The organism is Pseudomonas sp. SZ40 (assembly GCF_052958135.1).
Window position 1 is genome coordinate 1 of record NZ_JBQWIF010000018.1, and the last position, 56981, is coordinate 56981.

At 63.9% G+C, this 56981-nt stretch carries 50 protein-coding genes and 1 pseudogene (1 of these 51 running past the window's edge); 34 read left to right on the plus strand and 17 right to left on the minus strand.

The genetic code is table 11. The features are described 5' to 3' along the window. Positions 1–406: 406 nt before the first annotated feature. Complete coding sequence (locus ACT9T4_RS15185) at positions 407–1171, minus strand: methyl-accepting chemotaxis protein (protein ID WP_373565132.1); 765 nt, start codon at positions 1169–1171, stop codon at positions 407–409. 90 nt (positions 1172–1261) lie between these two features. Further along, positions 1262–2299: pseudogene (locus ACT9T4_RS15190) on the minus strand (HAMP domain-containing protein); the annotation flags it as partial. Between the two features lie 203 nt (positions 2300–2502). On the opposite strand from ACT9T4_RS15190, the gene dapC reads away from it, so the two are divergent. Further along, positions 2503–3699, plus strand: a complete 1197-nt coding sequence (dapC, locus tag ACT9T4_RS15195; protein ID WP_499117746.1) for a succinyldiaminopimelate transaminase — start codon at positions 2503–2505, stop codon at positions 3697–3699. A 36-nt stretch (positions 3700–3735) separates the two neighbouring features. Here the strand turns inward: dapC and ACT9T4_RS15200 are convergent, their stop codons facing one another. From ACT9T4_RS15200 to ACT9T4_RS15235, 8 genes are all read right to left on the minus strand, one after another. After that, on the minus strand, positions 3736–4680 hold the full coding sequence (locus ACT9T4_RS15200) for a methyltransferase (protein ID WP_499117748.1): 945 nt from the start codon (positions 4678–4680) through the stop codon (positions 3736–3738). A 17-nt stretch (positions 4681–4697) separates the two neighbouring features. Continuing rightward, a complete protein-coding gene (locus tag ACT9T4_RS15205; RefSeq protein ID WP_499117750.1) occupies positions 4698–6074 on the minus strand; it encodes an iron-containing redox enzyme family protein in 1377 nt (458 codons plus the stop codon). Positions 6075–6485: 411 nt separating this feature from the next. Continuing rightward, positions 6486–8894 (minus strand): hybrid sensor histidine kinase/response regulator, encoded by a 2409-nt coding sequence (locus tag ACT9T4_RS15210; RefSeq protein WP_042555163.1) that lies wholly within the window; start codon positions 8892–8894, stop codon positions 6486–6488. A 220-nt stretch (positions 8895–9114) separates the two neighbouring features. Beyond that, entirely contained in the window at positions 9115–9978 is an 864-nt protein-coding gene (locus ACT9T4_RS15215) for an ABC transporter substrate-binding protein (RefSeq protein ID WP_042555162.1), read from the minus strand. After that, a complete protein-coding gene (gene fhuB / locus ACT9T4_RS15220) occupies positions 9975–11990 on the minus strand; it encodes a Fe(3+)-hydroxamate ABC transporter permease FhuB (protein ID WP_499117751.1) in 2016 nt (671 codons plus the stop codon). Before fhuB ends, ACT9T4_RS15215 begins: the two co-directional genes overlap by 4 nt. A gap of 2 nt (positions 11991–11992) precedes the next feature. Then, the gene (locus ACT9T4_RS15225) at positions 11993–12760 is read right to left on the minus strand and encodes an ABC transporter ATP-binding protein (protein WP_499117753.1); all 768 of its coding nucleotides are present in this window, start codon (positions 12758–12760) and stop codon (positions 11993–11995) included. Then, the gene (locus ACT9T4_RS15230) at positions 12748–13512 is read right to left on the minus strand and encodes a siderophore ferric iron reductase (RefSeq protein WP_042555159.1); all 765 of its coding nucleotides are present in this window, start codon (positions 13510–13512) and stop codon (positions 12748–12750) included. The genes ACT9T4_RS15225 and ACT9T4_RS15230 overlap by 13 nt, the downstream gene beginning before the upstream one ends. 106 nt (positions 13513–13618) lie before the next feature. Further along, positions 13619–14806: an MFS transporter gene (locus ACT9T4_RS15235; protein WP_499117755.1), complete on the minus strand. Its 1188-nt coding sequence runs from the start codon at positions 14804–14806 to the stop codon at positions 13619–13621. 395 nt (positions 14807–15201) lie between these two features. Here ACT9T4_RS15235 and ACT9T4_RS15240 point away from each other — a divergent pair, with 395 nt between their 5' ends. From ACT9T4_RS15240 to ACT9T4_RS15255, 4 genes are all read left to right on the plus strand, one after another. Next, on the plus strand, positions 15202–16038 hold the full coding sequence (locus ACT9T4_RS15240; protein ID WP_042555157.1) for a bifunctional hydroxymethylpyrimidine kinase/phosphomethylpyrimidine kinase: 837 nt from the start codon (positions 15202–15204) through the stop codon (positions 16036–16038). An 11-nt stretch (positions 16039–16049) separates the two neighbouring features. Further along, on the plus strand, positions 16050–16679 hold the full coding sequence (thiE, locus tag ACT9T4_RS15245; protein WP_179540000.1) for a thiamine phosphate synthase: 630 nt from the start codon (positions 16050–16052) through the stop codon (positions 16677–16679). A 22-nt stretch (positions 16680–16701) separates the two neighbouring features. Further along, the gene (gene hemL / locus ACT9T4_RS15250; protein ID WP_499117758.1) at positions 16702–17991 is read left to right on the plus strand and encodes a glutamate-1-semialdehyde 2,1-aminomutase; all 1290 of its coding nucleotides are present in this window, start codon (positions 16702–16704) and stop codon (positions 17989–17991) included. Between the two features lie 274 nt (positions 17992–18265). Then, positions 18266–18814 carry a tetratricopeptide repeat protein gene (locus ACT9T4_RS15255; protein ID WP_042555154.1) on the plus strand — a complete coding sequence of 183 codons (549 nt, stop codon included), beginning with the start codon at positions 18266–18268 and terminating at the stop codon, positions 18812–18814. A 56-nt stretch (positions 18815–18870) separates the two neighbouring features. Here the strand turns inward: ACT9T4_RS15255 and ACT9T4_RS15260 are convergent, their stop codons facing one another. Then, positions 18871–19194 carry a DUF1820 family protein gene (locus ACT9T4_RS15260; RefSeq protein WP_042555153.1) on the minus strand — a complete coding sequence of 108 codons (324 nt, stop codon included), beginning with the start codon at positions 19192–19194 and terminating at the stop codon, positions 18871–18873. A gap of 208 nt (positions 19195–19402) precedes the next feature. Here ACT9T4_RS15260 and miaB point away from each other — a divergent pair, with 208 nt between their 5' ends. The 5 genes from miaB to lnt all read left to right on the plus strand — a co-directional run bounded on the left by miaB (position 19403) and on the right by lnt (position 24774). Beyond that, positions 19403–20737, plus strand: coding sequence for a tRNA (N6-isopentenyl adenosine(37)-C2)-methylthiotransferase MiaB (gene miaB, locus ACT9T4_RS15265; protein WP_179537506.1), 1335 nt, complete (start codon positions 19403–19405; stop codon positions 20735–20737). A 124-nt stretch (positions 20738–20861) separates the two neighbouring features. Continuing rightward, entirely contained in the window at positions 20862–21881 is a 1020-nt protein-coding gene (locus ACT9T4_RS15270) for a PhoH family protein (protein WP_042555151.1), read from the plus strand. Then, entirely contained in the window at positions 21878–22336 is a 459-nt protein-coding gene (gene ybeY / locus ACT9T4_RS15275) for an rRNA maturation RNase YbeY (protein WP_042555150.1), read from the plus strand. Before ACT9T4_RS15270 ends, ybeY begins: the two co-directional genes overlap by 4 nt. Before the next feature lie 25 nt (positions 22337–22361). Next, on the plus strand, positions 22362–23198 hold the full coding sequence (locus tag ACT9T4_RS15280; RefSeq protein ID WP_042555149.1) for a CorC family transporter: 837 nt from the start codon (positions 22362–22364) through the stop codon (positions 23196–23198). Between the two features lie 58 nt (positions 23199–23256). Further along, on the plus strand, positions 23257–24774 hold the full coding sequence (gene lnt / locus ACT9T4_RS15285) for an apolipoprotein N-acyltransferase (protein WP_499117762.1): 1518 nt from the start codon (positions 23257–23259) through the stop codon (positions 24772–24774). A 962-nt stretch (positions 24775–25736) separates the two neighbouring features. Here lnt and ACT9T4_RS15290 read toward each other — a convergent pair. Together ACT9T4_RS15290 and ACT9T4_RS15295 are read right to left on the minus strand one after the other, a co-directional pair. After that, positions 25737–26501 (minus strand): YdcF family protein, encoded by a 765-nt coding sequence (locus ACT9T4_RS15290; protein WP_499117764.1) that lies wholly within the window; start codon positions 26499–26501, stop codon positions 25737–25739. Between the two features lie 94 nt (positions 26502–26595). Beyond that, positions 26596–26937 (minus strand): hypothetical protein, encoded by a 342-nt coding sequence (locus tag ACT9T4_RS15295; protein ID WP_179537503.1) that lies wholly within the window; start codon positions 26935–26937, stop codon positions 26596–26598. Between the two features lie 179 nt (positions 26938–27116). Here ACT9T4_RS15295 and leuS point away from each other — a divergent pair, with 179 nt between their 5' ends. The 6 genes from leuS (at position 27117) to ACT9T4_RS15325 (ending at position 34729) form a co-directional block, all read left to right on the plus strand. Then, positions 27117–29723, plus strand: a complete 2607-nt coding sequence (gene leuS / locus ACT9T4_RS15300) for a leucine--tRNA ligase (protein ID WP_499117766.1) — start codon at positions 27117–27119, stop codon at positions 29721–29723. A gap of 114 nt (positions 29724–29837) precedes the next feature. Next, positions 29838–30443 carry an LPS-assembly lipoprotein LptE gene (locus ACT9T4_RS15305; protein WP_042555347.1) on the plus strand — a complete coding sequence of 202 codons (606 nt, stop codon included), beginning with the start codon at positions 29838–29840 and terminating at the stop codon, positions 30441–30443. Positions 30444–30712: 269 nt separating this feature from the next. Further along, complete coding sequence (gene holA / locus ACT9T4_RS15310) at positions 30713–31747, plus strand: DNA polymerase III subunit delta (protein ID WP_179537501.1); 1035 nt, start codon at positions 30713–30715, stop codon at positions 31745–31747. Between the two features lie 87 nt (positions 31748–31834). Continuing rightward, on the plus strand, positions 31835–32002 hold the full coding sequence (gene arfA, locus ACT9T4_RS15315) for an alternative ribosome rescue factor ArfA (RefSeq protein ID WP_499117769.1): 168 nt from the start codon (positions 31835–31837) through the stop codon (positions 32000–32002). 70 nt (positions 32003–32072) lie between these two features. Beyond that, a complete protein-coding gene (locus tag ACT9T4_RS15320; RefSeq protein ID WP_042555143.1) occupies positions 32073–33365 on the plus strand; it encodes a lytic murein transglycosylase in 1293 nt (430 codons plus the stop codon). Positions 33366–33577: 212 nt separating this feature from the next. Beyond that, a complete protein-coding gene (locus ACT9T4_RS15325; RefSeq protein ID WP_042555142.1) occupies positions 33578–34729 on the plus strand; it encodes an acyl-CoA dehydrogenase family protein in 1152 nt (383 codons plus the stop codon). Here the strand turns inward: ACT9T4_RS15325 and ACT9T4_RS15330 are convergent. Continuing rightward, positions 34726–36366 carry a Na+/H+ antiporter gene (locus ACT9T4_RS15330; protein WP_499117772.1) on the minus strand — a complete coding sequence of 547 codons (1641 nt, stop codon included), beginning with the start codon at positions 36364–36366 and terminating at the stop codon, positions 34726–34728. The genes ACT9T4_RS15325 and ACT9T4_RS15330 overlap by 4 nt on opposite strands. Before the next feature lie 194 nt (positions 36367–36560). Here ACT9T4_RS15330 and ACT9T4_RS15335 point away from each other — a divergent pair, with 194 nt between their 5' ends. From ACT9T4_RS15335 to ACT9T4_RS15350, 4 genes are all read left to right on the plus strand, one after another. Further along, the gene (locus ACT9T4_RS15335; protein WP_042555140.1) at positions 36561–36908 is read left to right on the plus strand and encodes an ArsC family reductase; all 348 of its coding nucleotides are present in this window, start codon (positions 36561–36563) and stop codon (positions 36906–36908) included. Between the two features lie 37 nt (positions 36909–36945). Continuing rightward, complete coding sequence (gene dapD, locus ACT9T4_RS15340) at positions 36946–37980, plus strand: 2,3,4,5-tetrahydropyridine-2,6-dicarboxylate N-succinyltransferase (RefSeq protein WP_499117774.1); 1035 nt, start codon at positions 36946–36948, stop codon at positions 37978–37980. Between the two features lie 92 nt (positions 37981–38072). After that, positions 38073–39278 (plus strand): aminotransferase class V-fold PLP-dependent enzyme, encoded by a 1206-nt coding sequence (locus ACT9T4_RS15345; protein WP_499117776.1) that lies wholly within the window; start codon positions 38073–38075, stop codon positions 39276–39278. Further along, on the plus strand, positions 39275–39679 hold the full coding sequence (locus ACT9T4_RS15350) for a SufE family protein (protein WP_499117777.1): 405 nt from the start codon (positions 39275–39277) through the stop codon (positions 39677–39679). Before ACT9T4_RS15345 ends, ACT9T4_RS15350 begins: the two co-directional genes overlap by 4 nt. Here ACT9T4_RS15350 and tcdA read toward each other — a convergent pair. After that, a complete protein-coding gene (gene tcdA / locus ACT9T4_RS15355) occupies positions 39676–40488 on the minus strand; it encodes a tRNA cyclic N6-threonylcarbamoyladenosine(37) synthase TcdA (RefSeq protein ID WP_042555136.1) in 813 nt (270 codons plus the stop codon). The two genes, ACT9T4_RS15350 and tcdA, sit on opposite strands and share 4 nt — an antisense overlap. A 228-nt stretch (positions 40489–40716) precedes the next feature. On the opposite strand from tcdA, the gene ACT9T4_RS15360 reads away from it, so the two are divergent. The 11 genes from ACT9T4_RS15360 (at position 40717) to ACT9T4_RS15410 (ending at position 53030) form a co-directional block, all read left to right on the plus strand. Continuing rightward, on the plus strand, positions 40717–43314 hold the full coding sequence (locus ACT9T4_RS15360) for a glycosyltransferase (RefSeq protein WP_042555135.1): 2598 nt from the start codon (positions 40717–40719) through the stop codon (positions 43312–43314). A 203-nt stretch (positions 43315–43517) separates the two neighbouring features. Next, positions 43518–44660 (plus strand): succinyl-diaminopimelate desuccinylase, encoded by a 1143-nt coding sequence (dapE, locus tag ACT9T4_RS15365; protein ID WP_042555134.1) that lies wholly within the window; start codon positions 43518–43520, stop codon positions 44658–44660. Further along, complete coding sequence (locus tag ACT9T4_RS15370; RefSeq protein WP_179537495.1) at positions 44660–45469, plus strand: putative RNA methyltransferase; 810 nt, start codon at positions 44660–44662, stop codon at positions 45467–45469. Before dapE ends, ACT9T4_RS15370 begins: the two co-directional genes overlap by 1 nt. Before the next feature lie 213 nt (positions 45470–45682). Continuing rightward, positions 45683–46054 carry a hypothetical protein gene (locus ACT9T4_RS15375; RefSeq protein WP_499117833.1) on the plus strand — a complete coding sequence of 124 codons (372 nt, stop codon included), beginning with the start codon at positions 45683–45685 and terminating at the stop codon, positions 46052–46054. Between the two features lie 594 nt (positions 46055–46648). Then, positions 46649–47770 carry a Re/Si-specific NAD(P)(+) transhydrogenase subunit alpha gene (locus tag ACT9T4_RS15380; RefSeq protein ID WP_499117781.1) on the plus strand — a complete coding sequence of 374 codons (1122 nt, stop codon included), beginning with the start codon at positions 46649–46651 and terminating at the stop codon, positions 47768–47770. Between the two features lie 53 nt (positions 47771–47823). After that, on the plus strand, positions 47824–48135 hold the full coding sequence (locus tag ACT9T4_RS15385) for an NAD(P) transhydrogenase subunit alpha part 2 (protein WP_042555131.1): 312 nt from the start codon (positions 47824–47826) through the stop codon (positions 48133–48135). Positions 48136–48138: 3 nt separating this feature from the next. Next, positions 48139–49575 (plus strand): NAD(P)(+) transhydrogenase (Re/Si-specific) subunit beta, encoded by a 1437-nt coding sequence (locus tag ACT9T4_RS15390; protein ID WP_042555130.1) that lies wholly within the window; start codon positions 48139–48141, stop codon positions 49573–49575. Positions 49576–49976: 401 nt separating this feature from the next. Continuing rightward, positions 49977–50189, plus strand: coding sequence for a DUF1127 domain-containing protein (locus ACT9T4_RS15395; RefSeq protein ID WP_042555129.1), 213 nt, complete (start codon positions 49977–49979; stop codon positions 50187–50189). 169 nt (positions 50190–50358) lie between these two features. Beyond that, positions 50359–50676, plus strand: a complete 318-nt coding sequence (locus ACT9T4_RS15400; RefSeq protein WP_042555128.1) for a DUF2388 domain-containing protein — start codon at positions 50359–50361, stop codon at positions 50674–50676. Between the two features lie 87 nt (positions 50677–50763). Beyond that, on the plus strand, positions 50764–51084 hold the full coding sequence (locus ACT9T4_RS15405) for a DUF2388 domain-containing protein (RefSeq protein WP_042555127.1): 321 nt from the start codon (positions 50764–50766) through the stop codon (positions 51082–51084). Positions 51085–51107: 23 nt separating this feature from the next. Next, positions 51108–53030, plus strand: a complete 1923-nt coding sequence (locus ACT9T4_RS15410; RefSeq protein WP_499117784.1) for a DUF7844 domain-containing protein — start codon at positions 51108–51110, stop codon at positions 53028–53030. 316 nt (positions 53031–53346) lie between these two features. Here ACT9T4_RS15410 and ACT9T4_RS15415 read toward each other — a convergent pair whose 3' ends face one another. Further along, on the minus strand, positions 53347–54708 hold the full coding sequence (locus tag ACT9T4_RS15415) for an ATP-binding protein (RefSeq protein ID WP_499117786.1): 1362 nt from the start codon (positions 54706–54708) through the stop codon (positions 53347–53349). Further along, positions 54705–55370, minus strand: coding sequence for a response regulator (locus tag ACT9T4_RS15420; protein ID WP_042555343.1), 666 nt, complete (start codon positions 55368–55370; stop codon positions 54705–54707). Before ACT9T4_RS15420 ends, ACT9T4_RS15415 begins: the two co-directional genes overlap by 4 nt. 148 nt (positions 55371–55518) lie before the next feature. Here ACT9T4_RS15420 and ACT9T4_RS15425 point away from each other — a divergent pair, with 148 nt between their 5' ends. The 3 genes in view from ACT9T4_RS15425 to ACT9T4_RS15435 are tightly spaced (at most 17 nt apart) and all read left to right on the plus strand, a layout consistent with a single transcriptional unit that may run on beyond the window. Further along, complete coding sequence (locus ACT9T4_RS15425; protein ID WP_042555121.1) at positions 55519–55785, plus strand: PepSY domain-containing protein; 267 nt, start codon at positions 55519–55521, stop codon at positions 55783–55785. Then, a complete protein-coding gene (locus tag ACT9T4_RS15430; RefSeq protein WP_499117789.1) occupies positions 55785–56324 on the plus strand; it encodes a cytochrome b/b6 domain-containing protein in 540 nt (179 codons plus the stop codon). The genes ACT9T4_RS15425 and ACT9T4_RS15430 overlap by 1 nt, the downstream gene beginning before the upstream one ends. Positions 56325–56341: 17 nt before the next feature. Then, positions 56342–56981, plus strand: partial view of a phosphoethanolamine transferase gene (locus ACT9T4_RS15435; protein ID WP_499117790.1) — the 5' portion only. Its footprint extends 1031 nt past the window's final position; the window shows 640 of its 1671 coding nt (coding positions 1–640); it begins with the start codon at positions 56342–56344; its stop codon lies off the right edge, out of view.

Here is a 56981-nt window from a genome sequence, read left to right on the forward strand (position 1 = left end):
CTACGAAAGCATGAAAATCCCAGCCCGTAGGAGCCCGCTTGCGGGCGATGCGATGGCGGCCTTGCCGCGGAATCGGCGTTGACCCGGTGATTCGCCCGCAAGCGGGCTCCTACAGAAAGGGGTGTCCGACACACTCGAGGCAGACGCGTCGACCGCGGGGCGCCTACGGAAGCATGAAGATTCCAGCCCGTAGGAGCCCGCTTGCGGGCGATGCGATGGCGGCCTTGCCGCGGAATCGGCGTTGCCCCAATGATTCGCCCGCAAGCGGGCTCCCACAGAAATGGGTGTTCGACACCCGCGAGGCAAGCGCGTCGACCTCGGCGCGCGGCTCACACAAAAACGCGACTGCAGGCCAAGCGCTGCTGCAGAAGCGGCGCCTGCAAGAAGCGCGGCCGCTGCCCGCTGATCAGATCCTGAAGCTGTCCACCAGTTGCTTGAGGCGCCCGACCTGCTGATCCAGCTCGGTACAGGCATTGAGACTGGACTGCAGGTTGCGTACGCCATCCTGGTTGAGGGTGTTGATCTCGGTAATGTCCATGTTCAGGCTTTCGATCACCGAGGTCTGCTCTTCGGTGGCGGTGGCCACGGACTGGTTCATGCCATCGATCTCGCCGATACGACGGGTCACGCCGCGCAGATTCTCACCCGCCTGCCCACCGATGCGTACGCTGTCATCGCTGAAGCGACGGCTCTCGCCCATGGTCATCACGGCGTCACGAGCACCAGCCTGCAACTGCTCGATCATCTGTTGAATTTCCTGCGCCGAGCTCTGGGTGCGTTGCGCCAGGTTGCGCACTTCATCCGCGACCACGGCGAAACCACGCCCGGCCTCACCGGCACGAGCCGCTTCGATGGCGGCGTTGAGCGCCAGCAGGTTGGTCTGCTCGGAAATCCCCTTGATCACATCGAGAATCTGACCAATATCGTTGCTCTTCTGGCTCAGCACTTCGATATGGCTGCCGGATGCCTGAATCTTGTCAGACAGATCACCCATGGAGCCCAGCGTGCGCTCAACCATGTTCTGCCCTTCTTCGGCGTCACGACGGGCATCGCTGGCCTGCAGAGATGCATCGGCCGCATTGCGGGCGATCTCCTGGGCGGCGGCGCCGAGCTCGTTGATGGCTGCGGCAACGCTGTCGGTACGTGCCGCCTGCTCGCTGGAGTTGCCCATGGAGGCATTGGACGCTTCGACCACGGTGCTCACGCGGGCATGAACTTCGCGGGTCGCCGAGGCCACCTCGCGGATCGACTCGTGGATACGCTCGACGAAGCGGTTGAAGGCACCCGCCAGCTCGCCGAACTCGTCACCGGAGTCGATCTTCAGGCGCTGGGTCAGATCGCCCTCGCCTTCGGCGATGCCGCCCATGGCGTGGCTCATCACGTGCAGCGGGCGCAACAGGATACGAATCAGCGCGCCCAGCAGCAGCAGGATGGCGATCACGCCGATGACCGTGGACATCAGCGCCGAGATGCGGAACTCCTGCAGAGCGGCGAACGCCTTGCCCTGATCGACGGAAAGGCCGACGTACCAGCGCACCCCTGACAGGCCCTGCACCGGCAGGAAGGTGACGATGCGCGCGCTGCCATCGACGGCCGCTACATCCTGCAGACCGGACTCGAGGCGCGGTGCACCACTGGGGAACAGATCAGGCAGCTTCTTGAGCACCAGGCTCTTGTCAGGGTGCACCAGCACCGTGCCTTTTTCGTCGACCAGGAAGGCATAGCCCATGCCACCCAGATCGAAGGAATTCAGAATGTCGTCAACCGTCTGCAACTTCAGGTCGCCACCCACCACACCTTGAAGGCTACCACCCGTGCTCACAGGGCGAGTGATGGTGATCAGCAGGCCGTCGCGGGGATCCGCCGCCAGGTAGGGCTCGGTCAAGCCCGGGCCGCTGCTGCCCGCAGCGCTCTTGTACCAGGGACGCTGGCGCGGGTCATAGCCGGCGGGCAACTCGCTGGGGGGAAACTGGGTGTAGGTGCCATCATTCTGGCCGTAATAGGCATACAGGAAGGCCGAAGCGATGCTGCGGTGCTGCAGATTCCTGGCCAGTGGCTCAGCCGCGCTGTCGTCCTGAACCGACTCGGCCAGGTTGTCCAGCAACTGCATGCGGCCATTGAGCCAGTGCTGAATGTTGCCGGTGGATACCTGACCGACGTCGTGCAGGTAGTTCGCCAGGTTGTCGCGAATCGAGGTGCGCTGCAGGTAGTCGTTGTACAGCGCGAACGATGCGAAGGCGGCAATGACCACCAATGACGCAGCCAGCATGATCTTGTGACTGAACTTGAGGGTGCGCATAGAAGGTCTCGCTGAAAGTAGGACTGAATACGGCTTGCGATCAGGCTATCGGCTCGAAGCGGCCAGCCTTTAGGAAGGCGAACATCAACAGGGCGACCAAAACGGCTGTCCATCGGACAGGCGAAAGGGAATTTTCCTGGGGCGCCCCACGTGCTAGTGTCGGCAACTTTGTCGCCGCCTTACAAAGGACACGTCGGATCATCATGAACCACGCCCTCGCCCAGCTGCAGCCCTACCCGTTCGAGAAACTGCGCGCCCTGCTCGCCGGCGTACAACCCGCCGCCGATCGTTCGCCCATCGCCCTGTCGATTGGCGAGCCGAAACACCGCTCCCCCGCGTTCGTTGCCCAAGCGCTGACCGACAACCTCGAACAACTGGCGGTCTACCCGACTACGCTGGGCATTGCTGCGCTGCGCGAAGCCATCGCCACCTGGTGCGAACGCCGCTTCAAGGTGCCGACCGGCTGGCTCGACCCCGCGCGCCACGTGCTACCGGTGAACGGCACCCGTGAAGCGCTGTTCGCCTTCACCCAAACCGTCGCCCAGCGTGACGTCGATGGCCTGGTGGTCAGCCCCAATCCGTTCTATCAGATCTACGAAGGCGCAGCCCTGCTCGCTGGCACCCAGCCGCATTACCTGCCGTGCCTGGCCGAACTCGGCTTCAATCCGGATTTCGATGCGGTGGCGCCCGAGGTCTGGCAACGCTGCCAGATTCTCTTCCTCTGCTCGCCCGGCAACCCGACGGGTGCGCTGATTCCCGTGGCAACGCTGAAGAAGCTGATCGCCCTCGCCGACCAGTACGATTTCGTCATCGCCGCCGACGAGTGCTACAGCGAGCTGTACTTCGACGAGACCAACCCGCCTGCCGGCCTGCTGACCGCCTGCGCCGAGCTGGGCCGTAGCGACTTCAAACGCTGCGTGGTGTTTCATAGCCTGTCCAAGCGTTCCAATCTGCCAGGCCTGCGTTCGGGGTTCGTGGCGGGCGACGCGGAGATTCTCAAGGCCTTCCTGCTGTACCGCACCTACCATGGCTGCGCCATGCCGGTACAAACCCAGCTGGCCAGCATAGCCGCCTGGCAGGACGAGGATCACGTACGCGCCAACCGCGATCTGTACCGCGAGAAGTTCGCCGCCGTGCTGGAAATCCTCGATGGCGTGCTCGACGTGCAACGCCCGGATGGCGGCTTTTACCTGTGGGCCAGAACACCGGGCGACGATGCCGAATTCACCCGTGCACTGTTCGCCCGGGAGCACGTCACCGTGGTGCCCGGCTCCTATCTGTCGCGGGAAGTCGATGGCCTCAATCCCGGCAGCGGCCGTGTGCGCCTGGCACTGGTCGCACCGCTCGAGGAATGTGTGGAAGCCGCACGGCGTATCCGACGCTTCATCGAACAGGCCTAGGCCGCATGGCGGCGCCACCTCGACGAGGCGCCGCCGTCAACTCGCTGTGCGAGTGACGGTGAGGACCACTGCCGCGATACGTTCTACGTCCTCGTAGCCCGGTTTTTCCAGCTCCTCACCGAACACGTCGGGGTCCACCTCCTCGTAGCGCCAGGCCAACGAGGAGTCGCCCAGCGTGCGCTGTATATAGGCGAGGAAGGGATCGCCGGCAGCGGTCATCGCCACACCGGTATAGAGCAGCAGACTGCCCCCCGCTGCCAGTCGGGTCACCGCGGCCTCGACGATGGCCTGCGACAATCCCGCTCCTAGCTCACCGCCACCGTCACGGTAAGCGCGGCTCTCGCTGTCGAGCATGTAAGGCGGGTTGGCCACGATCAGATCGAACTCACCCTGCACACCGTCGAGCAGATCACTGTGCAGGGCCCTGAGGTTTTCGGCGCCAGCCAGCGCAGCGTTGACCTGAGTGAAGGCCAGCGCCTGGGGATTGATATCCACGGCCAGCACCTCGGCCTCCGGACGCGCCAGCGCGATGCACTGCGCGCCAGGCCCGGCGCCGCAGCCGATATCCACCGCACGACGGATGGAAGTGGACGAAGGCGTGCCGAGAAATGCATCGATGGCTCGAACGAAACGATAGGTATCGGGACCGAAGAACACCGCATCGGCCTGCGTTGTCGGATAGCGCGAATGGACGAACAAGCGATCGCCCAGGCTGGAGTAACGCACGGCGCTGCGCAGTTGCTCGGCGTCTTCGACCAGAACGCCTGAAGCGCGCATCAACTCGAGCAAATCAGCGCCGACCATGCCCGGCACGAAAGGGCGGCTCCAACCGAAGACCCCCTGCAGATCCTGAGCGAGCGCATTGCCCGGTCGGCCGTTGACGCGCTCATGGGTCAGCGGTGTGCCGGTGGTGAATCGATAGCCTCGCTCGGTGAGCGCCTGACCAAGTTGCACTAGAGCCTGCTGGGGTTCGTTAAGCATCGGTGCTCCGACAGCGATTACTGGAGATAGGTATTGAACAGGCGCGTTGCCAGCAACCCTGCGGGGGTGAAGTGACAGGCAGGTGACATCAGCTCGATCAGCTTTTCCGCCTGCTGGCGGGCTGGCAGTGCACGCAGGGTCGCATGCAGGGCCTGAGCCTCGTCATCCAGGCCGCTCGTCTGCATGGCGTTGGGCTGCGCGGTACTTCGACGGTTGCGACCGCGACTGCGCGCGGCGGTCCAGTCGCCGGCAATCCAGTCATGCAGAATCTGCTGCTCGTAAGCGCTGAACACACCGAACATGGCCGCCCGATCACCCTGCACGAGCTGCCAGAAGCGGCTGTTCTGCGGGTCCTCGTTGCGACGAATCCAGCCGCGTTTCTCCAGCGCCTCGAGCAAACCGCGCACCTGACCCGGCTGGCTTAGCCATTGATTGATGGTGCGTCCCTCGATGCGGCAATAGTCGGAGTGCACCTGAGTGGCGACTTCGCGCTTGCGCTCCAGCATGCCGCACAGTTGTTCGTCGAGATCGAATGCGCCGATCACCGCCGTGGAACCGACACCCAGCTCATTGAGCTGATAGCCGCGCATCACCCGCTGATAGAAGGCATCACGGTCGCCCACCACCGGCAGATTCTCCAGCACGGCCTGCACGGCTTTTTGCGCATGGCCGGTGCTGGCATTGTCGATGGTCACGTGCAGTTGGAAATAATAGGGGTCGATATCCAACTCGGTGAGCTCATAGCTGGTGATCAGCAGGTGCAAGGGGAGTTGTTCATAGCCGAGGTTGTAGCCGATCACCTCCGGCAGATACTCATTAGCCAGGTGCCCGAGCGCCAGTTGCTGGGCACCCTGAAGAAAATGCTCGTCTTCCAGCTCCGCCAGCTCATCGCAACCGTTCTGGCTGAGCAGTTGCTTGTACAGCACCACATGGTTCATGGCGGCAACGCCATCGCCCAGTTCCTCGAGGTAGGTACGCAGCAGTGGCCGCAGACTCGGCTCCTGCCAGTGCTTGAACAAGCCATAGAGCCAGGCACCGTCCACCAGTTTGGTGGGCGCCACATGGCGCAGGAAATACACGGCGTGCGCCCGATTGCTGAAATAGCGCCGTGGCTCGCCCTGACGCCGCGCCTCCAGATACTGCGCATAAGCCTGCGTGGTGCGCTGCGCAGCATCGCGCATCCAGTTCAACAGCGCCTCCGGCTGGGCTGGCATGTCACAGGGCTGCCGCTCTGCCTGCTCCAACTGCGCATCGAGGAAGCTGCGCGCCTGATCCACGACACCGTCGGCCAACCGTGGCTGCAGCAATCGCTCATAGAGGGTGCGCGCAGGACCAGCCTGCAGAAAGCTGTAGCTTTCCCGAGGCGTTGTGAAGATCGGCATCAATGTGGTCATGGTCGGAGCCTTGCGTGGGCAGTTCGAAGGCGCTGTGGGAACGGTGAGGTCGAGAACAGCGCTCGGGTGATTCCATGGGTGGCCGTCTTGCCGATTTGCAGGATTGCTCCGGCGAATCGGCCTGGGCCTTATGGAATAAGGAGGACGCTGCGCGAAGAAAGATTCAACTCAGGGGATAGGCGGTAGCGGCCGTATCGAGGCCGCTCGTCAAGACCGCAGGTGTGAGACAGTCAGCCAGAAGGACGGCCAACGGACTGGCAGCGCAGGCGCGGGAACGCCGAGCGACGGGCTGCCAGGCTGGCTGCGAGGCGAGCAGGCTCCTTGGCGGCGGAAACATCGAGTTCGCATGGCTCACAGGCATTCGAATCGGCGCAGCGACATTGGAGAGCTAGCGGCCTGCCGTCGCCGGTCTCAGGCTGGACGGCACAGCACCCAGTCATGCAGCAACACCCGCAGTTCGTCGAACTTCACCGGCTTGGCCAGGTAGTCGCTCATCCCGGCGGCCAGGCAGCGCTCGCGGTCACCAGACTGGCTGTGGGCGGTGATCGCCAATACCGGCAGCTCGGCGCAGCCAGGCAACAGGCGCAGCGCCCTGCAGGTGGCGAAACCGTCCATCACCGGCATCTGGCAATCGAGCAGCAATGCATCGACCGACTCGCGCTGCAGACACTCCAGCGCCTCGGCGCCGTTGTCCGCGGTGCGAACCCGGTAACCGAGCTTGAGCAACATACCGCGAATGACCAACTGGTTGATGGCGTTGTCCTCGACCACCAGCACGGTGCATTGCTCCGGCACCCGCACCGGGCTGCCCGTGGCGCGACGCACCACGGGCTCGCTGCCGCCCTTCTGCATCGGCAATGTCAGGGTCAGGCTGAGCCGGAAGATGCTACCGCCACCGCCCGCGCGATTGGGCTCGTAGGCCAGGCTGCCGCCGAGCAGATCGACCAGTTGTCGACAGATGCTCAGGCCGATGCCGAGGCCGCCATACTGGCGGGTCATCGACGTATCGAGCTGATGGAAGCGGCGGTACAGGTCGGACTCGCGGACATCCTCCAGGCCGATGCCGGCATCGATCACTTCGAAGCTCAACGGCAGGCTGTCCAGCGTCGCTTCACCTTCCCCCCTTACGCGCAGACGCACCTTGCCGGCGGCGGTGAACTTGATGGCGTTATCCAGCAGGTAACCCAGCCCTTGGGCCAACTTCAGGGCATCGCCTTCCACGGTGTCGGGCAGGCGCTCGTCCAGGTCGAGGGAAAACGCCAACCCCTTGTCGCGGGCACGGCCTTCGTAATTGGCGCATACGCCGTCGAGCAACCCGCGCAGGCTGAAGGTTTCACGCCGCGGGTAAAGTCTGCCGGACTGCAGTTCGGTGAGGGCCAGGATGTCGTTGACCATCTGCATCATGTCCCGCGCCGAACGCGTCGCGGTTTTCTGGTACTGCTCGACTTCCGGCTCCAGCCGCAAGGTCTGCATCAGCTCCAGAGAGCCGATCACGCCATTCATCGGCGTGCGCAACTCATGGGTCACGGTGGCCAGGAAGTCGTCCTTGAGGCGGTTGCTGTCGGCCAGTTCGTGGTTCAGCGCCTCCAGCTTGGCACTGGCACTCTGCAGAATGCGCGCGCGCTCCTCCTTCATGCCGTTGATACGATCCGCCAGGGCCAGCGACAGCAAAGCCACCTCGATCGCGCTACCGATCTGGCTGGCGTACATGGTCAGGAACACGTTGGGCAGGTAGCCGAGGACCATCAGGGTGTTGACCACACCGCCGATCAGAAAGGCCGCCCAGGCGATGATGAAGTAGCGCGCCACCCGCATGCCGCGCAACCAGGCCAGCCCCCCGGCAATCGACACCACCAGGGTGAACACCAGCGCCAGCACGGTAGCCAGACGTAACGAGACGGCGTAGCTGACGGTCAGCGCCAACACCATCACCGCCGTGCCCCAGAGCATCAGCAGCAACAGGCTGCGGTCCACCCAGGGGCTGTGCTCGCCGGTCTGCAGGAAACTGCGCGCGAACTGACAGCCGAACAGCGCCGTGGCGCCGATCAGGAACGGCGTGGCGACGTTCGCCCACCAGGGGCTGTCAGGCCAGAAGAACTCGATGCCGGCACCGTTGACCGATACCTGGTAGAGCCCGAACGAGGCGATGTAGAGGATGTAATAGAGGTAACTGGTATCACGTACGCTTATGAAGATGAACAGGTTGTAGATCAGCATCACCAGCAACACGCCGTAGATGACGCCCAGCACGTAGATGCGCGCTGGCTGCTCCTCGAGATAGGCGGTGGGCGACCAGAGGGTCAGCGGCGCCTGGATGGAGCCCTGGCTCTCGAGCCGCAGGTAGATTCGCCGTACCTGTTCCGGCTTGAAGTCGAGGGGGAACAGGTAGTTGTTCTGGCGGATCTCGCGGCTGGAAAACGGCAGCGCATCACCGGTTCGCTGGGTCAGGCGAAAGCGGCCATCTGCGCCCTCCTCGTAGAGCTCCAGCCGATCCAGCGGTGGATAGGCCAGTTCTAGCAGCCAGTGCTGATTTTGGCGGCTGTGCTCGGAGTCGTGGGGCCGGTACTGCAGGTCGATACGTACCCAGAAGGCCGAGCGCGAATAGCCTGCATTGAGTACCGGTTTGTCGTGATCGCGAAAGCTGCCCTGCAGGGCGCTGGAGGTGACGTCGTCGATGCTCTTGTCGCCGCGCACATCCTCGAACACCGACATCGCCTGGCCGAGCGGCAGGGCTCGGGTGTTCTCGTCGAACACGGCCGGCCCCGCAGCGCTCGCCAGTACCGGGCAGATCGCCAGAAGAATGATCAGAAAAAAACGCATGAAGCCCCGCTGATGACCCTGTTGCACAGTACCGAAGAGCCCCACGCCCCCATGATGATACTGGCTTGCACGGTTCGAATTGCAAATTCGCGCAACTCTAGGGTTTGTTTGCGCCTAAGCGCAAGCCGCGTCGCTGCGCAACATCTCACCAGGCCGGACAGCGATCCGCTAGACGGGAGACGCCGGGAATGGGCTGGCCGTCCGCGTCAGGCTCTGCAACTCAGCGGGCGGGCAGACGCAGCAGCGCCTCGCTGATCGCTTCGGCCAGGTATTCGATGGAAAACACCCCGCCGTAGGTCCAGGTCGAACGCATGGCGCCGAAGCGGCCTTCGCGCACGAACGGCATGGCGTTCCAGAGCGGTGTATCGAACAGCTGATCCTGCGCGGCGAAGGGTTCGATATGCAGAATCACACCGTCTTCGATGCGCCCCAGGGTGGTCACTGGCGATTGCACGATGCCCCAGGGACTGCGCGGCAGCGGGTAGGCAGGCTGCAGATGCAGCAACTGCATGGCGTGATCGGCCATGGAGTTGGCGCCATTGATGAACACCGCCGTGGGCGATGAAAAGCGGATCACCGTGACCTTCGGCAAACGCCCGCGGAAATGCTCGACCAGACGGCGATGCAGTTCATCGACCCGTGCCTGCATCGCCGCCAACTCACGCAGCGCCTGTTCCTCGCGCCCGAAACGCTGCGCCAGCGCCAGGTAGTTGTCACGGGCGGTGAGATAATTGTCGTGCTGCTGGCTGAAACTGCTGTAAGCGGCCACCGGCGCGATGCGCTCCAGCTTGCCGCGGATGTCCTCGAGCAGCGGTGGAATGACGATCAGTTCCGGCTTCAGTTGCGCCAGCAATTCCAGATTCGGCTCGGTACGCGAGCCGGCGCTTGGCACCTCGTCCGGCAGGCGTGGGCGCACCACCCAGGTGCGGTAGTCCTCGGCGTCGGCCACGGCAATGGGGGTGATATCCAGTTTCAGCAGGTGCTCGGCCGCTTCCCAGCTCAACGCCACCACCCGCGGTTGTGCACCGGCGAAGCCGGCCACCAGGCACAACAGCAGCGACACAGCGCGCAACAGATCCTTCATGCCAGGCGCCTCTTGACCAGCAGGTAAACGAAATAGCTGCCGCACACCACCGACGCGACGATGCCGACCGGCAGTTGCAAGGGAAAGATCAGCACGCGACCGAACCAGTCTGCCAGCAACATCAGCACGCCGCCCAACGCCGCAGCGAGCAACAGCTGCGACACCACCCGCCGCGCACCAAGAATCGCCGCCATGTGCGGTGCCAGCAAGCCGAGAAAGGCCACCGGTCCCATCAGGCTGGTGACCAGCGCGCAGAGTAGCGACACCAGCACCAGCAGCGCCAGACGTGCAGCAGGTACGTTCAGGCCACGGCTCAGCGCCACTCCATCGCCGATGGAGATCAGCGTCAGTGCGCGGTGGCAGAGCAGGCTGAGCACGCCCAGTAGCAGCACCCCGGCAGCCAGCCACAGCGATTGCGCCGCCGAGACCCGGTAAGTCGAACCCGCCAGCCAGCCAAGCAGTGCGAAGGAATCGGCCGTGCCCTTGGCCAGACCAAACTGCAACGCCGCATTGAGCAGTGCCGTGAGGGAAATGCCCACCAGTGCCATCAGCGCCGGCGAATACTGATGGCGACGGCCTAGCAGCAGGAGCACGGCGAGCACCGCGAGGCTGCCGATGAAGGCCGCGATCGGCGCGGTGAAGCCCAGCAGCGAACCGCCAAAGATCATCAGCGCCAGCATCACCGCCAGGGTCGCGCCCGCCGAAAGACCGAGGATATCCGGGCTTGCCAGCGGGTTGCGCAGCAGTCGCTGCAGCAGTACCCCGGCGATGGCCAGGCCACAGCCCGCTGCGGCGGCGGTGAGCACGCGCGGCCAGCGCAACGCCCAGATCAGCGAAGACGGCCACTCGAACTGCCAGCCCGCGCTGCTGCGCCCCAGGCAGATGCTCAGCAGCACGGCCACCAGCGTCAGCCCCACCACCAGCAGCGCATGGCGTCGCCGCACTCGCTCCGGCCCCTCCGGCAACGCCAGACCACGGGCGTCATCGGCGGACAACTGGCGCCGCGACAACCACAGCAGAGCGGGGGCGCCGATCAGGGCCGCTGCCGCGCCACTGGGTACCAGGTCCGCCGTCCAGCGATTGGCCAGCAGTGCCAGGGCGTCGGTGGCGAGTAGCAACACGGCGCCTAGCAGTACGCTGTAGAGCAGTTCATCACGGGAGCGGCGGGCACCGAACAGACGTGCCAGATTGGGCGTGAGCAGACCGATGAAACCGATCAGCCCCACAGCGGTGATCGCCACGGAGGTCATCCAGATCGACACCATGAACAGTGCCAGCATCACCGGCCACAGGCTCAGGCCGCGGGACTGGGCGCCGTCACTGCCCAGTTGCAGCAGAGTCAGCGGGCGTGGTGCGAGCACAATGACCAGCAGCCCGATCAACAGCTTGGGCCATAACCAGCCTACCCAGTGCCAGTCGATCTGCGCGAGATCCCCGGCGCCCCAGACGAACAGCCCGCTGGTGTACTGGTTGTTGAGCAGCACCAGACCTGCAGCCAGCGCGCCGAGCAGCAGATTCAGGGCCATACCCGCCAGCACCACCGGCAACCCGGCGATGCCGTTGCGCCCGGCGATCACCAGCACCAGCCCCACCGACAGCAGCGCTCCACACAGCGCCGCCCAATGGCCATGAGTGGCCGCGACCGTCGGCACCAGCAAGGTGGCACAGACCAGCCCCAGCCAGGCACCGGACGAAGCGCCGATGGTCATTGGAGACACCAGGCGATTTTGCGTCAGTTGCTGCAGCACGCTGCCGGACAGCCCCAGCGCTGCACCGACCAGCAGGGCCATGACCAGCCGCGGCAGCGCCGAGAGGTTGAATTGCAGGGCATCGAAATCATTCTGCACCGCACCGCCGAGTACCGCCCATTGCTGTGCCAGCGGCAATGCAGTGCTCAATTGCAGGTGCACCACCATCAGCGCCAGCAGCAGGCCGAGGGTCAGGCCATAGCGCAGCGCTTGCCTGCCGGACGCTCTGGATAACGCGTTCTGCCGCGCTTCGCTGACGCCCATGCTCAGGCCACCACGGCAATCTTGCGGGCGTTACCAGGCTGCTCGATCAGTTCGATGTCGATGTCGTAAAGCTGGCTGAGCAGCGGGTTGTTCAGCAGTTCCTCCGGGGAACCATCGAAGAACACCCGCCCCTGCTTGAGCGCGACGATACGGTCGGCATAGCGGGCAGTCAGATTGATGTCATGGAGGATGGCGACGATACCGCGGCCAGTCGCCAGATTGAGCTCGCGCAGCAGCGTCATCAGTTCGTACTGATGGGCCAGATCCAGCGCCGAGGTGGGCTCATCGAGCAGGATCAGCGGTGACTGCTGGGCCAGCAGCATGGCGATCCAGGCCCGCTGCCGTTCGCCGCCGGACAGGGTATCGGCGAGGTGATCGGCGTACTGTTCGACATCGGTCTGCGCCATGGCCCGTTCGATCATCCGTTGATCCTCGGCTTGCCAGCGGCCAAGCAGACCACGCCATGGAAAGCGCCCGAGGCGCACCAGTTCGCGTACGGTGAGCCCGGCCACGTCCGGCAGGCGTTGCGGCAGGAAGGCCACCCGACGGGCGAACTCACGTTGACTGAAACTGGCCAATGGCTTGCCGTCGAGCTGCAGTGTACCGGTGTCGGGCTGCAACTGCCGGGCGATCAGGTTCATCAGCGTCGATTTGCCCGAGCCGTTGTGCCCGAGGATCACGGTGAACTGGTCGCCGGCCAGTTGCAGCTCGTCCAGCGCCAGGGTCAGGCGACCGTCGCGGCGGACCTCGATATCGTTCATTCGCAGCATTCGAGACTCAGCTCCTGACGCAGACGCGCCAGGCGCTCCTCCTGTTTGAGTTTCGGACAGGTACTGCATAGCTGGCCATCGGCGCGGCGGAAGTGCTGGCAGCACACCTTGCGGCCCAGGGCCAGACGTTCGCGGCCGTCGTCCAGGCGGACGTCGATCAGCGTGCTGTCGCCCTGCAGATCGAGGGCCTCCAGCCAGCGCCGTTCCAGTTGGTGCAACTGGGCATTGCTCAGCGCCTGCTGACGCTGGATCAGCAGCAGCGCCGCCAGCACGTAGTCGGCTTCGAGGCGGCGCGCCATCTTCTGATGCATGGCGGCCACCGCGTTGTACTCCTGCAACTGGCGCGCCACCAGTTGCTGCAGCTGCCCGGCGGCGAAATCGATCAGGGCATCCTGGCTGGCCTGCCGCGGGCAGTGCTCGGGCAGGCAGAAGCCCGACACCACACCGTCGCACACGGACTGCCCCATGTCGTTCAGACAAGGCACGCGACCGGCCAGATGCACGCCAAGCAGGCTCAGGTAGATCGGCTGCCAGATCAGCAGCGTCCAGGTGCGGGTGTTCCAGTAATGCGGCCCGGCTTCGGGACAGGCGAGCTGCCAGTGTTGGTAGAGCGCAGCAATGCGTGCGGGGTTATCGGAGGCTCCGCAGGCAAGCTCGTCGCGACCACTCGAACCCACCCGCCCGGAAAGCCCCGGCAGGGTACGTGCGGTCACCTCGATAAGGTGCAGAAGATCGGCGTTGGCCTGGTACATCGCAGGTCGGCCCCGGAATGATTCGTGACGGCTGGCACCGGCGCGGCAGCGTGGCGCTGGTGCAAGACACGAATTTAACCACGCCCAACGCTAATGCACCAGATTATCATTCGCGCAAAGAGCCCGCCGTTGGCCCCGCCTTGATCAGCAGCGGAAACACTGCAGCGGTGATCAGCAAGCCAAGCGCCCCCACCCAGAATGGCATGTGCTGACCGTAATGGCTGACCAGCAGGCCGGCGCCGTAGGATGCCCCCATGGTGCCCAGGCACTGGAAGATATTGATCTTGCTGAAGTCAACGCCATAGTTCTCCGGCGTGCTCAATTCGAACAGCAAGGCATCCAGACGGACCGTGACCTGATACAACGCCCAGCCGAACAGCACGCGCCCCAGCAGAATCAGCCACTGGTTGTCGAAACCCTGAATGAAGGTCGCAGCCGCCCCCAGTAGCAGACCGGCGAAGATGCCATCACGGGTCGCCCCCTTGACCGTCGAACGCCTGCTCCACCACAGCGCGAACACCGCCACGGCGCCCGGCAGCGAATACACGAAACCGGCCATCAGCTCGCTGTTCCAGCTCGCCACTTGCTGCCAGTACACGGCGAAGAATGGCCGGGTGACGTAGGCGACGAAGTAGAACAGCAACATCACCACGCACAGCCGGTAGATCGCCAGCAGGCTACGCTGCCCACTGCCGGCTGGCGTCTCACCCGCACTGCTGTCCGCTTCTCCGGTCTCGCCGCTGCGCGGCAGGTGGCCGCGAATCAGGTGCATGCAGATGGTCATCTGAATGAAGTCGCCGGCAGCCATGATCAGAAATACATCGCCGATAGCCAGCACTTGCAGCACCAGCCCGCCAGCGGCTGCGCCGAGAATCGCGCCGAAGTGCACCACCACCGACAACGTACCGATGGTCTGGGTGTGGCTGTCGTGCTGCTGCAGACTCATCACGTAGGGGTACATCAGCAGGTAGCTGCCCTTGAACACGATCATCAGCAACGACACCACCCAGAACAGCGGCAGCGAATCGATGAAGGTCAGGGCCGCGGTCAGCGTGCCGGCCATGAACTGCGCGCCGATCAGAATGCGCACCGGATGCACGCGCCTGGCCAGACGCGCCCACAGCGGAAACACGGCCATCACCGTCAGGCTGATCGCCGCCAGATAAAGACCAACATGCTCCGGCGGGGGATTGTCGAAACGCTCGGCGAAATACTGCGGATAGAAGGGAATGATCAGGTTGTCGGTGACCACCGCCAGGGCGGTCATGGCAATCAGATAGAAGCGCAGGTTCATGGGTCGGCGACAGCGAGGGCTGGGCGTTGCATGATGCACGGGGCTACGCACAAATGCGAACCGTTACGCTTGATGGTGGGGATGCGCCAGTCCCTTCGCGAGACTATCCAGCCTCACCGCGGCGCATAAAATGTTAAGCTCGCGCCCCACGAAAATGCCGCCGGCCACCCGCTGGTGCGAGCCCGATAAACCAGGTAGGGCGCCTGCCGCCCTACCCAAACAGGCTGTTGAAAACACCACCCAGGTAGCAGTTGCTTCGTGAAAACAGGCTGAAAATGCTCGTATACAGCGGTGAACTCCGCTTTTCTCACCTGTTTTGGGGCTGCCATCAGCCCCGCATCGGCTGCCTCGCCCACGTTTTTCAATGACCTGGTAAACCGGAACCCGCGACACAGATGATCGACTTCGGCCTCCCAGATTATGAACGCAGCAGTGCTCGCCTTGCCCCCTCGCGCCCGGTAGTGCTGTGCCTGTCCGGCCACGACCCGAGCGGAGGCGCCGGCCTGCAGGCGGACATCGAAGCGCTGCTGGCACAGAGCTGCCATGCCGCCCCAGCGGTTACCGCCCTGACCGTGCAGGACACGGTCGACGTCAGCGACTTCCGCGTGCTCGACCGCGACTGGGTGCTGGCCCAGGCCAATGCGGTGATCGCCGACATGCCGGTAGCCGCAGTCAAGCTGGGTATGCTCGGCTCGGTGGAAATGGTCGAAACCGTGCTGATGATCATGGACAAACTGCCAGGCGTGCCGCTGGTCTGCGACCCGGTACTGCGTGCCGGCGGTGGCGGTGCCCTGGGCAAGGACGAAGTTGGTTTCGCCATGCGCGAGCGTCTGTTCGCGGTATCCACCATCGCCACGCCCAACCTGCCGGAAGCACGCATCCTCGCCGACCTGCCAGACGGCACGGCCGATGAATGCGCCAACCGGCTGCTGCCGCACATCCGCCACCTGCTGATCACCGGTGGCCATGGCGACGAAAGCGATGTGGTGCATAACCGGCTGTACCTGCGCGATGGCAGCCAGCACACCTTCACCTGCCCGCGCTTGCCCGGCAGCTACCACGGCTCCGGCTGCACCCTGGCCAGCACCCTCGCCGGACGCATAGCCCTTGGACAGGATTTGATCAGTGCGGTCGAAACTGCCCTGGATTACACCTGGCGCACCCTGCGCGACGCCGAGCGACCGGGCCGCGGTCAGTACGTACCACGCCGCCTGCCACTGGACTTCTGCTGATGGCCGCGCCCATCAGGTTGCGCGGCCTGTACGCCATCACCGATAGCCAGTTGCTCGCCGGTGGCAAACTGCTGCCCTATGTCGAGGCCGCCCTGGCTGGCGGCGCGCGCGTGCTGCAGTACCGTGACAAGTCCGGTGATGAAGCACGCCGCCTGCGCGAGGCCGAGGCCCTGCGCAGCCTCTGCGAACGCTACGGCGCTGCGTTGATCATCAACGACGATGCCGAGCTGGCCGCCCGCCTGGGCGTCGGCCTGCACCTGGGCCAGGAGGATGGCTCGCTGGCCGTGGCCCGCGCCCTGCTGGGACGCCAAGCGATCATCGGCGGCACCTGCCACGCCCGCCTGGAGCTGGCCGAGCAGGCGGCCCGCGAAGGCGCCAGCTATGTGGCCTTCGGGCGATTCTTCAACTCCCACACCAAACCTGGCGCACCGGCGGCCACTGCCGAGCTGCTGGCCAGTGCCAAGGCGCGCGTACAACTGCCGATCGTCGCCATCGGTGGCATCGACCTGCACAACGCCGCCCCCTTGATAGAAAGGGGTGCCAGCATGCTCGCGGTGATCCACGCCCTGTTCGCCGCCGATTCGGCTGCAGAGGTCGAACGCCGCGCGCGCGCCTTCAGCGCCCTGTTCCAACCGGCCTAATTCATTTTCAAGAGGCTCCATCATGTCCCGCTCCGAAATCCTCTTCGCCAACGCCCAGAAACACATCCCCGGCGGCGTCAACTCGCCGGTTCGCGCCTTCAGGAGCGTTGGCGGCACGCCACTGTTCTTCAAGCACGCGGAAGGCGCCTACGTGACGGACGAGGACGACAAGCGCTATGTCGATTATGTCGGCTCCTGGGGGCCGATGATCCTTGGCCACAGCCACCCTGAAGTGATCGACGCAGTACGCCGCCAGCTCGACCATGGCCTGTCCTATGGCGCGCCGACCGCCATGGAAACCGAAATGGCCGACCTGGTCTGCGCACTGGTGCCGTCCATGGAAATGGTGCGCATGGTCAGCTCCGGCACCGAGGCGACCATGAGCGCCATCCGTCTGGCGCGTGGCTACACCGGCCGCGACAGCATCATCAAGTTCGAAGGCTGCTACCACGGCCACTCCGACAGCTTGCTGGTCAAAGCCGGCTCCGGTGCACTGACCCAGGGCGTGCCGAACTCCGCGGGCGTGCCAGCGGCCTTCGCCAAGCACACCCTGACCCTGCCGTTCAACGACATCGATGCGGTCGCCGACATGCTCGGCAAGGTCGGTAGCGAGGTCGCCTGCATCATCGTCGAGCCGGTCGCCGGCAACATGAACTGCGTACCGCCAGCACCCGGCTTCCTCGAGGGCCTGCGCAGCCTGTGCGACAAGCACGGCGTGGTACTGATCTTCGACGAAGTGATGACCGGCTTCCGGGTTTCCCTTGGCGGTGCCCAGGCGCATTACGGCGTGACGCCGGACCTGTCGACCTTCGGCAAGATCATCGGCGGCGGCATGCCGGTGGGCTGCTTCGGCGGCAAGCGCGCGATCATGGAACGCATCGCTCCCCTCGGCCCGGTCTACCAGGCCGGCACGCTGTCCGGCAACCCGCTGGCCATGGCCGCCGGCCTGACCACCCTGAAGCTGATCAGCCGGCCTGGCTTCCACGCCGAACTGAGCGACTACACCAGCACACTGCTGCAGGGCCTGCAGGATCGTGCCGATTCGGCCGCCATCCCGTTCGTCACCACCCAGGCGGGCGGCATGTTCGGGCTGTATTTCAGCGGCGCTGACGACATCGTCACCTTCGACGACGTGATGGCCAGCGATGCAGAGCGCTTCAAGCGTTTCTTCCACCTGATGCTGGAAGGCGGCGTCTACCTGGCACCGAGTGCTTTCGAGGCAGGTTTCACCTCCATCGCCCACGGCGAGGCCGAGCTGAAACTGACTCTGGACGCCGCCGAACGCGCGTTCGCCAACCTCAAACAGGCATGATGAGCGGTCAGCAGCGTGCGGCGGACCTTCATTGCCGCGCATAATGGTGGAACCTGTCGTTGTGCGGCTGATCGTCTATAAGAGGCGTCAGCCGCCGATTCGAGCCAAATCGGGGTACGATTCGCACGCGACAGCGATGCGCGCGCGCCACGATGGGGCAGAAAAGCAGGCAAACACTTTGTAAGAACGCTGCGGCTTATTTCATAATGTGATGGCGGACGCATTCTTTCCGCCGTCATTCACCCTGTCAGCACCTCGAGGTATCTGGATCTTCATGAAGCGCACCGGCCGCACCCTGTCTCTGGGCTGCCTGTTGCTCCTGCTGCCATTGCTTGCACTGGCGGACGGAAACTCATTGCTGATCCCGGCGACCGGCAGCTGTTCGCTGAACGTCGCCCCCGAAGACCTGCCAGACGCCCTGCAGGCCTGCCAGCAGAGTGCCGACGGCGGCGACGCCCAGGCGCAATACGAGCTTGGCGAATTCTATTACGACGGCAGGGCCACCGAGCGCGACCTCGCCCAGGCACTCAACTGGTTCGAGCGCGCATCGCTACAGGGGCATGCGCAGGCGCAATACCATCTGGGCATGATGTTCTTTCGTGGCGAAGGCGTGGCCGCCAACAACGTGCAGGCCTATATCGTGCTGAAGATGGCTGCGGTCAATGGCTCGGACGAAGCCATGGACAGCGCTGACGAAGTGTCCCTGCAGATGCCCAGAGCGGAACTGGAAGTGGCCACCCAGGTACTGGGGCAGATCTTCCGCAACTACCTGCAGGAACTGCAGGCCGCCGATGGCCTCTCCCCTTTCGCACCGCTGAAATAGCAACGGCGGTGCAACGAAAAGCCGTAGCGCGAGCTGCGGATCGCTTGCGCTGAAACCTATTTTTCCGGCATGGGCATGGGGAACGGCATGATGTTGCCTCCACCCTTGGCCTCGCTGATCTTCGGCGTACCCAGACGCTCGACTTCGTCGATGCGCACGATCGAATGCATGGGCACGAAACTGCGCACCACGCCATCGAACTGAGCCTTGAGCTTTTCTTCGCTTGGGTCGACGACGACCTGGGTACGTTCGCCGAAGACGAATTCCTCGATTTCCAGGAAGCCCCACAGATCGCTCTGGAAGATCTGCTTGGCATACATCTCGTACACCTGGCCCTGATTGAGGAAAATCACCTTGTAGATCGGTTCACGCTTGGTCATGGGTAACGATTGGCTGGCAGTCGAAAAGGGCGCGAATCTTAGCACGGCTCTCGACTGCTTCGTCGCCCCTCTTGTCCATCGATTGTGGCCTCTGTCGACCAAGCCCCCTATAATGCGCGGTCATTTTCCGGGCTGGCCTGCATGGCCGTCGCCGAGGCGACGTCGGAGATGTTTCCTGAACACCTTTTCAATCATTCCAGGCAGTGCCATGACCAAGAAGCTCTATATCGAAACCCACGGTTGCCAGATGAACGAGTACGACAGCTCGCGCATGGTCGACCTGCTGGGCGAGCATCAGGCTCTGGAAGTGACCGATCGCCCGGAAGACGCCGACGTCATCCTGCTCAATACCTGCTCGATCCGCGAAAAAGCCCAGGACAAAGTGTTCTCCCAGCTCGGCCGCTGGCGTGAGCTGAAGCTGGAAAACCCGGATCTGGTGATCGGCGTCGGTGGCTGCGTGGCCAGCCAGGAAGGCGCGGCGATTCGCGACCGCGCGCCCTATGTCGATGTGGTGTTCGGCCCGCAGACCCTGCATCGCCTGCCGGAGATGATCGACGCCGCGCGCAGCACCAAGATCGCTCAGGTGGATATTTCCTTCCCGGAGATCGAGAAATTCGACCGCCTGCCCGAGCCACGAGTCGACGGCCCCAGCGCCTTCGTATCGGTGATGGAAGGCTGCAGCAAGTACTGCACATTCTGCGTGGTGCCCTATACCCGCGGCGAAGAAGTCAGCCGACCGCTGGACGATGTGCTGGCCGAAATCATCCATCTGGCCGAGAACGGCGTGCGTGAGCTCACCCTGCTCGGCCAGAACGTCAACGGTTACCGCGGCACCACGCGCGACGGCGGTATCGCCGACTTCGCCGAGCTGCTTTACCTGGTAGCCGCCGTCGATGGCATCGATCGCATTCGCTACATCACCAGCCACCCGCTGGAATTTTCCGACGCGCTGATCAAGGCTCACGCCGAGATCCCGGAGCTGGTGAAATTCCTTCATTTGCCCGTGCAGTCGGGCTCGGACCGCATTCTGGCGGCGATGAAGCGCAACCACACGGCGCTGGAATACAAGTCGCGCATCCGCAAACTGCGGGCGGCAGTGCCGGACATCGTCATCAGCTCGGACTTCATCATCGGTTTCCCGGGCGAGACCGAGAAGGATTTCCAGCAGACCATGAAGCTGGTGGAGGACGTCGGCTTCGACTTCTCCTACTCGTTCATGTACAGCTCGCGTCCCGGTACGCCGGCCGCCGACCTTGTCGACGAAACCCCGGAAGAAGTGAAGAAAGAGCGCCTGCAGATGCTGCAGCACCGCCTCAACCAGCAAGGCTTCGAAAACAGCCGTCGCATGGTCGGCAGCGTGCAGCGCATTCTGGTCAGCGACTTTTCGAAAAAGGACCCGGGCAAGCTGCAGGGCAAGACCGAGAACAACCGTTTCGTCAACTTCCAGTGCGACAATCCGCGGCTGATCGGCCAGTTCGTCGATGTGCATATCGACGAAGCGATGCCGCATTCGCTGCGTGGCACACTGATCGAGCGCCACTGAGCCCTTCGCCCAGCGAAGGCAGCCAGCCACAAGCGCAGCGCGGTCGTCGGCCGCGCTTTCCCCCGGCGACAGCTAGCGCTATTCTCTGCCTTCAACCCAGCCGACTGGCGGCCAAAATACGACTTTGAATACTTCCATAGAACCTCATCGCTTCACCCTCGAACCTTTCGAAGCCAAGCGCTTCGCCAATCTCAGCGGGCAATTCGACGAGCACCTGCGCCTGATCGAATCTCGTCTGGGTATCGAAATCCGTAATCGCGGCAATCAGTTCGAACTGCTTGGCGAGGCACAACAGACCCAATCTGCTGAAAATCTGTTGCGCCGTCTCTATCGCGAAACTGACAGCACCGAGCTGTCGCCGGATATGGTGCACCTGTTCCTGCAGGAGTCGGGCATCGAGGAGCTGAACAACCCCAGCGCCCATCTCAACATCGCCCTGCGCACCCGCAAGGGCATGATCCGGCCACGCGGCGCCAACCAGCAGCTCTACGTCAAGGCGATCCTCGACCACGACATCAATTTCGGTATCGGCCCGGCTGGTACCGGCAAGACCTACCTTGCCGTCGCTGCTGCAGTGGACGCGCTGGAACGTGAGCAGATCCGCCGTATCCTGCTGGTGCGTCCGGCGGTCGAGGCCGGCGAGAAGCTCGGCTTCCTGCCAGGTGACCTGTCGCAGAAGATCGACCCCTACCTGCGCCCGCTGTATGACGCGCTCTACGAGATGCTCGGTTTCGAGCAGGTCGCCAAACTGATCGAGAAACAGGTGATCGAGGTTGCGCCGCTGGCCTACATGCGCGGCCGCACGCTGAACAACAGTTTCATCATTCTCGATGAGAGCCAGAACACCACGATGGAACAGATGAAAATGTTCCTGACCCGGATCGGCTTCGGCTCCACCGCAGTGATCACCGGCGACATCACCCAGGTCGACCTGCCGCGCGGAACCAAGAGCGGCCTGACTCACGTGATCGACGTGCTCAAAGGCGTGCCTGGCATCAGCTTCACCCACTTCAAGCCCAAGGACGTGGTGCGCCACCCCCTCGTGCAACGCATCGTCGAGGCCTACGAGCGCTTCGATGCCGAACATCAGCCGTTTGACCGCCGGCCGGCGGACAACGACCCGGGTGCCAGGTCCGACAGATGATCGAGCTGGATCTGCAGGTCGCCAGTGACGGCGACCACCTACCCACCATTGGTGCCTTTCAAGCCTGGTGTGAGCTGGCCCTACGCCAGCGCACGGCAGACTCGGAGCTGACTATCCGCCTGGTCGACGAGACCGAAGGCCGCGAACTCAATCACACCTGGCGACACAAGGATTACGCCACCAACGTATTGTCCTTTCCCGCCGACGTGCCTGATGATTTGCTGGATATCCCGTTGCTTGGCGACCTGGTGATCTGCGTGCCGGTGGTCGAGCGCGAGGCTATCGAGCAAGGCAAGACGCTGGAGGCGCACTGGGCGCATCTGGTGATACACGGCTGCCTGCACCTGCTCGGCTATGACCACATCGATGATGAGGAAGCCGAGGAGATGGAAGCGCTGGAACGATTATTGCTCGCCGAGCTGGGTCATCCCGACCCGTACGCCGGCGACGAATGAAAGCAAGGATCCCGAGTAAACCCCCATGAGCGAAGACCGATCGAGCAACGAGCAAAAGTCCTGGCTGAACAAGCTGACCCAGGCTTTTGCTCATGAGCCGAAGAACCGCCAGGAACTGCTGGAAGTCCTGCGCGATGCGCATCAGAACAAACTGCTCGACAGCGAGGCCCTGGCCATCGTCGAGGGCGCCATTCAGGTCGCGGACCTGCAGGTCCGCGACATCATGGTGCCGCGCTCCCAGGTGGTCACCATCAAGGCCACCCAGTCCCCGAAAGAATTCCTCCCGGTGATCATCGAGGCGGCGCACTCGCGCTACCCGGTGATCGGCGAGAGCCTCGATGACGTACTCGGCATCCTCCTCGCCAAGGATCTGCTGCCGCTGCTGCTCGGCGACCAGCCCGACTTCAACATCCGCGACATGCTGCGCCCGGCCACCTTCGTGCCTGAGTCCAAGCGCCTCAACGTGCTGCTGCGCGAGTTCCGCGCCAATCACAACCACATGGCGGTGGTGATCGACGAATACGGCGGCGTCGCCGGCCTGGTGACCATCGAAGACGTGCTCGAGCAGATCGTCGGTGATATCGAGGACGAACATGACGTCGAGGAAGACAGCTACGTCAAGCCGCTGCCCAGCGGCGACTTCCTGGTCAAGGCGCTGACGCCCATCGATCACTTCAACGAAGCCTTCACCACCGACTTCTCGGATGACGAATTCGACACCGTCGGCGGCCTGGTGATGAGCGCCTTCGGTCATTTGCCCAAGCGCAACGAAGTGACGGTGATCGGCGAGTTCCGCTTTCGCGTGCTGAACGCCGACAGCCGCCGCGTGCACCTGCTGCGTCTGACGCCGCTGGCGCGCTGACACGCTGTAGCGCCCTGCCAGGCGGGGCGCCTGCCACTCTCCTCTTCCGAGCATTCCGATGAATCGACTGTTCCGCCCCGGCTGGCCCGGCAATCTGATCGCTCTGCTGGCAGGTGCGCTGACCACCCTGGCGCTGGCACCCTACGACATCTGGCCGCTGGTGCTGCTGTCGATCGCCCTGCTCTACCGCGGCCTGCGTGAACTGACACCACGCCAGGCAGCATGGCGCGGCTGGTGGTACGGTTTCGGCCTGTTCGCCTCCGGCACCAGCTGGGTATACGTGAGCATTCACGACTACGGCGCCGCTTCGCCGCCCCTGGCTGCCTTTCTGACTCTGGGCTTCGTCGCCGGGCTCGGTCTGTTCTTCGCACTGGCCACCTGGTTGTGGGCACGCTGGCTACGCCGCGATGCAGCGCTGGCAACCGATGCCTTGGCGTTCGCCGCCCTGTGGGTTGCCCAGGAAGCATTTCGAGGCTGGTTTCTCACCGGGTTCCCCTGGCTCTACGCAGGTTACAGCCAACTGGACGGGCCACTGGCCGGTCTGGCTCCGGTAGGCGGTGTGTGGCTGCTGTCTTTTGCCCTGGCGCTGAGCGCTGCACTGCTCGTCAACCTGCCACGCCTGTACCGGCACAAGTCGCAATTGGCCGTGGCTCTGGCGCTGCTGATCGCGCCCTGGCTGGTCGGCGCTCTGCTCAAGGGTCATGCCTGGACTTCACCTGCCAGCGAGCCGCTGAGCGTCGCGGCGATTCAAGGCAATGTGGAGCAGAATCTCAAGTGGGACCCGGCGCAGCTCAACGCACAATTGGCGCTGTACCGGGACATGAGTTTCAGCAGCAAACCGACCGACTTGCTGATCTGGCCGGAAACCGCCGTGCCGGTCCTCAAGGAACAGGCCATCGGCTACCTCAGCGTGATGGACCGCTTCGCCAGTGACCGTCAGAGCGCGCTGATCACCGGTGTGCCGATCCGCCAGCCCAACGAGCGTGGTGAGCTGCGTTACTACAATGGCGTCAGCGTGGTGGGCCAGGGCAGCGGCGATTACCTCAAGCAGCGCCTGGTACCGTTCGGTGAGTACGTGCCGCTGCAGGAAGTCTTGCGCGGCCTGATCGCTTTCTTCGACCTGCCGATGTCCGACTTCGCCCGCGGCGAGCACGACCAGCCCCTGCTGGAAGCCAAAGGACAGCGCATCGCGACCTTCATCTGCTACGAAGTGGTTTACCCGGAGTTCGCTGCCGAAATGGCCGCGCAGAGCGACCTGCTGCTGACGGTGAGCAACGACACCTGGTTCGGGAAATCCATCGGCCCACTGCAACATCTGCAAATGGCGCAGATGCGTGCTCTGGAAGCGGGTCGCTGGATGATCCGCGCCACCAACAATGGTGTGACCGCATTGATCGACCCGTTCGGCCAGATCACCGAGCGCCTGCCGCAGTTCGAACAGGGCACGCTGTACGGTGAAGTGCAGCCCATGCAGCACCTGACGCCCTACCTGCAGTGGCGCTCCTGGCCGCTGATCGTCCTCTGCAGCCTGCTGGCGGCCTGGGCCCTGATTCAGCGCCGCCGGGATGCGGTATAACGCCAAGGGCAGACCGGGCTGAGCCGGACGGCCGGCTCGGCGGTGGGCTGAAGCCCACCCTACCCCAGGGCATGAAACGTAGGGTGGCGCTTTAGCCCACCAAAACCATTCAACGCCGATAGTGGCCGGAGGTTCAAAGCATGCGCTTCGGCACCTCGGGCTGCGGCCGCTTTGGGTGGTGGGCTGAAGCCCACCCTACTCCCAGGGGCATGAACCGTAGGGTGGCGCTTTAGCCCACCAAAACCATTCAACGCCGATAGTGGGCGGAGGTTCAAAGCATGCGCTTCGGCACCTCGGGCTGTAGGCGCTGTGGTGGTGGGCTGAAGCCCACCCTACCCCAAGGCATGAACCGTAGGGTGGCGCTTTAGCCCACCAAAGCCATTCAATGCCGATAGTGGTCGGAGGTTCAAAGCATGCGCTTTGGCACCTCGGGCGTGGGCGCGGTGGTGGTGGGCTGAAGCCCACCCTACTCCCAGGGGCATGAACCGTAGGGTGGCGCGTTAGCCCACCAAAGCCATTCAACGCCGATAGTGGCCGGAGGTTCAAAGCATGCGCTTCGGCACCTCGGGCTGTGGGCGCTGTGGTGGTGGGCTGAAGCCCACCCTACCCCCAGGGCATGAAACGTAGGGTGGCGCTTTAGCCCACCAAAACCATTCATGCCTATGGTGGCCGGACGTTCAGAGCATGCGGTTCGGCATCTCGGGCTTTAGGCGCTGTGGTGGTGGGCTGAAGCCCACCCTACCCCCAGAGCATGAACGTAGGGTGGCGCTTTAGCCCACCAAAACCATTCATGCCTATGGTGGCCGGACGTTCAGAGGATGCGCTTCGGCACCTCGGGCTGTGGGCGTTTTGGGTGGTGGGCCGAAGCCCACCGGGGCGCGTGTGTCGCGGGCTTGACGCACCCCGGGAGCTTACGCCCGCAAGGCAACGGATAGGCTTGCGCCCCATCGAATCGTTCACCACTAACGCCGGTAAGCCAGCGGATAGGCCAGCGAGCCGATCACTTCATTGAGCAACAAGGTGCTTTGCCAGAAAGCCTTGCCCTCTGGCAGCCAGCCACCCAGGGGGCGGTCATTGGGTACGCCGATGAACCCCACGGGTGCGGCTACCACCTCGAAGCCCGCCTGCTCGAAACTCCAGCGCGAACGTGGCATGTGCCAGGCCTGGGTAACCAGCACCACGCGGCGCACGCCTTCGGGCTGCAGCATGGCAGCGCTTTCCTGCGCATTTTCCCAGGTGGTGCGGCTGCGCTCTTCGCGCCAACGCACTTCGACCCCCAGATCCTCGCGCATCACCTCGGCCATCAGCGCCGCCTCGCTCGGCGGTCGACCGAAATGCAGCCCGCCAGTGGTCAGAACCGGCAACCCGGAGGCCTTGGCCAGGCGTGCTGCATAGCGGGTGCGCTCCAGCGCCATCGCACTGGGCTGATCGCCGCCCCAGGCCGGGTCAGCAGAATCGCGCCCGCCGCCCAGAACGATGATGGCGTCCGCATGCTGCGCCAGGCCAGCCCACTGTTCATGGGCAACCGCCGGCTCACGCTCTATCGCTCGCGCCATCCACTCCACGGTGATCGGCAGGCTCATCAGCCACAGGCCACCCAGGCCGACCGTGAAACAGCAGGCCGCCAGACGCGGAAAGCGCCGACGCAGAAACCAGGCGAGTAACAGCAGAAGCAGAAGAATGCCGGGCGGCATGAAGAATTGCTTGAGCATGTAGCGAAGCGGCATCGAGCACCTCCGGGAAAGGGTCGAAGCCTAGAGGCTGGCGCCGTTTCAGCGCAAGCCGGCAATCGTCGAGACGCAGAAGCGATGTCGACAGCAGCTACGCCTCGGGCAGAACCACCGCGGATGGCCGCCATGGCTGGCCCGGATGAGAAACCTGGTGGCGCTTGAACGGAGGCGCCAGTGGCTCCAGGCTCACCATGCCTGAGCGATACTGCTGCGCAGCAGTGGCGTGCCAGCCCTTCAACCAGTCCTGATCACTGGCCAGATAGGCCCTGATCAGTTCCAGCTCGGCAACGGACAGACCGCGCACCTCCATATCCCCGGACGGCTTGTCGGACAGACGCGCCAGACTGTCGGCATCATCGAGCGCCAGCGTCAGCCGCTGCAGCAATCGTCCGTAAGGATCGTCCTGGTTTTCAATACCTGTCGAATGCCCCATCGCACACCTCGTGGCTGGACGCCATCAGGCAAGCTTAGCGTTCGCTCCGCAGAGAGCCGGGTACCGCGACAAACGGTGATGCCCCCGCCCGACAGAGCAATCAGCGTTTCCCTCCGTCAAGGGGGGTCATGTATGCTACGGCGTTTCCCGAAAGCCCCTTTCCCTAGCGCAAAGTAGCCATGCACGAACAGTATCAGCCACGCGAAATCGAAGCCGCCGCGCAATCCCACTGGGATTCGCAGAACTCCTTTGTAGTCAGCGAACAGCCCGGCAAGGAGACGTTCTACTGTCTGTCGATGTTCCCCTACCCGAGCGGCAAGCTACACATGGGGCACGTGCGCAACTACACCATCGGCGACGTGATAGCGCGTTACCAGCGCATGCAGGGCAAGAACGTCCTGCAGCCCATGGGCTGGGACGCTTTCGGCATGCCGGCGGAAAACGCCGCGATGAAGAACAACGTGGCGCCGGCCAAGTGGACCTACGAAAACATCGATTACATGAAGACCCAGCTCAAGAGCCTGGGCCTGGCCATCGACTGGACCCGTGAAGTCACCACCTGCAAGCCGGACTACTACCGCTGGGAACAATGGCTGTTCACCCGCCTGTTCGAAAAAGGCGTGATCTATCGCAAGAACGGCACCGTCAACTGGGACCCGGTCGACCAGACCGTGCTCGCCAACGAGCAGGTCATCGACGGCCGCGGCTGGCGTTCCGGCGCGGTGATCGAGAAGCGCGAAATCCCCATGTACTACTTCAAGATCACCGCCTACGCGGATGAACTTCTGAGTAGTCTGGATGAACTGGATGGCTGGCCTGAACAGGTCAAGACCATGCAGCGCAACTGGATCGGCAAATCGCGCGGCATGGAAGTCCAGTTCCCCTACGATCAGGCGTCCATCGGCGAAACCGGCACCCTGAAGGTGTTCACTACCCGCCCCGATACCCTGATGGGCGCGACTTACGTCGCCGTGGCCGCCGAACATCCGCTGGCCACCCTGGCGGCGCAGAACGACCCCGAATTGCAAGCGTTCATCGCCGAATGCAAAGGCGGCAGCGTGGCTGAAGCCGACGTTGCCACCCAGGAGAAGAAGGGCCGGCCGACCTCGCTGTTCGTCGCACACCCGCTGACTGGCGAAAAGCTGCCGGTCTGGGTCGCCAACTACGTGCTGATGCACTACGGCGACGGCGCAGTCATGGCCGTACCCGCTCACGACGAGCGCGATTTCGAATTCGCCATCAAGTACCAGTTGCCGATCAAGGCCGTGGTACGGACCAGTGCCGGTGACCAAACACCTGCACCCTGGCAGGCCGCGTACAACGAACATGGTCAACTGATCAATTCCGGCGAATTCGACGGCCTGGACTTCGAAGGCGCATTCGACGCCATCGAGGCGGCGCTGATCCGCAAGGAGCTGGGTAAATCGCGCACCCAGTTCCGCTTGCGCGACTGGGGCATCAGCCGCCAGCGCTACTGGGGCTGCCCGATCCCGATCATCCACTGCGATACCTGCGGTGACGTGCCGGTGCCGGAAGATCAACTGCCGGTCGTGCTGCCCGAAGACGTGGTGCCGGACGGCGCCGGCTCGCCCCTGGCACGCATGCCCGAGTTCTACGCATGCAACTGCCCGAAATGCGGCGCACCGGCCAAGCGTGAAACCGACACCATGGACACCTTCGTGGAATCGTCCTGGTACTTCGCACGCTACGCCTCGCCACACTACACCGGCGGCATGGTCGACCCGGCCGCAGCCAACCACTGGCTGCCGGTGGACCAGTACATCGGTGGCATCGAACACGCGATTCTGCACCTGCTCTATGCGCGCTTCTTCCACAAGCTGATGCGTGACGAAGGCCTGCTGTCGTCCAACGAGCCGTTCAAGAACCTGCTGACCCAGGGCATGGTGGTTGCCGAAACCTACTACCGCACCCTGGATAACGGCGGCAAGGACTGGTTCAACCCGGCCGATGTCACCGTCGAGCGTGATGCCAAGGGCAAGGTGATCGCTGCCAAGCTGGCAAGCGACGGCCTGCCGGTAGAGATCGGCGGCACCGAGAAGATGTCCAAGTCGAAGAACAACGGCGTCGACCCCCAGGCGATGATCGATGCCTACGGTGCCGATACCTGCCGTCTGTTCATGATGTTCGCATCGCCGCCGGACATGAGCTGCGAATGGTCCGACGCCGGCATCGAAGGCGCCAACCGCTTCCTGCGCCGTGTCTGGCGCCTGGCCCAGAGCCACGTCAGCCAGGGCCTGCCGGGGGTGCTGGATACCACCAGGCTGGACGACGCGGGCAAGGAAGTGCGCCGCGCCATCCATCTGGCGATCAAGCAGGCTTCCCAGGATGTTGGCCAGCACCACAAGTTCAACACGGCCATCGCTCAGGTGATGACCCTGATGAACGTGCTGGAAAAGGCGCCTCAGGACACCGACCAGCAGCGCGCACTGCTTCAGGAAGGCCTGGAAACCGTCGCCCTGCTGCTCGCCCCGATCACCCCGCACATCAGCCACGAACTGTGGCAGGAGCTGGGTCACGAGGAAGCGATCATCGACGCCTCCTGGCCAGCCGTGGACGAATCGGCTCTGGTGCAGGACAGCCTGCAACTGGTGATTCAGGTCAACGGCAAGCTGCGCGGCCAGATCGACGTGCCGGCCGACGCCAGCCGCGAAGCGGTCGAAGCCGCTGCGCGCAGCAACGAAAACGTACAACGCTTCACCGAAGGGCTGACGATCCGCAAGGTCATCGTGGTGCCCGGCAAGCTGGTCAACATCGTCGCCAACTGAGGCGACAACTGAGGTGTCGGCATGCTGCCGGCACCGGGTCAACGTATCGGCAACGCAGGCACCCGTGCCTGCCCATGCTGGCCAGCGGAGCCGGCGGGACAAGGGGATAACGAGATGATCAAGCGCAATCTGTTGGTAATCGGTCTGGCTGGCCTGCTCGGCGCATGCGGCTTCCAGCTGCGCGGCACCGGTGACGTGCAGTTCGCCCTGAAGGAGCTGGAGGTCAGCGCCCGGGACAGCTACGGCGATACCGTACGTGACGTACGCGAAGTGCTGGAGAACAACGGCGTGCGCGTGTTCCCGGGGGCCGCCTACAAGCTGTACCTGGCCAACGAACAGGAAAGACAGCGCTCCGCCAGCTACACCAGCTCCGCGCGCAGCGCCGAGTACGAGCGCACCATGACCCTGAACTACGAGATTCGCGGTGCCAAGGATCTGTTGCTGCTGAGCAACCAGCTCGAAGTGCAAACCTATTACGTGCAGGACTCCAACAACCTGATCAGCAACGATCAGGAATCGGCGCAACTGCGCACCGAGATGCGTCGTGACCTGGTACAGCAACTGGCCCAGCGCCTGCAGCAGATCACTCCGGAGCAGCTCGACGCACTGCAGCAAACCGCTGAAGCCAAGGCCAAGGCTGAAGCCGAAGCCCTGGAAGCTGCACGCCAACGCGAAGCCGCACAGCCGCAGCAGTCGCCCATCGAACTGCCGGTGCAGTAAGAACCTTGTTCGCGATCTTGGTGTACTTGGCAAAGAGAACCCGTATCCCTATGGATCGACGGCAATAAGGCGCAAGCGCTTATCGGCGCAGTATCTGTGGGAGCGGGCCATGCCCGCGATTTTTCGCGCGCATGGCGCGCTCCCACAGTGGATCGGCGAACGGCTGCTTTAGCCATTGCGCTGCCAGTGCGCGTGAAGGCTCGTCGAAAATCGGGCCCCGGCTCCAAGACGGATGGGGTCGCTCCTTCGGCCCTTAGGTTTAGAAACTCATGAAACTCCCCCCCGCCCAACTCGGCAAACACCTTCAGGGTTCCCTGGCTCCGGTCTACGTGGTCTGCGGCGACGAAGCGCTGCTCTGCCAGGAAGCCACCGATGCCATCCGCAGTGCCAGTCGTGCTCAAGGCTTCACCGAGCGCGAGGTGTTTCACGCCGAGGCCAACTTCGACTGGGGCATGCTCTATGAAGCCGGCGCCAGCATGTCGCTGTTCGCCGACAAGCGCGTCATCGAACTGCGCATTCCCAATGGCAAGCCAGGCGACAAGGGTGCTGCAGCGATCATCGAGTATCTTGGCCGGCCGCCGGAAGACACCCTGCTGCTGATCAGCCTGCCCAAACTCGATGGCAGCGCGCAGAAGACCAAGTGGGCCAAGGCTCTGATCGATGGCCCGCACTGCCAGTTCGTGCAGATCTGGCCGGTGGACGCCAACCAGTTGCCGCAATGGATTCGTCAGCGCCTGGCCCAGTCGGGCATGAATGCCACTGCCGACGCGGTGGACCTGATCGCCGCCCGGGTAGAAGGCAACCTGCTGGCCGCCGCCCAGGAAATCGAGAAACTCAAGCTGCTCGCCGATGGCCAGCAGATCGATGCTGGCACCGTTCAGGCGGCCGTAGCCGACAGTGCCCGCTATGACGTTTTCGGCCTGATCGATGCCATCCTCAATGGCGAAGCCGCCCATGCCCTGCGCATGCTCGATGGCTTGCGTGGCGAAGGCCAGGAATCGCTGTTCATCGTGGTGATGCTGGCCCGCGAGCTGCGCCAGCTGGCCAACCTGTCCTACCAGTTCAGCCAGGGCATCCCGCTGGACAAGGCCTTCGCCTCGGCCCGCCCGCCGGTCTGGGACAAGCGTCGACCGCTGGTGAGCAAAGCCCTGCAACGTCACTCGCCGGCACGCTGGAATGCGCTGCTGATGGATGCCCAGCAGATCGATGCCCAGGTCAAGGGCCAGGCGGCGGGCGATCCCTGGGCGAGCCTGTCGCGCCTGGTGCTGATGATGGCCGGCCAGCGTCTCAAGCTCGGCACCTGAAGCCTCCAGCGCGTATGGACATGGCTCCCGCAGCGGCGCATCATTGCTGCCGCTCGCACCGGCGCGAGCACTGATCGAGGACCTGCCATGAGCAAGAAAGCACGCCCGAACAAGGCCAAATCCATCATCGCCCAGCCGCTGTTCCGCTCACGCCAGGAACGCCCCGGCAAAGGAAAAGGCAGCTACCGCCGCCAAGCCTCCCAGCAGAACTGGGAGGCTTTTTCGTTTCTGGGGCTGTCGAAAAAGGCGGCCTGACCACTCGCACAGCCCGCATTACCGCTCATCCGTGCTAAGGTGGTCGCCTGCAAAACGTGTTGAGATGACCATGCCCAACCTGTTCATTCGCGGCCTGCCTGCCACCGCTGCGGCCAGCTTCCTGCTTTTGCTCACGGCCTGTGCCGATGCCCCTGCCCAGCCCCTGGCCACCCCGAGCGCTACGCAGGGCAATACCCCGACCAACGCCGCATTCACCCAGCCCGTTCAGGAGCAGTTGAGCTTCGAACAATGGCGTGACCTGTTGCGCAGCGACGCGATCGCCGCCGGCATCAGCCCGACCCTGTTCGACCGTGCCTTCGCTGGCGTCGTGCCGAACCCGGACGTGGTCAAGGCCGACAGCAGCCAACCCGAATTCAGCCGCCCGGTGTGGGAGTACCTCAACGGTGCCGTCTCCCCCAGCCGTGTCGCTCGCGGTCGTATCCTGCTGACGCAAAACCGTGCCCTGCTCAATCAGATCGAGCAGCGCTATGGCGTCGACGCAGAGACCCTGGTCGCCATCTGGGGCATGGAAAGCAACTTCGGCAGCAACATCGGCAGCCACAACGTGGTGCGCTCCCTGGCCACGCTGGCCTATGAGGGGCGACGTCAGGCGTTCTGGCGCAGCCAGTTGCTGGCCGTGCTGCAGATTCTCCAACACGGCGACATCGCCCCGGAAAGCCTGGTCGGCTCCTGGGCCGGAGCCATGGGGCAGACCCAGTTCATGCCCACCACCTACAACGAACACGCGGTGGATTTCGACGGTGACGGCAAGCGCGACGTGTGGACGTCCTCGGCCGATGCGCTGGCCTCGGCGGCTCACTACCTGCAAGGCTCCAACTGGCAACTGCGTCAGCCTTGGGGCTTCGAGGTCGAGCTGCCGCAGGGCTTCGACTACGCCCTGGCCGACCCGGAAGTACGCCGCAGCCTCAGCGAATGGCGTGCCCTGGGCATTCACCCGGTGAGCCAACCGTTGAACACGCCTCGTGACGACGCCAGCGCCACCTTGCTGCTGCCCGCAGGCCACCGTGGCCCGGCATTCCTGCTGATGGGTAACTTCCGCAGCATCCTGCGCTACAACAACTCCACCTCCTACGCGCTGGCGATCGGGCTGCTGTCCGACAGCCTGCGTGGCGGCGGTGGCGTGCAAGGCACCTGGCCGGAAGGCGATCGGCAGCTGGGTCGCAGCGAGCGTGTCGAGCTACAGGAGCGCCTGAGCGCCCGTGGTTTCGATTCCGGTCATGCCGATGGCATCATCGGCGCCAACACCCGCAAGGCGATCCGTGCCTTCCAGCTGCACCTGGGCTGGCCAGCCGATGGCTACCCGGACAGCAACCTGCTCGACCAACTGCGCCAGCAGAACTGAGCGCCAGGGCCTGTTGACGTTTCACGCGAGGCCGCGTCGAAACGTCAGCAGCCCCTACAGCGCCGTGACGACCGTCACCGCGCGCACTCCGGCGTTTGCGATTAGCCCGTTCCTGGGCGACCCTGTAGTCAGGCCAGCCACGTGATCCGTGAGGGCCGCACCTGCCCGCTCGCCGTGATCCGGCGCGGGTCAATGACAATAGAGAGGTCGCTATGCACGACATCGAACTGGACGACGAACAACGCATGATCCGCGACTGCACCCGGCAGTTCGCCCGGCGCGCCATCGCCCCCCACGCCGAAGCATGGGAAAAGGCCGGCTGGATCGATGACGCGGTAGTGGCCCAGATGGGCGAAATGGGTCTGCTGGGAATGGTCGTCCCGGATACCTGGGGCGGCAGCTACCTCGACTATGTGGCCTACGCCCTGGCCATCGAGGAAGTCTCAGCCGCCGATGCCGCCACCGGCACCCTGATGAGCGTGCACAACTCGGTGGGCTGCGGCCCGCTGCTCAACCATGGCAACGACGCCCAGAAGAACGAATGGCTGCCGCGCCTGGCCAACGGCGCAGTGATCGGCTGCTTCTGCCTGACCGAACCCCAGGCGGGTTCCGAAGCCCACAACCTGCGTACCCGTGCCGAACTGCGCGACGGCCACTGGGTCCTCGATGGCGCCAAGCAGTTCGTCACCAATGGCCGCCGCGCCGGTCTGGCCATCGTCTTCGCGGTTACCGATGCCGCGCTTGGCAAGCAGGGCATTTCCGCCTTTCTGGTGCCGACCAACACCCCCGGCTTTCGCATCGAACGCAGTGAACACAAGATGGGCATTCGCGCTTCGGATACCTGCGCCATCGCCCTGGAGAACTGCCGCATCCCCGCCAGCAATCTGCTCGGCGAGCGCGGCAAGGGGCTGGGTATCGCCTTGTCCAATCTCGAGGGCGGGCGCATCGGCATTGCCGCCCAGGCGGTGGGTATCGCCCGCGCAGCCTTCGAGGCGGCGCTGCTCTACTCCCGTGAAAGGGTGCAGTTCGACAAGCCCATTGGCGAGCATCAGAGCATCGCCAACCTGCTCGCCGACATGCACACCCAGATCAACGCCGCACGCCTGCTGACCCTGCATGCCGCCCGCCTGCGCAGTGCCGGTCAGGCGTGCCTGTCGGAAGCCTCCCAGGCCAAGCTGTTCGCCTCGGAAATGGCCGAGCGCGTGTGTTCGAAGGCGCTGCAGGTGCATGGCGGCTACGGCTACCTGGAGGACTTCCCGGTGCAGCGTTACTACCGGGATGCGCGCATCACGCAGATCTACGAGGGCGCCAGCGAGATCCAGCGTCTGCTGATAGCCCGGGAGCTGAAGCATTACCAACCCTAACCCTTGAGCAGACGCGCCTCGGCGTTATCCAGGTCGCGAAGAATTTCCGCCAGCATGTCATCGTCCAACTGGTTCTCCTTGCGCATCCGGTACAGCTCCAGACGCTGGGTGCGCAGTGCATGCAGACGCATGCGGTACTCCAACTGGTCGGCCTGACGCTGATAGTCACGCGACTCCTCGGCACGGCGCGTACGGGTGCGCTCGAGCAGGTCGCGGTACTCGCTCATCAGCTTGGCGCGGATTTCGGCCGCAGCGATCGCACCGTCGGTATCCGTGGCCTTTTCATCGTCGGCCTCCAGGCAGCGAATGGCCGCCTGCAGCACCTGAGCGCGGTGCCGATTGAGCTCGCCCTCCTGGCGCGCCACGTTGTCCTGGGGCAGCAGCGGCAGCAGACTCGGCAATGCCACGCTGGCGACCAGCAGCGACACCAGGATCACACCCGCGGCGATCAGGATCAGCAGGTCGCGCTCGGGAAACGCCTGGCCATTGTTGAGCAACAGTGGCAACGACATCACGCCGGCCAGCGTCACCGCGCCCCGTACGCCCCCCAGGGTCAGTACGGCCGTCAGGGCGAGGCGCGACTGCCCGGCGAAACGGGTCGACTTGCCGCGCCAGCGCCGCAGCATGCCCGAGGTACGCCAGTAGCTGTAGACCCAGACGAAACGCAGCGCCATCAACACCCCGTACACCGCCAGCACATAGCCCAACGCCGGCAACAGCAGTTGCCAGGCGTCGGCGTGATCACCGATGACCGCCTTGATGATGTCCGGCAACTGCAGACCAAGCAGCAGGAAGATCAGGCCGTTGAAGGTGAATTCGAGCATCGCCCACACACCGCGATTGAGCAGGCGTGTGGTGGTCTGCCGTGGCAGCAGATCGAGACGGCTCTGCATCATGCCGGCGGCAACCGCCGAAAGAATGCCCGACAGTCCCAGATGCTCGGCGGCTACGTAGGCGGCGAAAGGCAGCAACAGCATCAGCAGCACGTGGGGCGCCGGCTCCTCCCAGCCACGGGCGATCATCCAGGCCCGCAAGCGGCCCAGCAGGTAGCTCAGCGCCATACCGATCAGCAGCCCGCCGACGGCCACCAGGACGAACTGCAGGCTGGCGTCGCCCAGGGAAAACACCCCGGTCAGGGTCGCCGCCACGGCGAACTTGAAGGCCACCAGGCCCGAGGCGTCGTTCATCAGCGCCTCGCCTTGCAGCAGGTTGTTCAGGGTGCCTGGCAGGCGACCGTGAGCGATCGCCGACACCGCCACTGCATCGGTTGGCGACAGCACTGCCGCCAGCGCGAAGCAAGCCGCCAGTGGCACCTGAGGCAGCAACCAATGAATGAAATAACCCGCACCCACAATGGTGAAGAACACCAGAGCGAAAGCCAGAAACAGGATCGGTGTACGCAGCTTGCGAAACTGCCCCTTGGGCATGCGCCAGCCGTCGACGAACAACAGCGGCGGGATGAACAGCAGGAGGAACAGCTCGGGGTCCAGCCGTACATGCAGCCCCAGTACCGGTATAGCCAGCAGTGCACCGATGAGAATCTGCAGGATCGGCAGTGGCAGCGGAATGAACTGGGCGCTGATACGGGTGCCGCTGACCACCAGCAACATGATCAGGATGGTGTAGAGAAGCTGCATGGCGGGGGAAATCCTTTACGAACAAGACCGCATGGCTCGCATGGGCCCTGCATTCTAACGCGTCGTACGACGCGTGCGGACCGACTTGTGCCCTGACAGCGCCGCAAGGCGAGTCGACGTGGCATAATCCACCGCTCGGTATTAACAAGGTATTGAGGAGGATTCGACGAGTGGAATCCTTCCGAGGGAAATCAATGAGTAACGTCCTTTATGGGATCAAGGCCTGCGACACCATGAAGAAGGCCCGCACCTGGCTCGACGAGCAAGGTATCGCTTACCAGTTTCACGATTACAAGACCGCCGGCATCGACCGCGGCAACCTGCAGAAGTGGTGTGACGAGCACGGCTGGGAAACCATCCTCAACCGCGCCGGTACCACGTTCCGCAAACTCGACGACGCCCAGAAGAGCGATCTCGATCAGGCCAAGGCCATCGAACTGATGCTGGCCCAACCGTCGATGATCAAGCGCCCCGTGCTGGATCTGGGCACGCGTAGGCTGGTCGGCTTCAAACCCGAGCGCTATGCCGCCGAACTGGCCTGATAGTCACCTCAATCGAATTCGTTGCAAGGAAAAGCCCATGTCCAACACCCTGTTCAGCCTGGCCTTCGGGGTCGGCACCCAAAACCGTCAAAGCACCTGGCTGGAAGTATTCTACGCACAGCCCCTGCTCAACCCGAGCGCCGAACTGGTCGCCAAGGTCACCGAAAAGCTCGGCTACAGCGGCGGCAACCAGGCCATCGCGCTGACCAACCAGCAGGCCGGTGAACTGGCCAGTGCCCTGAAACACATCGACGCGGTACAGAGCGCCCTGCTCACCCGCCTGGCGGAAAGCGCCAAGCCGCTGGTCGCCACCCTGCTGGCCGAAGATGCCGCCCTGACCAGCACCCCCGAGGCTTACCTCAAGCTGCACCTGCTGTCCCATCGCCTGGTCAAGCCCCACGGCCTGAACCTGACCGGCATATTCCCGCTGCTGCCCAACGTTGCATGGACCAGCCAGGGTGCCGTGGATCTGCTCGAACTGACCGAGCGCCAGCTGGAAGCGCGCCTGAAAGGCGACCTGCTGGAAGTCTTCTCGGTGGACAAATTCCCGAAAATGACCGACTACGTGGTGCCCACCGGCGTACGTATCGCCGACAGCGCACGTATCCGCCTGGGCGCCTACATCGGTGAAGGCACCACCGTGATGCACGAAGGTTTCGTCAACTTCAACGCCGGCACCGCCGGCCCCGGCATGATCGAAGGCCGCGTTTCCGCTGGCGTATTCGTCGGCAAGGGTTCGGATCTGGGCGGCGGCTGCTCGACCATGGGCACCCTGTCCGGTGGCGGCAACATCGTCATCTCCGTGGGTGAAGGCTGCCTGATCGGCGCCAACGCTGGCATCGGCATCCCATTGGGCGACCGCAACATCGTCGAAGCCGGCCTGTACGTGACCGCTGGCACCAAGATCGCCCTGCTCGACGACCAGAACAATCTGGTCAAGGTGGTCAAGGGTCGTGACCTGGCGGGTCAGGCCGACCTGCTGTTCCGTCGCAACTCGCAAAGTGGCGCGGTGGAGTGCAAGACCAACAAGTCGGCCATCGAGCTGAACGAAGCCCTGCACGCTCACAACTGAGCCCAGGCTTCGCCCGAGCGGGCTGTGTGCGCGTTAGACTATCGGTCTTCGCGGGCACAGCCCGTTTTCACATTTAGCGTTACGAGATCCGGATGACCCTGATTTCCCCCTGGCGCGCCGATTTTCCCGGCCTGCTGGCACTCGACCGCGAAGGCCAGACCTACCTCGACAGCGCTGCCACGGCGCAGAAACCGCAGACGGTACTGGATGCCTTGCTGGCCTACTACGCCGGCGGAGCCGCCAATGTGCACCGCGCCCAGCACCTGCCCGGCGAGCGCGCCACCCGGGCCTTCGAGGCAACCCGCGACAAGGCTGCCCGCTGGCTGAATGCCGCCGACCGTGAGGAAATCATCTTCACCCGCGGCGCCACGGAATCCCTCAACCTGCTCGCCTATGGGCTGGAACACCTGTTCGCGGCTGGCGACGAGATCGTCGTCAGCGCCGCCGAGCACCACGCCAACCTGCTCCCCTGGCAGCAGTTGGCAGCGCGCAGGTCCCTGAAGCTGGTGGTGTTGCCACTGACGCCCCAGGGTGATATCGACCTGCAGCAGGCGACCACCCTCATCGGTCCGCGCACCCGGCTACTCGCCGTCAGCCAATTGTCCAACGTGCTGGGCCGCAGGCAGGCGATGCACACGCTGATCCAGCAGGCTCGCGACGGCGGCGCCCTGACGGTCGTGGACGGTGCCCAGGCCGTCGTGCATGATCGCCAGGACATGCAGGCTCTGGGCTGCGACTTTTACGTCTGCTCGAGCCACAAGCTGTATGGCCCGGATGGCGTCGGCCTGCTCTATGGCCGGCGCGGCGCACTGCAGCGCCTGCAGCATTGGCAGTTCGGCGGTGAGATGGTGCAGCAGGCGGGTTATCTCGCCTCGACCTTTCGCGACGCGCCGCTCGGCCTGGAAGCCGGTACGCCACCGGTAGCCGGAGTCATCGCCTTTGGCGCGGCCCTGGATTACCTCGGCAGCCTCGATGCCCAAGCCATCGGCAACCACGAAGCCGCGTTGCACCGCATGCTGCTGGCCGGCCTGCACGGCTACGCGGGCCTGCGCCTGCTCGGCGAGCCGGAAACGGCGCTGGTCTGCTTTACCGTAGACGGCGTGCACAGCGGCGACCTTGCCCACCTGCTCACCGAGCAAGGCATCGCCGTACGGGTCGGCCATCATTGCGCGATGCCGCTGCTGCAACGGCTGGGGGTGAACGGCGCGATCCGCGTGTCCCTCGCCCTGTACAACGACGAAAGCGATCTGCAGCGCTTCTTCGCCGCGCTGGACAAGGCGCTGGAGCTGCTGCGATGAGCCTGCCCGACCATGCCCGTGAAGCCCTCGACGCGTTCAGCGCATGTTCCGGCTGGGAGCAGCGTGCACGCCTGCTGATGCAGTGGGGCGAGCGTCTGGAACCCTTGACCGAGCGGCGCGATGCCGACCGTGTGCACGGCTGTGAAAGTCAGGTGTGGCTGAGTGGCGAAGTCCGCGACGGCCATTGGCACTTCCGCGCCAGCAGCGATGCCCGCCTCATCCGCGGCCTGCTGGCCGTGTTGCTGGCTCGCGTCGATGGCTTGAGCGCCGACGAACTGGCAAGCCTGAATATCGCCGAGTGGTTCGACAGCCTTGGTCTGTCCCGACAGCTCTCACCTTCGCGCGCCAATGGCATGAACGCGGTGGTGCGCCAGATGCGCCAGTTGATCGAGCCGACTTAGGCGTTCGCCACGGGCCGTTCGGAAGGCCGCCGTGCTCCGGCTACAAGACGATCGACGATGCGGGCGGCGGCGACCATGCCGAAGGTGGCGGTCACCATCATCACCGCGCCGAAGCCACCGGCGCAGTCGAGCTTCACGCCGTCGCCGACGAAGGCCTTGCTCAGGCAAATCCCACCATCGGCGCCGGGGTAACGCAACTGCTCGGTGGAGAACACGCAGGGCACGCTGTAGTTGCGCCCCGGCGTACGGGAGAAGCCGTAATCGCGGCGCAACGTAGAACGCACCTTGGCTGCCAGCGGATCATTGAAGGTCTTGTTCAGATCCCCGACCTGAACCTGACTCGGATCGATCTGCCCCCCCGCACCACCGGTGGTGACAATGGCGATCTTGCGGCGCTTGCACCAGGCGATCAGCGCCGCCTTGGCTGCCACGCTATCGATGCAGTCGACCACCGCGTCGAGCTCGACGGTGATGTAATCGGCCATGGTGTCACGGGTCACGAAGTCGGCCACCTCATGCACCACGCAGGCCGGGTTGATGGCCCGCAGACGCTCGGCCATCACCTCGACCTTGGCGCGGCCGACCTGGCCCTGCAGGGCATGGGCCTGCCGGTTGGTGTTGCTGACGCAGACATCATCCAGGTCGAACAGGGAAATCTCGCCCACCCCGGAGCGCGCCAGCGCCTCGGCCACCCAGGAGCCGACGCCGCCGATACCGACCACCGCCACGTGGGCAGCAGCCAGCCGCTCTGCGCCTTCACGGCCATACAACCGGGCAATTCCGGCGAAACGTTGCTCATCGAACGACATGCGGGCTCCTCTTGGTGGGCGCGCATTATAGGTAGCCTGGGCGCTCATCCCAAGCACCATCGGGCAGGCATCGCGCAGCAGCGCCAAGAGCCGCTGGAAACGCTGACACGCCAGCTCAGGCAAGCACTCAGGGCTGTGCTATACAGTCATTCATCGACGGAGTAGCATGCGCGCCAATCGGCGTTCGCCGGTCTTCTCCCCGTTCCACCTTACGGAACCTGACACAGCATGCTTTCGCGCAAGTTCGTCCTCAATCTGGTTGTATTTCTGGCAATTGCCGCCCTGTTCACCGGTATCTGGGCGCTCTACAACCGCCCGGTCACCGCGCCGGACTGGCCCGAGCAGATTTCCGGTTATTCCTACTCGCCATTCCGCCAGGGGCAGAACCCGCAAACGGGCGTCTACCCGAGCGACCAGGAAATGCGCACGGATCTCGAACTGCTTTCCAAGCAGACCGACAGCATCCGAACCTATTCGGTGGATGATGCTCTGGACAAAATTCCACTGCTCGCCGAGGAGTTCGGCCTGCGCGTGACGCTGGGGGTGTGGATCAGCCCTGACGAGGAGCGCAACGAGCGCGAAATCACCAAGGCCATCGAGATCGCCAATACTTCGCGCAGCGTCGTGCGCGTAGTGGTCGGCAACGAGGCGTTGTTCCGCCGCGAGGTTACCGTCAAGCAGCTGACCGCCTACATGGATCGGGTGCGCTCGGCGGTCAAGGTGCCGGTCACCACCTCCGAGCAGTGGCACATCTGGGAGGAATACCCGGAGCTGGCCGACCACGCGGACCTGATCGCGGCCCACGTGCTGCCGTATTGGGAATTCATGCGCATGCAGGATTCCACGCAGTTCACCCTCGATCGCGCCCGTGACCTGAAGAAGCTGTTCCCGAAAAAACCACTGCTGCTCTCCGAGGTCGGCTGGCCGAGCAATGGCCGCGTGCGCGGTGGCGCCGAAGCGACCCAGGCGGACCAGGCCATCTACCTGCGGACCCTGGTCACCACGCTGAACGCCCAGGGCTACAACTACTTCGTGATCGAGGCGTTCGACCAGCCGTGGAAAGCCGGTGACGAAGGTTCCGTGGGCGCCTACTGGGGCGTCTACAACCTCGACCGCAATCCCAAATTCAACTTCGAAGGGCCGGTCGTTGCCATTCCGCAATGGCGCTTGCTGGCCGTTGCCTCGGTGGTCATGGCGCTGCTTTCCCTGGCCTTGATGCTCATCGACGGCAGTGCCCTGCACCAGCGTGGGCGCACCTTCCTGACCTTCGTCGCGTTCGCTGGCGGCTCGGCACTGGTGTGGATCGGCTACGACTACAGCCAGCAGTACAGCACCTGGTTCAGCATGCTGGTCGGGCTGCTGCTCGGCATTGGCGCCATCGGCGTGTTCATCGTCCTGCTCACCGAGGCCCACGAACTGGCCGAGACGGTGTGGACGCAACGACGGCGGCCCTTCACGCCGGTGCTCGGCGACAGCGATTACCGCCCCAAGGTGTCGATCCACGTGCCGTGCTACAACGAGCCGCCGGAGATGGTCAAACAGACCCTGGATGCCCTGGCCAACCTCGACTATCCGGACTTCGAAGTCCTGATCATCGACAACAACACCAAGGATCCCGCGGTGTGGGAGCCGGTGCGCGACTATTGCGAAGAGCTCGGCCCACGCTTCCGCTTCTTCCACGTGGCGCCGCTGCATGGTTTCAAGGGCGGCGCGCTGAACTACATCCTGCCGCACACCGCGCCGGATGCCGAAGTGGTGGCGGTGATCGACTCCGACTACTGCGTCGACCGCAACTGGCTCAAGCACATGGTGCCGCACTTCGCCGATCCGTCGATCGCCGTGGTGCAATCGCCGCAGGACTATCGCGACGGTGAGGAAAGCACCTTCAAGAAGCTCTGCTACGCCGAGTACAAGGGCTTCTTCCACATCGGCATGGTGACTCGCAACGACCGCAACGCGATCATCCAGCACGGCACCATGACCATGATTCGCCGCACCGTGATGGACGAACTGAAGTGGGCCGACTGGACCATCTGCGAAGACGCCGAGCTCGGCCTGCGCGTGTTCGAGAAAGGCTATTCGGCCGCCTATGCCCATGACAGCTTCGGCAAGGGGCTGATGCCGGATACCTTCATCGACTACAAGAAGCAGCGCTTCCGCTGGGCCTACGGCGCCATTCAGATCATGAAGGGGCACGCCCGCGAACTGCTTGCTGGCAAAGGCAGCGAACTCAAGCGCGGCCAGCGTTATCACTTCGTCGCGGGCTGGCTGCCGTGGGTCGCCGATGGCCTGAACATCTTCTTCACCGCTGGTGCCCTGCTCTGGTCGGCAGCGATGATCATCGTGCCGCAACGGGTCGACCCACCGCTGCTGATCTTCGCGATTCCGCCCCTGGCCCTGTTCCTGTTCAAGGTCGGCAAGATCATCTTCCTGTATCAGCGGGCAGTGGGGGTCAACCTCAAGGATGCGGCCTGCGCGGCGGTGGCCGGGCTGGCGCTGTCGCACACCATTGCCAAGGCGGTGCTGTACGGGGCCTTCACCAAGAGCATCCCGTTCTTCCGTACGCCGAAGATGCGCTCCAGCCATGGCCTGATGGTGGCCCTTGCGGAAGCTCGCGAAGAAGTCTTCATCATGCTCCTGCTGTGGGGCGGCGCGCTGGGTATCGCCATCGTTCAGGGCCTGCCCAGCTACGACGTGAAGTTCTGGGTGGTCATGCTGCTGGTGCAGTCGTTGCCTTACCTGGCCGCGCTGATCATGGCACTGCTTTCCTCGCAGCCCAAACCGCTGGAGATTCCCGTGGTGCAGAGCGAGGCCGAAAACGCCTGATACCGGTGAGCGACACGACGACGGCGGCCAATTGGCCGCCGTTTTCTTTTTCGGGCTGGTGAGCGGCAACCGCACGAACACCCCGGAGCCTTTACATCCTGCGCGAAAAGGCCGAACGCCTACGAGGCAGGCGCGTTTTGCTTTAAGCTATGCGCCCTTCCCGCCCTGCACTGCTTTACGAGCATTACTTTACCGGAGTTCCCATGACGGCCCTGTCCCCCACCCTCGAGCTCGCCTGCGATCTGATTCGCCGGCCATCCGTCACGCCACTGGATGAAGGCTGCCAGGAGCTGATGATGCGTCGTCTCGCGGCCCTGGGTTTTGCCATCGAAGCGATGCGCATCGAGGACGTGGACAACTTCTGGGCGAGCCATGGCAGCCAGGACGGTCCGGTGCTGTGCTTCGCCGGCCACACCGACGTGGTGCCCACCGGCCCGGTGCAGGCCTGGCAGCACGGCCCGTTCGAAGCGCTGATCGACGAGCAGGGCATGCTCTGCGGCCGTGGCGCCGCCGACATGAAGGGCAGCTTGGCGTCGATGATCATCGCCGTCGAGCGCTTCGTCGCCGAGCACCCGAACCACAAGGGCCGTATCACCTTTCTGATCACCAGCGACGAAGAAGGCCCCGCCCACCATGGCACCAAGGCCGTGGTCGAGCGACTGGCCGCGCGCAACGAGCGCCTCGACTGGTGCATCGTTGGCGAACCGTCGAGCACGTCGCTGGTCGGCGACGTGGTGAAGAATGGCCGCCGCGGCTCCCTGGGGGCGACCCTCACCGTACGCGGGATCCAGGGCCACGTGGCCTACCCGCACCTGGCGAAGAACCCGATTCACCTGGCCGCCCCGGCCCTGGCCGAACTGGCCGCCGAGCACTGGGACGACGGCAATGCGTTCTTCCCGCCGACCAGTTTCCAGGTTTCCAATCTGAATGCCGGCACCGGTGCGACCAACGTCATTCCTGGCGAGCTGAGCGCGGTGTTCAACTTCCGTTTCTCCACCGAATCGACCGTCGAAGGCCTGCAGCAACGGGTCAACGCCATCTTCGACAAGCACGGCCTGGACTATCACATCGAATGGGCGCTGTCGGGCCTGCCATTCCTCACCGAGCCCGGCGCGCTGCTCGATGCGGTCAGCGCCAGCATCCGTAGCGTGACCGGTCGCGAAACCACGCCAAGCACCAGCGGCGGCACGTCCGATGGGCGCTTCATCGCCACCCTGGGCACCCAGGTGGTCGAGCTCGGCCCGGTCAACGCGACCATTCACCAGGTCAATGAACGGGTACTGGCCAGCGATCTCGATGTACTCACCGAGATCTACTACCAGACCCTGGTCAAGCTGCTCGCCTGATGCTCAGTTGCCCGATCTGCCAGGCGCCGCTGCAGGCCGTCGACAACGGCGTGGCCTGCCCGGCCAACCACCGCTTCGACCGTGCGCGCCAGGGTTACCTCAACCTGCTGCCGGTACAGCACAAGAACAGCCGTGACCCGGGCGACAATGCCGCCATGGTCGAGGCACGCCGACGCTTTCTCGATGGCGGTCACTACGCGCCGCTGGCCGCCAGACTGGCACAGCTGGCAGCCGGTTACGGCCCGCAGCAGTGGCTGGATATCGGTTGCGGCGAAGGTTATTACACCGCGCAGATCGCCGAGGCGCTGCCAGAGGCCGATGGTTATGCCCTGGATATCTCCCGTGAAGCGGTGAAGCGTGCCTGCAAGCGTGCCCCCCAGTTGAGCTGGTTGATCGCCAGCATGGCCCGCGTGCCGCTGGCCGACGCCAGCTGTCAGTTGCTGGCCAGCGTATTCAGCCCACTGGACTGGCAGGAGGCCAAACGCCTGCTCGCCCCCGGTGGCGGCCTGCTGCGCATGGGGCCGACTCGCGACCACCTGATAGAGCTTCGTCAGCAGCTCTACGATGAGGTGCGCGACTACGATGACCAGAAACACCTCGAGCTGATCCCGCCGGGCATGCACCTGGCGCACAGCGAAACCCTGAGCTTCCCGCTGCTGCTCGCCACGCCAGAGGCGCGGGCCGACCTCCTGGCGATGACACCCCATGGCTGGCGCGCCAGCGCGGAACGCCGCGCTGCGGTGATTGCCGAAAGCTTCGAAGTGACCGTCGCCATCCGCTACGATTGGATCGAGCGTGACGCCCCCTAAAAACCTGTGCACGATCTTGCGAGCTGGAGCCCTACAATGCCTAGGCGGCCCCGCAAAAACAGACGAGGAAGCGGAGTGTACTTTTGTACATGAGCATGACTCACTTCGTTCGCCCCTTCGGGGCCGCACTGAAGTGCGTTAGTCGCAAACGACTTCCGAGTCTGCTTTCAACGCGGCAGGGTCGACGCGCAGCAGATCGAGATGAGGATGAAAATGCGCCAACCGGATATCGAGATATACCTCAAGGACGCCGATCACCAGGCCATCGCCGCCTGGCTGACACAGGCCCTGGGCCCCTGCTCCGAGTGGCAACAGAAAGGTCAGACCTTCCAGTGCCGCGCCGGCGAAGTCCCGGTGACCTGGCTGCCCAAGGCCGTGGGCAAATGGCACAGCCTGTACCTGGAGAGCGACGCCACGCCATGGCAGGATGACCTGGCCTGCGCCCAGGCGGCCTACGCCGTACTGGACGTGGAAATCCGCTGCGCACCTGGCAGCTGGGAAGAGGAAGAAAGCGATGAGCAGGCCGATCAGTGGCTGCGCATCAGCGCCGACGGCGTGCAGGAAATCACCTGGCGTACGGGCTGATCGGGCCAGGACTGCGCCCGGGCATCGCTTCGTTCAACCCGGGCGACGTTAGCGATCACCCCGCAGGCGTGCCATTCGGCTGCACGCCTCATACATAGCTTTCCGCCTGCTCCCACTGACATCCCCTCCCTCCCATCGACTTTGGCAAGCCACCCCCTCAACACCCTAGTGGCCTGACGGCGAGCGAAGCGACACCCAGGCTCCAATGCCCAGCAATAGGGCCTCCGCACCTTGTAGCTAAAACATAATAACGCTACATAACGACCTAAAAACCTGTTCAATGCCCCGTAAATGATATTGAACGGTGTGACACCGCGTCGCAGGCTCGCCGTTAGCTCACTATCATATTTTCAGACATTTATTCCTAATAACGCCTTAATCTCAGACATTGCCTACATAATTCGATTATTTATCCGAATAATTCCGCATGAAAAATAACAATATCTCCGATAACTTGTAGTCATGACAAATAAACGCTCCATGAATATTGCTTACTGATCCCCTTCCTTTGCAGAATGCGGGCTATCGACTTTAGTCGATACCGTACCTCCGTCGCCCCCGGGTGAATCTGCAACGATCGCAGGAGATGCAAGCGTGCACATTGGTGTTCCTCTCGAAACCCATGCAGGCGAAACGCGGGTTGCCGCGACGCCGGAAACCATCAAGAAGCTGATAGGCCAGGGCCATCAGGTCACCGTTCAAAGCGGTGCCGGCATCGCAGCCAGCATTACCGACAGCGCCTATGAAGCGGCGGGTGCGAGCATTGGCGATGCCACGACAGCATTCAGCGCAGCCCTGATCCTCAAGGTGGTAGCGCCGGACGACACCGAGCTGGCGCGCATGCAGCCCGGCACCGTGCTGGTCGGCATGCTCAACCCGTTCAGCGTCGAGACCATCGAACGCATGAACGCGCGCGGCATCACCGCCTTCGCTCTGGAGGCGGCGCCGCGTACCTCCCGCGCCCAGAGCCTGGACGTGCTGTCGTCCCAGGCCAACATCGCCGGCTACAAGGCGGTGATGCTGGCAGCCAACCACTACCCGCGCTTCATGCCGATGCTGATGACTGCCGCCGGTACGGTGAAAGCCGCTCGAGTGCTGATCCTAGGTGCCGGGGTCGCCGGCCTGCAGGCGATCGCCACGGCCAAACGACTGGGCGCGGTGATCGAGGCTTCCGATGTGCGTCCTGCGGTGAAGGAGCAGATCGAATCCCTAGGTGCCAAGTTCGTCGACGTGCCGTTCGAGACCGATGAGGAGCGCGAATGCGCCGAAGGCGTCGGCGGTTACGCCCGCCCGATGCCCGCCTCGTGGATGGAGCGCCAGGCCAGGGCCGTGCACGAACGGGCCAAACAGGCCGACATCGTCATCACCACGGCGCTGATTCCAGGCCGCAAGGCGCCCACGCTTTTGCACGCAGCCACCGTCGCCGAAATGAAACCGGGCTCGGTCGTCATCGATCTGGCCGCCATTCAGGGCGGCAACTGCCCGCTGACGGAACTGGACAAGGTGGTGATCAAGCACGGCGTAACCCTGGTCGGCCACGGCAATCTGCCGGCCCTGGTCGCCGCCGATGCCTCGGCGCTGTATGCCCGCAACCTGCTCGACTTTCTCAAGCTGGTGATCGACGAGAAAGGCGCCTTCCACCTCAACCTGGAAGACGACATCGTCGCTGCCTGCCTGATGTGCAAAGACGGCGAGATCGTGCGCATCAATAAATGATGGCCTCCCTCTCCTCATGGAGAGGGTCAATCACTACAAAAAGGATCACTCCGATGGATCTGATTTCCGACGGCATCTACAACCTGATCATCTTCGTGCTGGCCATCTATGTCGGCTACCACGTGGTATGGAACGTCACCCCGGCCCTGCACACCCCGCTGATGGCCGTGACCAACGCGATTTCCGCCATCGTCATCGTCGGCGCCATGCTCGCCGCCGCACTGACCGTCACCCCCCTGGGCAAGACCATGGGCACCCTGGCCGTGGCCCTCGCGGCGGTCAACGTCTTCGGTGGCTTTCTGGTCACTCGGCGAATGCTGGAAATGTTCAAGAAGAAGGCCCCGAAAGCCCCGGTGGAGAAGTAATCGATGAGCATGAACCTGATCACCCTCCTCTACCTCGTGGCCTCGGTGTGCTTCATCCAGGCGCTCAAGGGCCTGTCGCACCCGACCACCTCGCGGCGCGGTAACGCCTTCGGCATGATCGGCATGAGCATCGCCGTGCTCACCACCCTCGGCCTTATCTACAAACTCGGCAGTGAACTGGCCGTGCAGGGCATCGGCTACGTGATCGTCGGCCTGCTGGTCGGCGGCACCGCAGGTTCGATCATGGCCAAGCGCGTGGAGATGACCAAGATGCCGGAACTGGTCGCCTTCATGCACAGCATGATCGGCCTGGCCGCCGTGTTCATCGCCATCGCCGCAGTGGTCGAGCCACAGTCCCTGGGTATCGTCGCAGCGATCAGCGACCCGATTCCCCACGGCAATCGCCTGGAGCTGTTTCTTGGCGCAGCGATTGGTGCCATCACCTTCTCCGGCTCGGTGATCGCCTTCGGCAAGCTGTCTGGCAAGTACAAGTTCCGTCTGTTCCAGGGTGCGCCGGTACAGTTCGCCGGCCAGCACCTGATCAACCTGGCTGTTGGCCTGGCGATCCTCGCGCTCGGCCTGTACTTCACCTTCACCGGTAATCTGACCGCGTTCGCCGTGCTGGTGGCCCTGGCCTTCATCATCGGCGTGCTGATCATCATCCCGATTGGCGGCGCCGACATGCCGGTGGTGGTGTCGATGCTCAACAGCTACTCGGGCTGGGCGGCGGCCGGCATCGGTTTCTCGCTGAACAACTCGATGCTGATCATCGCAGGCAGCCTGGTCGGCTCGAGCGGCGCGATCCTCTCGTACATCATGTGCAAGGCGATGAATCGCTCGTTCTTCAACGTCATTCTCGGCGGCTTCGGTGGCGCCACGGATGCCGGCCCGGCAGCGGGTAGCGGCGAGCAGCGGCCCGTGAAATCGGGCTCGGCCGACGATGCCGCCTTCCTGCTCGGCAATGCCGACAGCGTGATCATCGTTCCCGGCTACGGCCTGGCCGTGGCCCGCGCACAGCATGCCCTGAAGGAGTTGACCGAAAAACTCGCGCACAAGGGCGTTACGGTCAAATACGCCATCCATCCGGTAGCCGGACGCATGCCAGGGCACATGAACGTATTGCTGGCAGAAGCCGAAGTGCCGTACGACCAGGTGTTCGAGATGGAAGACATCAATGCCGAGTTCGGTCAGGCCGATGTGGTGCTGGTGCTCGGTGCCAACGACGTGGTCAATCCGGCAGCGAAGAACGACCCCAAATCGCCCATCGCCGGCATGCCGATCCTCGAAGCCTTCAAGGCCAAGACCATCATCGTCAACAAGCGCTCGATGGCCAGCGGCTACGCCGGCCTGGACAACGAACTGTTCTATCTGGACAAGACCATGATGGTATTCGGCGACGCCAAGAAGGTCATCGAAGACATGCTCAAGGCCGTCGATTGATCGACCGACGAGAGAGGCGGGGAATGCCCCGCCTTTTCTTTCGCATAACTACAATTCCTAGCACATGCTCTGCCAACAAACACAGCCCAGAGCATCAGCGGCTCGGCGAAGCAAAAATAAAAATAATGAGCTAAGCAACGACAGCGCACAATTCAAACTGTACCCGTCCCTTATCACTGAAAATCTAACGATTTACAGGTCAAAGCACTGCCAAACTTGCCGAGTCACGGCAAATCCACAAACACCGGTACAGTTGCGCTCTAAATCGACGCAACAGTTACAAAGCAACCTATCTAGTACGCTGCTTATTTACTTCAGCTGTGACTACTGCTAACCCCACGCGAGGACGAAAATAGGCACCAGAACTTACCAACCCCGCCAAAAGCGGAAGGATGCACACCATGGAACGTACCCTCAGTTCCGATCTGCTCGTCGACAACTCGTCCAAATCTGCCACCAGCCTGCCGCTGAATTTCCTCGCTACTCTGCTCCTGTGGCAGCGTCGCATCGTCAGCCGTCGCCAACTGGCGCGCCTCGACACTCGCCTGCTGGCCGATGCCGGCATCAGCGAAAGCCAGCGTTACGCCGAACTGAGCAAACCGTTCTGGCGTTGATCGCGACCGTTGAGCTTCTCCCGCAAAACCCCGCCGGCATGCAGCGCCTGCGGGGTTTTGTCGTTCAAGGGGCTGCAGGCGCTCGTACACAAACTGTGCAGGTCTTTTTCAACGGTTCGATGCAGAGCGGTTAGAATGCGCCCTTTCAGTGAACCGTAGAGCCCAGACCATGCCAATCGCCCGCACCCTCGCGTTCTTCAGCCTGTTCAGCCTGGCCGCTGGCGCCTCTGCCAGCAGCTTTCTGGTGACGACCGATACGCTGGTCAATGCCCTGGCTGCCAGTATCGAAGGCACCTCGGACGCGACCTCCTCGGTCGTCGACAACAAGGTCGTTCTGGCCGCCAAAGACGACGCTGCCAGCTTCGTCGCCAGCCAGGGCACCCTGCGTGGTGCGCATCTGGAAGCCGCCCTGCAGCACATCCGCGGCCGCCTGCCGACCCTGCAAGCCGACGACGGCCAACTGGCGCAGGCCATCCTCGCGCTTTAAACAGCTGTCATCGCTGGAACTGCGGCAGGTGTTCCTCGTCCAACCTGCCATTCCAATTTCATTCTCACCCACTCTCGGAGACCGTTCATGAAGCGTCCGTTGTTCGCCGCCGCTGCATCCCTTGCCCTGTTCGCCGGCGCCGTTCAGGCCCAGACCCTGGTGGCCACCAGCAATATCATCGTCCGCGCCCTCGACCGCACCATCGACTTCACCTCGGACACCACCACGTCGGTCCGCGACATGAAAGTGGTGGTCGAAGCGCGTGACGACGCCGCCAGCTTCGTAGCCAGCCAGGGCGACATCCGCGGTGCCCAGCTTGAAGCCGCCTTCGGCGCCCTGCGCAGCCAGGTCCCCGAAGCGCAGAACGCCTCCGATCAGGTACTGGCCGAAGCCATTCTCGCCCTGTGATAGCCCCCCGTGGCTGGTTTCTGATGCTGGCCTTGCTGGTCAGCACGGCCAGTCACGCCCAGCTCAAACTGACGCTGGATGACAACCAGCTGAACAGCGCCGAACGCCGGGCCAGTCAGACGCTGCTCGACGAAGCCGTGGAGGCCATGCCTGCACGGCTGCGCGAGGCACTCGATCGTGACGTCAAGGTGCGCTGGGTCGCACTGCCCGAGCGAATCTATGGTCGCGCCGGGCGCCTCAGCGGTGTCGAACTCAATGCCAGCCTCCTGCCCGCTCTCACCGACGGCAGCGCAGCGAATGCCGCCACCGGACGCCCCCATGGCACCGTGCGCCGCGAATTGCTGGCAACCGTGCTCCATGAAGTGACACACCTCTATGATCGCGGTGCTTTTTGGGGCGCCGAGCAGCGCAGGCTGCTGCAACGCTGCCAGCGCCAGAACCACAGCCTGGGTGCGGTCGGTCTGCCGGCTGAATGCCGTGGCCAGACCGAGCGCCGCTTCACCCTCAGCGACGATCCACGCCTGCTCGACCTGGCCGGCTGGCCACAGCGCGTCGGCACCCGGGGTGAACGCGACCAGCGCAATGGCCAGGTGGCACGCAGCCCGGACATCTACGAACTGAGCAATGCCCGCGAGTTCGTCGCGGTGAACATGGAGTACTTTCTCCTCGACCCCGAATATGTCTGTCGCCGCCCTTCCCTGGCGCGCCTGTTCAGCGAGCATTTCGGCTGGTCACCGGCTAACGCCGCGCCTTGCGGTACTGGCTACGCCTACCTCAATGCAGGCCGCGATTTCGACAAGCAGGCGCTGGCCAACCTCGATCCCGAGCGGGTCTACGAGGTGGATTATCTGCTCGCCGAAGCCAACCAGAACATGGCCAGCCGCTGGGGCCACAGCATGTTGCGCCTGGTGATCTGCGCACCGGGCCGCCCGCGCGGGCCGGACTGCCGACTTGATCTCGACCAGCACCTGGTGCTGTCCTACCGCGCCTTCGTCGGTGACGTCCAGTTGTCGAGCTGGGACGGCCTCACCGGCGCCTACCCATCGCGCCTGTTCGTGCTGCCCCTGGCCCAGGTGATCGAGGAGTACACCAAGGTCGAACTGCGCAGCCTGGCCTCAGTGCCGCTGACCTTGCCCCGCGAACGCCTCGAGCAACTGGTCGCCCGCGCCGTCGAGCAACACTGGAGTTACGACGGCGACTACTTCTTCGTCTCCAACAACTGCGCAGTGGAGACCCTCAAGCTGCTGCGTAGCGGTACCGATCTGCCGCGCCTGCAGGATCTCGACAGCATCACCCCCATCGGCCTGCTGGAAGTGCTCGAGGCACGCGGCCTGGCCGACAGCAGCATGCTCGAGGACTCCCGTGAAGCGCTGCGCCTGGGCTACCGCTTCGACTCGTTCCGCGACCGCTACCAGGCCATGTTCAAGGTATTGCAGCAACGCCTGCCGATCCGTGAACAGCGCGTCGAGGACTGGCTGGAGCAGCCGTCCAGCGAACGTCGTCAGTGGTTCGAACAGGCAGACCTGCGCGCCAGTGCTGCCATGCTGCTGCTCGAGCAGGCCGCGATGCGCCGTCAGTTGCTGCTCTCCCAGGACGAACTCAAGCAGCGCTACCTGACCGGCCGAGCCGCCAAGGACCCGAACCTGGACAAGGCCGGCGACGCGCTGGAGCAGATCCTCGCCGGCACCGGCTTTCTCAGTCGCCCGGCGGAACTGCTCGAGGGCGGCTATGGCCTGCCGCAACAAGGCGAATGGCAGCGCCTGGAAAGCGAAACCCGCAATCGCCAGCAGCAACTGAGCCTGCTCAGCGCCGACCTCGACGAGGAAGTGCGCCGCCTGCTGGAACCTCAGCGCCTGGCCGAGCTGGAAGCCAACGAGGCCAACCTGAAGCTGCTGGGCGAGCACCTGCGCAAGCTGCACAAGGCCAGCGGTGGCCTGCAGTTGTAGCCAGCGCGTCGACACGACCGGGCAATTGCAGCCCTCCTGGAAATCTCCTCACGAGCTCAGGCTCGACCTCATCGATTTAGACCGCAAGCAGCCCATAGCGAACATGAGTGAGCTTTATGGTCGCGTGCTATGCACGCGAAGTCACGGGTATGACCCGTTCCCACAGGTGATATGCCGACACCCCTTCTGCCTTGCAGAAATTAGTTTCCGTACCGGCAAAGATCATGAACAGGCCCTAATAGACGAGTCAGCCGGGTTGCTTGAATCGAACGGTGATCACTGTGTCCACGGCACATCTCGTCAAGATAAGCAGCGATCACGCCGCCGGGTCGGGAAACCTGACCACCGCACTGAAGCCCTGCGGGCTGGCGTTGGCGAAGCCGATGGAGCCGCCCAGATGGCGAGCGATCATACCGACGATGGCCAGCCCCAGCCCTGCGCCCTGAGGGTTACCCGCACTGTGGAAACGCTCCCCAAGACGCGGCAACCGCGCAGCCTCGACACCGGGCCCCTGGTCGACCACCTGCAGGTGCACGCCCTTGCCTTCGCGGCGAACCCGCACGCTCACTTCGCTGCCGGGTGAGGAGAAGGTCAGCGCGTTGCTGACCAGGTTCTGCAGCAGGATGACGATCAGACCGCGCTCGCCCTGAATCACCACGGCTTCCTCTGCCTCCAGTTCCAGCTCGATCTGCCGATTCAGCGCCAGCGGCGCGAGATCGGCCAGCTCCTCGCGCACCACCGCCGTCAGGTCGAGGGGCTGCAGGCTCTGCGAAGGGGATTCCAGACGGGCCATGGTCAGCAACTGACTGGCGATGCGGGTGGCACGATGCACGCCCTGCTGCAGGAAAGACAGGGCTTCGTCGCGCTCCTGCACGCTGCCGGCCTGCAGCGCGTTGCGCACATGGATATCGAGGATCGCCAGGGGGGTGCGCAGCTCATGGGCCGCATCGGCGATGAAACGTCGCTCCCGCTCGAGCAGCGCACGCAGTTGGCTCAACACGTCATCCAGGGCCAGGCGCATCGGTTCCAGCTCCGGCGGCAGCGGGCCAGCCGGCAAAGGCTCGAGGCTGTGTTCGGGGCGCTCGCGCAGTTGCTGCGCCAGGCGCTGCAAGGGACGCAGCCCCCAGCCCAGCAGCAGCCAGATGAAAGCGGCCAGCAAGGGCAAACAGACCAGAGTCGGCATCAGAGTGTGCTGAAGAATCTGATGGATCAGGTCCTGACGCAGGTCCTCACGCTCGCCGACCCAGATCCGCAGCCCCTGACCGGCATCCTCCAGCAGCACACCACACCATTCCTGATCGTTGAGGAAGAAGTCGTGAATCCCGGGTGCGGGCGGTGACGCCAGTGGCGGTGCCTGTTCGGAACGCACCAGCAGCGTGCCGTCTGCGGCCCACACCTGGAACGCCAGGTTGATTTCATAAGGGTGGGAAAAGATGCCTTCGGCGGAGAGGTCCAGGGCGTTGTCCAGCGCGCGCCGAACGAACGGCCAGTCGATCGGCTGGCCATCCGGCTGCTGCAGCATGCCTTGCAGCACCCGGGCGGCCTGCACCAGCTGGGCATCATAGACCGCCTCGGTCTGCCGATGGCTGTCACGCAGGGCGAGCAGCACCAGGGCAAGGCTGCCGGCGAGCACCAGGGCGATGGTCGGCGCGAGGATGCGCGTACGGATGGAAATCATGGCGTTCGCTCCACCAGGTAACCGACCCCGCGTACGGTGCGGATGAGATCGCTGCACAACTTGCGGCGCAGATTGTGAATCAGCACTTCCAGCGTGTTGCCCGGGCCGCTTTCCTGCCAGCCATAGAGGGCGTTGCCGAGGCGCTCACGGGTGACCACCACCCCAGGGCGGATCAGCAACTGGTGCAACAGCTGATACTCCATGGGCGTCATCGGCACACTGCGGCCCTGATAACGCACTTCCTGAGTCGCCGGGTCGAGGCTCACACCGGCGAACTCCAGTACCGGCTGGGCCCTGCCCTGGCTGCGACGCAGCAAGGCACGGATACGCGCTTTCAGCTCCTCGGGATCGAAGGGTTTGACCAGGTAGTCGTCGGCGCCGGCATCCAGACCGAGGATGCGATCCTCCATGGCGTCACGGGCGGTGAGCACCAGCACCGGTACGGCATTCTCGCTGCGCGCGCGCAACTGGCGCAGCAGCGTCATGCCATCCAGGCGCGGCAGGCCGAGGTCGAGCAGCACCAGATCGAACTGCTCGCTGCGCAGGGCGTGGGCGGCTTCGACGCCGTCCTCCAGCCAATCCAGCGTATACCCTTCGCCACGCAGGGCGACCCGGATTCCGCGCGCCAGGGCGCGATCGTCTTCAACCAGCAGGACACGCACTGGACGCACCTCGTCAGAAATGGCGGCCGCCATGATGCGCCGCCTGCAGCCCGTTTTGCACGGACAGATGTTACCGAGATTTGCCCATTAAGACTTTCCTAAGCTTCGCGCCGCAAGGTGCTACTCACCATCACAGGAGAGTCACACCATGCGCTACTTCGCCCTTCTCGCACTGCTGCTAGGCAGCCCGCTGGCCCTGGCCAGCACCGAATGCACCACCGCCGACCGCTCGACCTGGCAGGACCCGGAGAAATTCCAGGCGCAACTCAAGGAACAGGGTTACCAGATCAGCAAGTTCAAGATCACCAAAGGCAACTGCTACGAGATCTACGGCTTCGACAAGGACAAGCGCAAGGTCGAGATCTATCACGATCCGGTATCCGGCAAGGCGATCAAGACCGAGATCGAAGACTGATGCACGCGGCGACGATAAGACTCTGGGATCCGCTGATCCGGCTGTTCCATGTGTCGGTGGCCGGGGTCTTCGTCGCCAACTATTTCTTCACCGAGGAAGGTGACGACTGGCATACCTGGCTCGGCTACTACGCCTGCGCCTGGCTGGCGGTTCGTCTGGTGTGGGGCTTCGTCGGTTCACGCAGCGCCCGCTGGGCAGACTTCTGGCCGACGCGCGCGCGCCTCGCCGAACACCTGGGTCACCTGCTCGGGGGCAAAGCCTATCGTCGCCTCGGCCATTCGCCGCTGGGCGCCCTGGTCATGCTGCTGATGATGGCGGCCATCGCCACCCTGGGCATCAGCGGCTTCCTGATGCAGGAAGTGGACGCCCTGTGGGGCGCCGACTGGCCACTCACGTTGCATGGCTGGGTGGCTGACGGCCTGGCCGCTCTGGTGGTCATCCACCTGGCCGCCGCACTGATCGAAAGTATCCACCTGCGCGAAAACCTGCCGCTGTCGATGATCACCGGCAAGCGCCGCGCCCATTCCGAAGACCGCTGATCCCTCAGGAAAAACCCATGCTGCCCATACGTGCGCGTTTTAGCTCTGGAGCGCTGCGCTCCTGGTTGTCGCTCGTGGCCCTGGCCACCCTCAGCTGTCTGTTGCTGCTCGCCGATGATTTTCTGCAGCAGTTGTTCACCCCCAACAACCGTGCCGAACTGGAATTCGGCTATGTCACGGTGCTCTGGCTGTTCAGTGCCGGGCTATGGCTATGCAACCTGCGTTGGCTCAGCGCAGCCATCCTGATGCTGTTCGCGGCGATGCAACTGATGCAACTGGCCAACATCAGCTTCTTCGGCGAGCCGCTGACCGCCATCGATATCCAGTCGCTGCTCAACGACCCCGGCGAGGTTCGCGAAACCGCGGCGCACAGCTTCGCTCAGCACTGGCCGGTGCTGCTCTGCGTGGCCATTCCCTACGCCCTGCTGCTCGCCCTGCACCTGCGTCTGCCGGGCAAGGTCAGCCTGCCGGAGAGCCGCTGGGCACTGGTGCTGATCGCCGTGGTGCTGCTCTCGAAACCCTATCGAGCCACCTACCGCAACCTCGACTCCTTCGCCGCCAGCCCCAGCCGCAGCGCGCTGCACAACAACCTCAACGTGTTCTCCGCCTGGGCAGTGCGTCTGGCGTTCAAACCGGAGGTCGAGCTGCCACCCGCGC

What these genes read in the sequence shown, in the direction of transcription:
- lnt (WP_499117762.1), top strand. Translation starts at nt 23,257, where the DNA reads ATGAATCGACTGTTCCGCCCCGGCTGGCCCGGCAATCTGATCGCTCTG.
- ACT9T4_RS15400 (WP_042555128.1), top strand. Translation starts at nt 50,359, where the DNA reads ATGCCAATCGCCCGCACCCTCGCGTTCTTCAGCCTGTTCAGCCTGGCC.
- ACT9T4_RS15255 (WP_042555154.1), top strand. Translation starts at nt 18,266, where the DNA reads ATGAAGCGCACCGGCCGCACCCTGTCTCTGGGCTGCCTGTTGCTCCTG.
- ACT9T4_RS15210 (WP_042555163.1), bottom strand. Translation starts at nt 8,894, where the DNA reads ATGCGTTTTTTTCTGATCATTCTTCTGGCGATCTGCCCGGTACTGGCG.
- ACT9T4_RS15375 (WP_499117833.1), top strand. Translation starts at nt 45,683, where the DNA reads ATGCGCCAACCGGATATCGAGATATACCTCAAGGACGCCGATCACCAG.
- ACT9T4_RS15295 (WP_179537503.1), bottom strand. Translation starts at nt 26,937, where the DNA reads ATGGGGCATTCGACAGGTATTGAAAACCAGGACGATCCTTACGGACGA.
- ACT9T4_RS15360 (WP_042555135.1), top strand. Translation starts at nt 40,717, where the DNA reads ATGCTTTCGCGCAAGTTCGTCCTCAATCTGGTTGTATTTCTGGCAATT.
- ACT9T4_RS15325 (WP_042555142.1), top strand. Translation starts at nt 33,578, where the DNA reads ATGCACGACATCGAACTGGACGACGAACAACGCATGATCCGCGACTGC.
- hemL (WP_499117758.1), top strand. Translation starts at nt 16,702, where the DNA reads ATGTCCCGCTCCGAAATCCTCTTCGCCAACGCCCAGAAACACATCCCC.
- ACT9T4_RS15280 (WP_042555149.1), top strand. Translation starts at nt 22,362, where the DNA reads ATGAGCGAAGACCGATCGAGCAACGAGCAAAAGTCCTGGCTGAACAAG.
- fhuB (WP_499117751.1), bottom strand. Translation starts at nt 11,990, where the DNA reads ATGGGCGTCAGCGAAGCGCGGCAGAACGCGTTATCCAGAGCGTCCGGC.
- tcdA (WP_042555136.1), bottom strand. Translation starts at nt 40,488, where the DNA reads ATGTCGTTCGATGAGCAACGTTTCGCCGGAATTGCCCGGTTGTATGGC.
- ybeY (WP_042555150.1), top strand. Translation starts at nt 21,878, where the DNA reads ATGATCGAGCTGGATCTGCAGGTCGCCAGTGACGGCGACCACCTACCC.
- ACT9T4_RS15205 (WP_499117750.1), bottom strand. Translation starts at nt 6,074, where the DNA reads ATGACCACATTGATGCCGATCTTCACAACGCCTCGGGAAAGCTACAGC.
- ACT9T4_RS15430 (WP_499117789.1), top strand. Translation starts at nt 55,785, where the DNA reads ATGCACGCGGCGACGATAAGACTCTGGGATCCGCTGATCCGGCTGTTC.
- dapD (WP_499117774.1), top strand. Translation starts at nt 36,946, where the DNA reads ATGTCCAACACCCTGTTCAGCCTGGCCTTCGGGGTCGGCACCCAAAAC.
- ACT9T4_RS15240 (WP_042555157.1), top strand. Translation starts at nt 15,202, where the DNA reads ATGATCGACTTCGGCCTCCCAGATTATGAACGCAGCAGTGCTCGCCTT.
- ACT9T4_RS15405 (WP_042555127.1), top strand. Translation starts at nt 50,764, where the DNA reads ATGAAGCGTCCGTTGTTCGCCGCCGCTGCATCCCTTGCCCTGTTCGCC.
- ACT9T4_RS15390 (WP_042555130.1), top strand. Translation starts at nt 48,139, where the DNA reads ATGAGCATGAACCTGATCACCCTCCTCTACCTCGTGGCCTCGGTGTGC.
- ACT9T4_RS15320 (WP_042555143.1), top strand. Translation starts at nt 32,073, where the DNA reads ATGCCCAACCTGTTCATTCGCGGCCTGCCTGCCACCGCTGCGGCCAGC.
- dapC (WP_499117746.1), top strand. Translation starts at nt 2,503, where the DNA reads ATGAACCACGCCCTCGCCCAGCTGCAGCCCTACCCGTTCGAGAAACTG.
- ACT9T4_RS15230 (WP_042555159.1), bottom strand. Translation starts at nt 13,512, where the DNA reads ATGTACCAGGCCAACGCCGATCTTCTGCACCTTATCGAGGTGACCGCA.
- arfA (WP_499117769.1), top strand. Translation starts at nt 31,835, where the DNA reads ATGAGCAAGAAAGCACGCCCGAACAAGGCCAAATCCATCATCGCCCAG.
- ACT9T4_RS15410 (WP_499117784.1), top strand. Translation starts at nt 51,108, where the DNA reads ATGCTGGCCTTGCTGGTCAGCACGGCCAGTCACGCCCAGCTCAAACTG.
- ACT9T4_RS15185 (WP_373565132.1), bottom strand. Translation starts at nt 1,171, where the DNA reads ATGGGCAACTCCAGCGAGCAGGCGGCACGTACCGACAGCGTTGCCGCA.
- leuS (WP_499117766.1), top strand. Translation starts at nt 27,117, where the DNA reads ATGCACGAACAGTATCAGCCACGCGAAATCGAAGCCGCCGCGCAATCC.
- ACT9T4_RS15235 (WP_499117755.1), bottom strand. Translation starts at nt 14,806, where the DNA reads ATGAACCTGCGCTTCTATCTGATTGCCATGACCGCCCTGGCGGTGGTC.
- ACT9T4_RS15200 (WP_499117748.1), bottom strand. Translation starts at nt 4,680, where the DNA reads ATGCTTAACGAACCCCAGCAGGCTCTAGTGCAACTTGGTCAGGCGCTC.
- ACT9T4_RS15330 (WP_499117772.1), bottom strand. Translation starts at nt 36,366, where the DNA reads ATGCAGCTTCTCTACACCATCCTGATCATGTTGCTGGTGGTCAGCGGC.
- ACT9T4_RS15415 (WP_499117786.1), bottom strand. Translation starts at nt 54,708, where the DNA reads ATGATTTCCATCCGTACGCGCATCCTCGCGCCGACCATCGCCCTGGTG.
- ACT9T4_RS15260 (WP_042555153.1), bottom strand. Translation starts at nt 19,194, where the DNA reads ATGACCAAGCGTGAACCGATCTACAAGGTGATTTTCCTCAATCAGGGC.
- holA (WP_179537501.1), top strand. Translation starts at nt 30,713, where the DNA reads ATGAAACTCCCCCCCGCCCAACTCGGCAAACACCTTCAGGGTTCCCTG.
- ACT9T4_RS15385 (WP_042555131.1), top strand. Translation starts at nt 47,824, where the DNA reads ATGGATCTGATTTCCGACGGCATCTACAACCTGATCATCTTCGTGCTG.
- ACT9T4_RS15225 (WP_499117753.1), bottom strand. Translation starts at nt 12,760, where the DNA reads ATGCTGCGAATGAACGATATCGAGGTCCGCCGCGACGGTCGCCTGACC.
- miaB (WP_179537506.1), top strand. Translation starts at nt 19,403, where the DNA reads ATGACCAAGAAGCTCTATATCGAAACCCACGGTTGCCAGATGAACGAG.
- ACT9T4_RS15345 (WP_499117776.1), top strand. Translation starts at nt 38,073, where the DNA reads ATGACCCTGATTTCCCCCTGGCGCGCCGATTTTCCCGGCCTGCTGGCA.
- ACT9T4_RS15370 (WP_179537495.1), top strand. Translation starts at nt 44,660, where the DNA reads ATGCTCAGTTGCCCGATCTGCCAGGCGCCGCTGCAGGCCGTCGACAAC.
- dapE (WP_042555134.1), top strand. Translation starts at nt 43,518, where the DNA reads ATGACGGCCCTGTCCCCCACCCTCGAGCTCGCCTGCGATCTGATTCGC.
- ACT9T4_RS15290 (WP_499117764.1), bottom strand. Translation starts at nt 26,501, where the DNA reads ATGCCGCTTCGCTACATGCTCAAGCAATTCTTCATGCCGCCCGGCATT.
- ACT9T4_RS15335 (WP_042555140.1), top strand. Translation starts at nt 36,561, where the DNA reads ATGAGTAACGTCCTTTATGGGATCAAGGCCTGCGACACCATGAAGAAG.
- ACT9T4_RS15395 (WP_042555129.1), top strand. Translation starts at nt 49,977, where the DNA reads ATGGAACGTACCCTCAGTTCCGATCTGCTCGTCGACAACTCGTCCAAA.
- ACT9T4_RS15215 (WP_042555162.1), bottom strand. Translation starts at nt 9,978, where the DNA reads ATGAAGGATCTGTTGCGCGCTGTGTCGCTGCTGTTGTGCCTGGTGGCC.
- ACT9T4_RS15305 (WP_042555347.1), top strand. Translation starts at nt 29,838, where the DNA reads ATGATCAAGCGCAATCTGTTGGTAATCGGTCTGGCTGGCCTGCTCGGC.
- ACT9T4_RS15425 (WP_042555121.1), top strand. Translation starts at nt 55,519, where the DNA reads ATGCGCTACTTCGCCCTTCTCGCACTGCTGCTAGGCAGCCCGCTGGCC.
- ACT9T4_RS15350 (WP_499117777.1), top strand. Translation starts at nt 39,275, where the DNA reads ATGAGCCTGCCCGACCATGCCCGTGAAGCCCTCGACGCGTTCAGCGCA.